This is a genomic window from Kitasatospora sp. NPDC032121 (genome assembly GCF_055580145.1).
In genome coordinates this window covers 6,412-61,644 of record NZ_JBVILX010000009.1, presented here as the reverse complement: position 1 = coordinate 61,644, position 55,233 = coordinate 6,412, and the positions used below count along the sequence as shown (strand labels likewise).

The following is a 55,233-nucleotide window of genomic DNA, read 5'->3' as shown; positions in this document are numbered from 1 at the left end:
GCCGACGTCGTCCGGCTGACCGTGTCCGACGGCGAGGACCGGCAGGCGCTGGCCGGGCGGCTGGCCGAGGCCCTCGCCGGCCTCGGCGAGGTCGGCCCCGGCGGCGTGCTGTCGCTGCTCGCGCTCGACGAGCGGCCCCACCCCGAGCACCCGGGCCTGCCGCTGGGCCTCGGCCGGACCCTGACCCTGGTGCAGGCGCTCGGCGACGCCGGAATCGCGGCCCCGCTGTGGTGCGCCACCCGGGCGGCGGTCTCCACCAGCGCCCAGGACCCGCTGCGCGGCACCGCGCAGGCGCAGGTGTGGGCCCTGGGGCGGGTCGCCGCCCTGGAACTGCCCGCCCGCTGGGGCGGCCTGGTCGACCTGCCCGACGGCGTGTCGGCCGCGGACGGCCGGATCGCCCGCCGCCTGGCCGCGGTGCTCTGCGGCGCCACGGCCGAGGACCAGGTCGCGGTGCGGGCCGGGGGCAGCTACGCCCGGCGGATGGTGCGGGCCCCGCGCCCGGCCGGCGCCGCGCCGCGGCCCTGGCAGGTGCGCGGCACCGTGCTGGTCACCGGCGGCACCGGCTTCATCGGCGGCCAGGTGGCCCGCGCGCTCGCGGCCGACGGCGCCGAACACCTGGTGCTGGCCAGTCGCGCCGGCGCCGCCGCCGAGGGCGCCGAGCAGCTGCGCGGCGAACTGGAGGCGCTGGGCGCCAAGGTGACGATCACCGCGTGCGACCTGGCCGACCGGGCGGCGGTCGCCGAACTGGTGGCCACGCTGGACGACCTGGCGCCGCTGAGCGCCGTGGTGCACGCCGCCGGAGTGGGCGGCGCGCCCGCGATGCTCGCGGACACCACCGAGGCGGACGTCGCCGCCCTGCTGGGCGCGAAGGCACTGGGCGCCGCGCACCTGGACGAACTGCTGGGCGAACGCCCGCTGGACGCCTTCGTGCTCTTCTCCTCCGGTGCCGCGGCCTGGGGCAGCGGCGCGCAGGCCGGCTACGCGGCCGCCAACGCCTCCGTCGACGCGCTGGCCGAGGACCGCCGCGCCCGCGGGCTGGCCGCCACCTCCGTCGCCTGGGGCGCCTGGGGCGGCGGCGGCATGGTCGACGCCGCTTCGGAGGAGCGCCTGCGCTCGCGCGGCCTGGACCCGATGAGCCCCGAGCTCGGGGTCCTGGCGCTGCGCCGCGCGGTGGAGTGCGAGGACACCACGCTGGTGGTCGCCGCCGTGGACTGGGAGCGCTTCGTGCCCGGCTTCACCGCGGCCCGGCCCAGCCCACTGATCGGCGACCTGCCCGAGGTCGCGCGCCTGCTCGCCGCCCAGGAGGCCCAGGACGACACCGAGGACGGCGCCGAGCCCCCGCTGCTGCGCCGGCTCGCCTCCCTGGCCGTCACCGAACACGCCTCGGAGATCGTGGAGTTCGTCCGCGGCGAAGCCGCCGCCGTGCTCGGCCACCCCTCGAAGGAGGCGGTCCAGGCGCAGCACGTCTTTCTGGAACTGGGCTTCGACTCGCTCACCGCGGTCGAGTTCGGCAAGCGGCTCAGCCGGGCCAGCGGCCTGCGGCTGCCGAGCACACTGGCCTTCGACCACCGCACCCCGGTCGAGGTCGGACGGCGGCTGCAGGCCCTGCTGGCGGAGCGCGGCGGCCCCGGGGGCCCGGCCGCGGGAGCGGCCGCCGGTACGGGCTCGCCGGAGCCGTCGGAGTCGCAGGACCTCATCGTGTCGCTCTACCGCCGGGCCGGTGAACTCGGCCGGCTGACGGAGGGGATCGAACTGGTCACCGCCGCCGCCCGGTTGCGGCCGGTCTTCGACGCGGCGTCCGCCGCCGACCACCTGCCCGAGCCGGTGCAGTTCGCGCAGGGCCAGGACGGCCCGGCGCTGGTCTGCCTGGGCCCGTACATGGCGCCGTCGGGAGTCCACCAGTACGCCCGGTTCGCCGCCGCGTTCGGTGGCCGGCGCGGCATCTGGGCGCTGCCCGAGCCGGGCTTCGCCCCGGGGGAGGACCTGCCCGGGGACGTCGAGGCGCTGATCGAGGCGCACGCCACGGCCATCGGGCGCAGCGTGGGCCATCAGCCGGTCGTGCTGGTCGGCTACTCCTCGGGCGGCTGGGTCGCGCACGCGGTCGCCTGCCACCTGGAGCGGATCGGCCGTCCGGTGGCGGGGATCGTCATGCTGGACAGCTTCACCCGGCGTCAGCGCATGGGCGAGCGGTTCCAGTCGGCGGTGGTGGAGGGGCAGTCGGAGCGCTTCGAGTTCGTCTCCGCACCGGGCACCCAGCTGACCGCGATGGGCGGGTACCTGCGGATCTTCGAGGACTGGGACGCCCCGCAGGCCGCCGCCCCGACGCTGGTCGTCCGGGCCGCGGACTGGATGGCCGGGAACGAGACGGACGCGGACGACCGCCCCGCCGCCCCCGAGCACGCCGACACCGTGACCGAGGTGCCCGGCAACCACTACACCCTGATGGAGCGCCACGCCCACGAGGCCGCCGCGGCGGTCGACGAGTGGCTGGACAGGCTCAGCCCGGTGGGGGAGTGACCGCCGCCGGCCGTCCTCCCGCCCCCGAATCCACCTTCCGTCCACGAAGCAAGGAACGACACCTCCCGTGAACAACCCTCCCGTTGACGACCTGTGGATCCGCAGGTTCCACCCGCGCCCGGACGCCGGGATCCGCCTGGTCTGCCTGCCGCACGCCGGCGGCTCCGCGAGCTTCTTCCTCCCGGTCTCCCGGGCGATGCCGCCGTCCGTGGACGTCCTGTGCGTCCAGTACCCGGGACGCCAGGACCGCCGCGCCGAACCGTTCCTCGACAACATCCCCGACCTCGCCGACCGGGTCTTCGCCGCGCTCCTGCCGTGGACGGACCGGCCGCTGGCGTTCTTCGGCCACAGCATGGGCGCCACCCTGGCGTTCGAGGTGGCCCGGCGCCTGGAGCGCCAGAAGGGCCTGGTGGCGGCCGGCCTGTTCGTCTCCGGCCGCCGCGCCCCCTCCACCCACCGCCACGAGACGGTGCACCTGCGCGACGACGACGGCCTCATCGAGGAGATGCGGAGCCTGAACGGCACCGACGCCCAACTGCTCGGCGACGAGGAGGTCCTGCGCATGATCCTGCCCGCCACCCGGGCCGACTACAAGGCCGCCGAGACCTACGCCTACGAGCCCGGCGAGGCCCTGCGCTGCCCGCTGGTCGCCCTGACCGGAGACGACGACCCCAAGGCCACCGTCGACGAGGTCGCCGCCTGGGCCGATCACACCGAGGGCCCCTTCGACCTGCGGGTCTTCCCCGGCGGCCACTTCTATCTGGCCGCCCACCAGGCCGCGGTCGTCCGCACGATGACGGAGCGGCTGACCGCCGCCGCCTGAGCACCCCGCCCGTGACGGCCCGGACCGGCAGCGACCGGTCCGGGCCGTCACCCGTCGGCCCCGTCCCGGTCGTCAAGCCCTTGGTGTCACCCCCGACAGCGCGCGTTTCGCCGGTGACACGCTGCACGGGGTGGGCACCGGCATCAGCACCGGGCCGCCGTCGCCGCCGTCGCCGCCGTCGCCGTCGCGCTTGTCGCGGACCGGCTCGGCCACGGCGATCGGTCCCCTCGTGCCCCCGTACGCGGATCGGCGTGGACGTGGTGACCGGACACCGGGTCGGCCGACCACAGCGACCGGGGACCTTCGGCCTGGAAGACAGGTACCTCCCGGCCCCAGCGGACACCGGGCCGAGACGCTGGGATGGAGGCAGCGCGGTACCGGTGGACATCGGAACCGCGTTCGCCACCGTCCGAGGGAGCAGCGCATGAAGGCCGCCGTCGTCCGTGATTTCACCGCACCGTTGGTTGTCGAGGAGCGTCCGGTGCCGGAGCCGGCCGCGCACCAGGTCCGGGTGCGGATCGAGGCCTCGGGCCTGTGCCACACCGACATCCACGCCGCCCACGGCGACTGGCCGGTGAAGCCCGGCCCGCCGTTCGTCCCCGGGCACGAGGGCGTCGGCATCGTCGAGGCCGTCGGCGCGCAGGTCCGCCACGTCCGGGTGGGCGAACGGGTCGCCATCCCCTGGCTCGCCGACGCCTGCGGGCGCTGCGACCAGTGTGTCTCCGGCTGGGAGACCCTCTGCCTCCAACAGCACAACAGCGGCTACTCCGTCGACGGCGCCTACGCCGAGTACGCGCTCGCCCACGGCGACTACGTCGTCCCCGTGCCCGACGGCATCGACCCGCTGGACGCCGCCCCGCTCTCCTGCGCCGGCGTCACCACCTACAAGGCCCTCAAGGTCTCCGGCGCCCGCCCCGGCACCCGCGTCCTGGTCTCCGGCATCGGCGGCCTCGGCCACCTCGCCCTCCAGTACGCCCGACTCTGCGGCGCCGAGACCATCGCCGTCGACGTCACCGACGACAAGCTCGCCCTGGCCCGCGAGCTCGGCGCCGACCACGTCCTCGACGCCCGCACCCAGGACGTCGCCGCCGAGGTCCAGGCCCTCGGCGGCGCCCACGCCGCGATCGCCCTCGCCGTCAGCAACGCCTCCTTCCAGGCCGCCTACGGCGCCCTGCGCCGCGGCGGCACCCTCGTCCTGGTCGCCCTCCCGGCCGACGGCAAGCTCGAACTCCCGGTCTTCGAGACGGTGCTGAACGGCACCAAGGTCATCGGCTCGATCGTCGGCACCCGCGAGGACCTCGCCGAGGTCTTCCGCCTGCACGCCCTCGGCCGCACCCGGGTGATCCGCGAAACCCGCCGGCTGGAGGACGTCAACGCCTGCTTCGACGAGGTCCTCAGCGGAAAGGTCTCCGCCCGCCTGGTCTTCGACCTGCGCTGACCGAGGCCCGGTCCGCGATCCACAACCCGGGGGAAGAGGAAGGGAACGACATGAACGAGACGGTGGCACAGCGGCGGATCGTGGTGGGCGTCGACGGATCGGCGTCCTCCCGCGCCGCCCTGCGGTGGGCGGCACGTCAGGCCGCCCTGGTCGGAGCCGCGGTCGAGGCGGTGATCACCTGGGAGCACCCGGCCGTCTACCACTGGGGCGTGCCCGTGGCCGGAGTGGACGACGGCGTCGTCGCCGGGTACGCCGGAAAGACGCTCGCCGAGGCCGTCGCGGAGGAGACGGGCCCCCAGTACCCGGTCGAGGTGCGCGAACGGGTGGAGTACGGCAACCCCGCCCAGGTCCTGCTGGAGGTCGCCGAGGGCGCCGAACTCCTGGTCCTCGGCAACCGCGGCCACGGGGGCTTCGTCGGGGCGCTGCTCGGCTCGGTCAGTCAGCACTGCGTCCAGCACGCCTCCTGCCCGGTCGTCGTCGTCCGGGACACCGAGCAGACCGAGCAGAATGAGCAGACCGAGCACGCCGAGCGTGACGAGCAAGCTGACGGGCCGACCGCCGGCCGGTGACCCGTACCCGCGGCCGACGGGATCTCCGGCGGCCGGGCCGGCGGGGGCGCCGCCGGCCCGGCCGCGTCAGGGGATCAGCGCTGTTGCCGCCCGGTGCGCGGGGTGAACCGCTCCGTCAACCGGACCACGGCGAGGGCGGCCGCGTACCCGACGGTGAACAACGCCACCAGGAACAGGAGCGCGGTCGCGTTCGTGACGTAGTAGCCCGTCAGTACGGGGGCGAGCACGGGCGGCACGCCCAGGACGACGGCGGTCAGGGCCGCCGAGCCGACCGTGCGGGTGGTGCAGGCGACGGCCGCGCCGGCGACCACCGGGGCGAGGAAGCGGAATCCGGTGCGGAGGATCGTCCCCTCGCCGGGGCCGAGGGCCTCGTTGAGGACGGCGTCCGCGGCGGTGAGCGTGATCACGACCCCCCACGGAACGGCGGAGCGCGGTTGCGTGAGGCGGTCCGGCGGGGCGATCAGCAGCACGAGGGCGTTGAGGGCGAACAACACGGTGTCCGGGCCCGCCAGCCCGTAGGTCAGCGGGAGGTGTGCCTGTGCACCGGGCAGCTCGCGGCCGGCGACCAGGAGGACCAGCGGGGCCACGACGGTGACCGCCGCCAGGACCCGGGCCGCCGTCCAGCGGCCGGCCAGGGCCGCGACGGCCATCAGCGCCGCCGGGACGAGCAGGGCCAGCGTGGCGACGAGCGACCCGACGCGTACCCCGCCCTCCGGGTCGGTGGCGGCCCGGACGGCCCACCAGAGGTGCACGGCCGCGTAGCTGCCGGCCAGCGCGGCGGCGAGCGGGGCCGCGGTGGCCAGGGCCCGGCCCGTCGGCTGGTGGGAGACCAGGCCGAGCCGGACCCGGAGCCCGTACCCCGCCACGTCGGCGACCTCGCGCAGAGCGCCGAGCGGGGACGCCGTGCGGACGCGGTGTTCGGCGTGGTCGGCGACCTCCGCCAGCTCGTGGGTGCCGTAGGAGGCCGGGTAGAGGGCGAGGGCGCGGCGCAGCAGGCGGGTCGTCAGACGGCTGCCCCGGTGGTCCTGCTGGCCCGGCCGGCCCTGCTGGTCCCGGTGCGGGGTCATGCCGTTCCTCCTGCGAGCCTGTTCCGGGTGATGGCGAGGCGCCGGTCGGCCTCGTGGAGGGCGGCGCGCAGCCGGTCGCTCTCGCCCGTGAGGGCCTGGGTGCCGGCCGGGGTGAGGGCGAAGACGCGGCGGGGCCGCCCGGCGACCGTCTCCTCCCGTTCGACCCGGATGAGGCCCTCGGCGAGCAGCCGGTCGAGCGTGCCGTACAGCGTGCCGGCGCCGAGCCGGACCCGCCCCTCGGAGATCGCGGCGACTTCGTCACCGAGCGCGTAGCCGTGCCGGGGCTGGTCGGCGAGAGCGGTGAGCAGCAGGAAGGTGGGCTCCTGCATGGAGCGTTTCTTCGTCACACCGGCCACCATAGTACGGTCGCCGTAGTATCTGGCAAGGGAGGTAGGCACGGTGACGTCCCGTCGGACCCGACGCGCCGGCGCGCGACGCCTGTCACCGGCGGGCCCCGACGACCTCGACCGATCTGCGCCACGAGGAACGGGGGTTGTCACCGTTGCGCAGGTGGTCGTCGCCTGGGGCTGGTGCTCGGCGTTGTCGTCGCCGATCGTTCGGCGAGCTGTGAGCGGGGCCAGGGGCCGATCCCGCTCACATCCCCCGAACCCGTCGCGCCCTCAGCAGCACGCGTGAGCCCCCGCGGCATGCGGGCCTGGTTCGTCCCGTACCCCGGTGGCTTCGGCGGCGGCTTCGGCGTCGGCGATCCGGCCGTGCACCATGGCGTCCATCACGGCCAGGAACCGCTCGGTGCGCGGTCGGCCGAGGACGAAGGGATTCGGCCCGTCGGGGTGGTCGCGAAGCTGCTCGGCGCGTTGGAGGCCGTAGTCGTTGGGGTGGTTGGACAGTTCCACGTCCGCACCCGCCCGCACGGCCCGGGCCCGGAAGGACCGGATGGAGGAGAGGTGGGTGCGCAGTTCCGGCAGCGCGGTGGGCGGGAGCATGCCGCCCCAGAGCATGGCGGTGTGGTGCCGGCGGCCCGCGCGTACCGGGAAGATCGGTGAGACGGTGCCCGGGCTGTGGCCCGGGGTGTGGTGCAACTCGATCGTGGTGCCGCCGAGTGTGAGGTGCCGGCCGTCCGTGATGTCGAGGTCCCGGACGGGGGCGTCGGCGGGCCGGGTGCGGGCGAGCAGGTCCCAGTCGGCCGGGGACATCAGCACCCGGGCCCCGTAGCGGTCGGCGAGCGACTGCGCGCCCCCGAAGTGGTCGTAGTGGCCGTGGGTGCACACGATGTACTTGATTGTCGCCGGGTCGGCGCCCAGCGCGCGCAGCCCGGGGATGATGACGTTCTCGGCGTCCGCCGGCGAGGTGAGCGCGTCGATCAGCACGATGCCGTCGTCGGTCAGCACGGCCATCGCGGAGACCCAACCGGCGCTCAGCATCGCGAGGTTGTCGAAGAGCTTCACCGGTGCCGGTGCGGGCGGGCGGGGGAAGGTGGTGGCGGGGGTCAGCGCCGCCACCAGTGCGCACAGCACCGGGTCGTTCCCGGCCAGCCTGCGGGCGCGGTCGTAGCAGGTCTGCGCGTCGGTGTCGTCCGCGGTGGCCCGTGCGGGGAGGGGGAGCGCGCCGGCACCGGCGGCGAGGGCGAGGGTGGCGAGCCGGCCGAAGTGGCGCCTGGAGAGACGGCCGGTCGGGTCGTGGCGGGGGGAGGGCGTCATGGGCTTCTCCTCGCTTCATGAGGGACAAGGGCTTCGTGAGCGGCAAGGCCTTCGTAGGGGGCAAGGGCTCCCCGAAGGACATGGCCGACAGCCTGCCGCCCGCCAACTCATGTGCACAAAGACAGAATTGACACCACTCATGCGTTCTCCGCATACGATGTGGTGATGGACTTGGTGGGGGCGTGCCGGGTGTTCGTGCATGTGGGCGAGCGGGGGAGCTTCACCCTGGGCGCTGCGGCGGCCGGGGTGCCGCAGCCTGTCGCGAGCCGGCGGATCGCCGTGCTGGAGAAGCACCTGGGAGGCCTCCTGTTCGACCGCTCCGGCCGCCGGGCCGCGCTGACCCCGTTCGGGCGGGACCTGCTCCCGTCCGCGAAGCGGCTGGTGGAGCTCGCGGAGGCGCTGGAGTACGACGCCGAGCAGGCCAGGCTCAAGCCGCTGGCGTTCGCGGTCCCCGAGATCTGCCCGGTCCGGCCGTTGGCCGTCCTGGACGCGGCCGCCCGCGAACTGGGCATGGTCCTCGGCTTCCGGCCCGCGGGCCCCGCCGCGCGTGCGGAACTACTCGACGCCCGCGAGGTGCGCCTGGCCCTCGTCGCCGTCCCACCGCCCGAGGCCGGCTGGACCGTCCCCCTCGGTGTGGCCGGTCCGGCCGACGCGGTCGGCACCGCCCCGCGCCCGCTGCGCCCGCTGCGCATCGAGGCGCTGCGGCCCGGGCGGACACGGCACACGTACCAGCGGATCCTGATCCAGCCGGAGGACGACCTGCCGCACATCCGGGACCGCCTGCAACAACTCGGCCACCGAGCAGCCCTGTTGCCCGCGCAGATCACGCTCGCGCCCTCGCTCACCGCGGCCGTGTCCGAGACCCTCCGGGCCGGCGCCCTGCTGCTGTGCTCGTCAGCGCAGGCCGAGGAGTTGGGACTGTCCTGGCGTGCGCTCGCGGGCGAACCCGTCGCCCGCGGCTACCGGCTGCGCGCCGGCAGCGGCGTCGACGTACGAGGCGTGAGCGAAGGGCTCCGGGAGCCGATCGCGCGCTGCCTGGGCGTGCCGGCCGACGGGCGGGTGCGGCCATGACCTTCCGACCGGCCGTCCGGGACCTCCAGGCCGTACTCAAGGACGCCGGACTGTCCGGCTCGTACCTGGTCCGGGACCTGGACACCGGCGACGAGCTCGGCATCACCCCGGACATCGAGCTGCCGATCGCGTCACTGGCCAAGATCCCGCTCGCGGTGGCCGTGTCGGAACACATCCGGGACGGCCGGATCGACCCGGCAGCCGTGGTCGAGGTGCCGCCCGGGCGCATCACGACTGCCGGTCCGGTCGGACTGAGCAGGTTCCGGCACCCGGCCCGGATCGCCGTCGAGGACCTGCTCTACCTCAGCACCGCGATGAGCGACAACAGCGCGGCGGACGCCCTGTTCGGCCTGGTCGCACCCGCCGAGGTCAACCGCGTCCTGGCGAACGCCGGCCTCACCGGCATCACCCTGCGCCACTCGATGGACGAACTCACCCGGACCCCGGTGGAGCGGTTCGAGCCACGAGAGGTCCACCTCGCCCAGTCGCTGGCGATCGGCTCCCGCACCGCCGGGCGCGGACACCCCGTCCCCCAACTGGACGTCAGCCGCGCGAACTCCGGTACCGCCCGGGCCTGCGTCGACCTCCTCCAAGCCCTTTGGCTCCCCACCCGCATCCCCGCTGCGGTCGCCGCCCGGGTGCGTTCCCTCATGGGCCTGAACGTCATCCGGCACCGGCTCGCACCCGACTTCAGCTCGGACGCCTCACGATGGTCGTCCAAGACCGGCACCCTGCTCAACCTGCGCCACGAGATCGGGGTGGTCGAACACGACGACGGCTCCCGGTACGCCGTCGCGGCACTGACCGAGTCCACCGTGCCCGCGGCGATCCAGCCGACGGCGGAGGCCGTGATGGCACACGTGGCCCGCGCCCTGCACGACCGGCTGCGGGCAGGGTGAGCGGGGTGCGCGACGGGACGATCAGCGGCTACAACGGACCCATGACCGTCTTCTACTGTTCCAAGTGCGGCACGACGCTCACCCCGGACCTGACGGCCCTGCCTGCCGTCCCCACGGTTCCGAGGCTCGAAGACGCCGGGCGCGGGGGAGCGCGGCAGGCCCCGCCCAGCGTGCCGCGCGGCTGCTACGCGATCGAGACCGAGCCCTGGGGAGTCCCCTTCGTCGTGCAGGAGGACCAGGAGAACCCGTTGCCGTCGCAGCCCCGCGGCATCCTCATGGCCACCGAGGAGGGTTTCGTCGCCTCCGCCGGGGTCCGCGACACGGTCGTGGTGCACCCCGATGACGCGCCCGCGCTGCGGCCCCTCCCGAACGGTGAGAACGGCAGCGGATGCTGCGGACCGAACGGAACCGAGGGCCTCAACCGGGCCTGCCCCTGCGGAGCCCGGGTCGCCACGCTCGCGGCGGACTGCTTCGGGCCGTACGAACTGCACCTCGACCCGGTCCGCACCTACGCGTTCACGCCCCAGGGCGCGGAGGGGCCGGCCGGTACCTGACGGCGTGCGACGCCGGCCGGCCTGGTCGGCCGTCGGCGACCGCGGATCGCAGCAGCCGACTTCGATACCGAACACCAGCACCCAGCAAGGAAAGCGAGACCCAGGTGACCGTGATCTGGATCAACGGCCCCTTCGGCGGCGGCAAGACCACCCTCGCCACCACCCTTCAGCGGGAACTGCCCGGCGCCGTCCTCTTCGACGCCGAGGAGGTCGGCTTCCTGCTGCGCCAGGTCTTCCCCGGTAAGTACGAGGACTTCCAGGACAACCCGGCCTGGCGCCCCCTCGTCGCCGAGTTCGCCGTCCGCTGCCACCGGGAGAACGACGGCCGACCGGTGATCATCCCGATGACCCTGCTGCGCCGGGACTACGCCGCCGAGATCCACGACGCCGTCCGCGCCGCCGGCATCCCGCTCCGGCACCTCCTGCTCCACGCCGACCCGGACACCGTCGCCGCCCGCATCGACGCCGGCGTCGAGTTCCCCGAGGACGAGGCGCGCAGTGAGAAGGTCCGCGCCTTCCGCCGCCGGAAGCTGCCGGTCTACGCGGAGGCGTACGACGGCTGGCTCGCCGCCGACGCCGAGGTCATCGACACCACCCGCCTCACGCCGCGCCAGGTCGCCGACCGGGCGTCGAAGGCCGTCGGCGGCCTCTGACCGCCGCCGTCGACCCTGCTTTGCACGTCGCCGTAGTCGTCGAAATCCTCGCTGCGGGTGCCGCCCTGGCCTGCCGTCAGGGTGCGGCCAGAGCAGGAAACGGTTCGATCACGGACCACGTGCTGTGGCAGGATGCCCCGTCTCTTCGCTTCTTGGTTCGACCGGGGGTTCTCCTGATCATGCGCCGCTCCACTGTGCTCGCCGTCGCCGCCGCGGCGGTCTCCCTCGTCGCTCTGGTGGGCTGCGACGACGGCGCGGCGCCCGCCGCGTCCTCGACGGCATCCGCGGCCGCCACCACGCCCGAGGCCGCGTCGAGCTCCGGGCCCACGGCGACTCCCACCCCGGCACCCACCGCCGCCGCGACGCCCGAGCCCAGCACCGTCGCGACGCCCGCGCCCGCCGCCACCGCGGTCGCCACCACGGCGGGCGGGGTGATCGACCCGGAGGCCGCGCTCGCGCTCGCGGAGAAGACACCGTACGCGGCCACCCAGGACTTCATCTCCGATGGCGGCCCGATCAGGGCGGTCATCAAGGCCCGGGTGAACCTCAACGGGCCGATCCGCTCCGGCCGGCTCGCCGAGAGCATGACCGTGGGCGGCGAGGACATGATGGGCGACGCGAACGACAGCCCCAGCGTCGTCGTCACCGGCGACGGCACCACCTACATCAGGAACGGCAGCAGCTGGCGCACTTCCCCGCTCGGCAACCGGATCGCCGACTACCACGGCTACGCCAAGGCTGTGCTGGCCCTCGGCCCGGCCGCCCGCAAGGGGATGGAGGACTGCGAGGGCACGCCGTGCTACCACCTGTCCGGCACGGTGGACCTGGAACAGATGAGGGCCGTCGAGCCGGAACAGTACAAGATCCTCAAGGGCAAGGCCGTGGAGAGCTTCCAGCTCGACCAGTGGATCGACGCCCAGGGCCGCACCGTCCGCTACGACAAGAAGACCGAGCTGCGGGGCATCCAGATGCGTACCTACGGCACCTTCCGCGACTTCGGCCCGGTCGAGAAGGTCGACCCGCCGCGCTGAGAGGAACGCGTCAGAGGTAGCACCTGCCGGGCGCTGCGGCTTCGAGTTCCTCGATGGTGCCGGACATGACGGTGCGCAGGTGCTGTGTGAGGTGCTCGGTCGGCCAGTCCCACCAGGCCAGCGCGAGCAGGCGGCTGACGTCGGGCGCGCTGTAGCGGGTGCGGATGAGCCTGGCGGGGTTGCCGCCGACGATGCCGTAGTCGGGGACGTCGTCGACGACGACAGTGGCGGACGCGACGATGGCGCCGTGGCCGATGCGGACTCCGGGCATCACCACGGCGCCGTGGCCGACCCAGACGTCGTTGCCGACCACCGTGTCTCCGCGGCCGGGCAAGCCGGTGATGAGGTCGAAGTGTTCGGCCCAGCCGCCGCCCATGATGGGGAACGGGAAGGTCGACGGGCCGTCCATGCGGTGGTTGGCCCCGTTCATGATGAACCGCACCCCGGTCCCCAGCGCGCAGAACTTCCCGATGATCAGCTTCTCCGGACCGTAGTGGTAGAGCACGTTACGCGTCTCGAACTCGGTCGCCCCGTCCGGATCGTCGTAGTAGGAGTACTCGCCGACCTCGATCAGAGGCGATGTCACCAACGGCTTCAGGAGGACCACGCGCGGCTGTTCCGGCATCGGATGAAGAGTCGAAGGGTCCGGCGGGACGGAACTCACGGCAGCACCACTCCGGATCACGTGCGAAGACATGGACGACGCATCCATGATCGCAGCCTGCACGGTCGCCCACGGCTTTCGGCGAATGTCCGCTGCGCCGAACCCGTCCCCGGAGGTCATCGCTTCGCCGAGGCCACAGGCCTGCTCGTGGCCCGGGAACAGCGGGCGCTGGCGGCCTGGTGCCCCCGGAGAAACCGGTGTCGGCCCGCACGACTAAAGTGGCCGGTCACCGACCTCAAGAGGATCCACCGTGGGCGTTCATCCCGACATAGCAGTCCTGCTCGAACTCGTACCGGCGGATCTTGCGGGTGGGGAGCGGATCGACTGGGCGGCGGCCGAAGCCTCGCTGGGCACCGGGCTTCCGAGCGACTACAAGGCGCTGCTGGACACGTACGGCGTGGGCGACCTCGGAGAGCTCGTCATCCTTCCGCCGGTGCCGAGTGACGTGCGGGGGTGGGAGGGGACCCACATCGGCAGTATGACGGCCGGCGTGCGCAGGCTCTGGGACGAGGACGCAGGGGTCCCCGGTGTGACGCTCGGTGCCGACGCCGTCCTGCCCTGGGGCTCGGGGATGAACGCCAACGAGATGGCCTGGCTCATGAACGACCCCGATCCGGACAGGTGGCCGGTCGTGGCCTGGCGACGGCACCACTTGTGGAACGAGTCGCCGTGGGCCCTGTTCGACTGCGGCATGGTCCAGTTCATCACCCGCATGATGCTGGGCCGGTTCGACGCCTGCCCACTCGGCGACGAGTCGCTGTGGAAGCGGACGGACACCTTCGTCAGCTGGCGCGAGCAGCGCCGACGGCTGCTGGCCGGTCTGGACCCGCAGACCGGCGAACCCAACCCCTACGCCGACATGTTTCCCATCACCGAGGACTGGCCGTGAACAGCGGGGTCGCCGAGCACGTGAACGCGGCGAGCGCCTATCACGACGAGGCGGCTGCGTACGCCCACATGCTCTGCTGTGAGGCGGGGTTCCTCCCCGTGTAGTACGGGGGGATCGTTGCCGGCTGCCGGTCCGACTCCGGCCCCGGTACCTCGACATCAGCCACGACCCCGCCCCCGTCCGAACGCCTTTTCGGCTTCGACCCGTCTGCGACGACCCCGAGCACCAAGCCAGTGGCTCAGTGCTCCCTCAGCACCGAGGCCAGCAGCCCCGGGAAGCTGGCATCCAGCTCCGGGCGGCGCAGCGCCATGATGCGGTTCTTGCCCTCCTGGCGAGTGGTGGTGAGGCCGGCCTCGCGGAGGATGCGCCAGTGGTTGGAGAGGGTGGACCGCGGCACCGTGAGCCAGTCGGGGCTGCAGGCGCTCTCGCCCTCGGCCGCCATCCAGCGGACCAGCGCGAGGCGCACCGGGTCACCGAGCGCGTGCAGCACGGCGGCCAGTTCCAGATCGTCTGTCATGGCAGTAGTATGCCGATCGTTTCGATATTTCGGGAAAATCGAAACGATCTTCAGTGGCCCATCACGTCTGCCCTCCGGAGCGTTCGTCATGCCTGCACTCGACACCCTCGCCCGCGTCTACGTGGACGACCTGGACACCGCCCTGCCCGCCTTCGTCGCCCTCGCCGGCGAGCCGCCCCGGTTGCGGTTCGAGTACCGCGACCTGGAACTGGCCCGCGTCGGCGGCTTCCTGCTGATCGCCGGCACCCCCGAGGCGCTCGCGCCGTACCGGGACACCCACGCCACCGTGCTGGTCGACTCGCTCGACGAGGTCCTCGACAGCGGCACCCTGCTCGACGGCCCCAACGCCGTACCCACCGGCCGCAACGCGACCCTCCGGCACCCGGGCGGCGCGATCATCGAGTACGTGGAGTTCGCTTCCGCCTGACCGACCCGCGCGTGCACCCGGGCCACCCGTCCGGTCGGCCCGTCTGAACGCGGAAACCGACTCCTCGGCCGTGCACAGCCTCCAGCTCGCCGAGTGCCCTTGTCGAGGTCGGACTCGTCCAGCTGGTCACCCTGTTCGGCCGCCTGCCGGGCCCGCCACTCCGCCACAACGTCGGTGCCTGGCCGGACGATCCGAATCGCGTCGGCGTTCTCTCGCCCCTGCCCGACCACCATGCCGACCAGCGCGGACAAGGTGTGCGTGGGGACGCCGAGCCTCTACGATACGCCCGTGCGCGCGGCAAGTTCCCGCACGCCGGTGACCGTCACCGGCGCGTACAGCAGGTCGGCCGTCAGCGCCCGCAGCGCAGGCCGGCGTACTTCCTCCGGCGCTACCCGCTCCGTGAACTGCAGGGCCGCGAGCGTCCCGCGATGGTCGCCGAGGTGGTGCCACATGCGCGCGCAGTCCGTGCCGTACCGGGCCCGACGCTCCGCGGTCGGCAGCCGGTCCGGGGCGATGCGTGCCGCGTACGGGACGCCCTCGTCCGGGGTTCCCAGCGCGGTGTGGACGCCGATCCAGTACAGGTCGGTCTGTGCCCGGGTGGCGTCGACCGTGAACAGCGGGGTCCGAGGCTGAGCAGCAGCGACGACCAGGCGGCCGACTACGCCTTCGGCGCCGGCCATCAGATCGAGAGCATCGGCGCGCCGCTGTCCACACGCGGCCGTGTAGGCCGCCGTCATCAGCAGCGTCGCCGCCACCGCCCGGGAGCTGTCGTCCGGGCCCTGGTCGAGCGCGCCGGCAGTGCGGCGGAGGAGGTCGACCGCCGCGGCTGGGCGGCCGGCGCGCCGCATTGTGATCGCGAGGACGCGGGCCGCCTCTCCCCGGGCTACCGGGTCGCCGCTCGCCTCGGCCGCGGCGAGCGCCCGGTCCGCCGCCGGCCACGCCACGTCCGAGTGCGATTTCAGCGCGAGCTCCGTCGCCAGAACCCAGGCGCGGGCCACGCACGCGTGCGCCTCCTCCCGGGCCCGGCCGGATGACACCTCCCGGGTCGCCTGGGCCGTACCCAGCAGGGCGGGCAGCGCGGCGCCGAGGTCTTCGTACCGAGCCGCGGTGAACTGGCCGCGCGCTCTGGCCAGCGCTCGGCCGAGCTGCGGCAGAGACACGGGCAGCGCTGGCTCCGTCGGAACGTACAAGGCCCCCACGATCCTGGTCGACGCGTCCGGCCGGGCCGCGGCCGCCGACGGGAGCACCGCCGCCCCGGCCGCCGCCGCGCCGGCCACGAGCAGCTGCCTGCGGAACATCGCGCCCTCCTGATACGAAGTCACATCTCGCGCCAGAGTGGTCGGTCGGTCCAGGCCGAGGGCGTCAAGCTGCAGACCCAGCACCTGGACTATCACGGCGACCGGCTGCTCGGCCGGCCGAGCAGGCCCGCCTCCATCAGGCTGATCGCCGACGCCGAGTACCCACAGGCCCGCCCCAGCTCAGCCTGCGTCATCCGCTGTGCACACCGGGCGGCCCTGATAGCCGTCCCGAGCCGACGCTGACGTGACACGGCACCCCCTCCGACTGCGCGGGGTCGCCACCGTACCGGCCGGACCGCGCCCGCAGGCGGGGCGCGCACAGGGTGTGCGGGGCACGCACACGGCGTGCGGGAGCCCCCTCCATGCCTCCCCGGGCGGCCGCTGGGTGTGGAGGCTGATGGCGCCCCGGCCGGGCTCCCCATCCACCCCTCACCCAGAGGAGAGTGCGTCATGAGTGCAGCCCTGCTCGACCGCCCCGAGACCCCGAACCTGACCCACGGCGACGCGCAGCCCGGTACCGTGCTGGACAGCGACCTGGCTTTGGTCGCCATGGCGTGCCCGGTGTGCGGGTCGGGCGCCACCTACCAGACCATGGACGGCCGGTGGGGCTGCACCCAGTGCGGCTCGACCTGGGCCTGAGCAAGGAGGGGCGGCAGCATGCCGATCTGCGTCGAGTGCACAGCGGACGCGGTCATCGAGGACCTGGACGTGGATCCTCCGCAGCCATGGTGCCTCGGGTGTGCCACCGCCCTCGTCGCCGCTGGTGACCCGGTGCTCAACTACCGGGCGCTCGCCGCAGCCGAGGCGGCCTCCTACTCGCGCATCCTGACCGCCCACAGCACCGCGACGCTGCCCTTCGGCTAGCGCTAGCCGGGCGACAGGTGCGGTCACACCCTGTCGGGCGCGGGCATGGCCGTGGTGGTGGTCCGCACGACCTCGACCGTGATGTTGCGCAGGCGGCCTGCGGTGTCGCGGGCCGTTTGCCCGCCGGGTAGGGATCCCTGACAGCCGGGCCGAGCCCAAGGAGGACTCGCATGTTCACCACCCGTCCGACCCTGCAGGGCACCTTCGGCATGGCGGCCTCGTCCCATTGGCTGGCCACCGCGGCGGCGACGGCGGTGCTGGAGGACGGCGGGAACGCCTTCGACGCCGCCGTGGCCGCGGGGTTCACGCTCCAGGTCGTCGAACCGCACATGAACGGCCCGGCCGGCGAGGTGCCGATCATCCTCGCGCCGGCCGGGGGACGTCCGCAGGTGCTCTGCGGCCAGGGCGGAGCGCCTGCCGCGGCCACCATCGGGCACTACACCGCGCTCGGCCTGGACGAGGTGCCCGGCACCGGGCCGTTGGCCGCCACCGTCCCCGGCGCCTTCGACGCCTGGCTGCTGCTGCTCCGCGACCACGGCACCAAGCGGCTGTCCGAGGTGCTCCGGTACGCCATCGGCCATGCGGAACACGGCTACCCGGCGCTGCCGGCCATCGGGGCGGCGGTCGCGGCGGTCCGCGGGCAGTTCGAGCGGCACTGGCCGAGCTCGGCCGCGCTCTACCTGCCGGACGGCCGTCCGCCGGCCGCGGGCGCGCTGCTGCGCAACGTCCGTCTCGCCGATACCTGGAGGCGGCTGCTGGCGGAGGCGGAGGCCGCCGGGGCGGGGCGGGAGCAGCAGATCGACGCGGCGCGGCGGGTCTGGCGAGAGGGGTTCGTCGCGGCCGCGCTGGCCGAGTTCGCCGCGCGCCCGGCGATGGACACCTCCGGCGTGCCGCACGCCGGGGTGCTCACGGGCGACGATCTCGCGGCCTTCGAGGCGACGTACGAGGAGCCGGTCAGTCACGAGTGGGGCGGCTGGACGGTCTGCAAGCCCGGGCTGTGGAGCCAGGGGCCGGTCTTCCTCCAGCAACTCGCCCTGCTGCCGGACGACTTCGGGTCGAAAGGACCGCAGTACGGCGGGGCGGAGTACCTCCACACGCTGATCGAGGGTGGCAAGCTGGCCATGGCCGACCGGGAGGCCTGGTACGGCGACAACCCCGAACACGCCGGCGTCACCGTGGCCGACCTGCTCGATCCCGCCTACAACGCCGAACGCCGCTCGCTGATCGGCGAGTTCGCCTCCGCCGAGCTTCGCCCCGGCCGGCCCGGCGGTCGGCCGCCACGACTCGGCCGACGCGCCGTCTCCGCCCCGGGGGCCGGTGACTGGGCGATGGCGCTCGGCGGCGGCGAGCCGACCGTCACCGGCCCGGGCGGCGAGCCAACCGTCACCGGCCCTGGCGGCCCTGGCAGCCCCGGCGACCCCGGCGATCTGCGGGGCCAGGGTGGTTTGACCACCGCCGCCGACAGGGCCACCAACGGCGACACCTGCCACGTCGACGTGGTCGACCGCTGGGGCAACATGGTCTCCGCCACACCCAGCGGCGGCTGGCTGCAGTCCAGCCCCGTCGTCCCGGACCTGGGTTTCCCGCTCGGGACGCGACTCCAGATGGCGCGGCTCGAACCGGGACTGCCCAACTCCCTCACCCCGGGCCGCCGTCCGCGCACGACGCTGTCCCCCTCGCTGGCACTGCGGGACGGCGAGCCGGTGCTGGCCTTCGGCACACCGGGCGGCGACGCCCAGGACCAGTGGACCCTGCACTTCTTCCTGGCCGTCGCCCTCCGCCCGGCCGTGAGCGGCGGCCTCGACCTCCAGGGCGCCGTCGACGCCCCGAACTGGCACCAGGAGAGCTTCCCGTCCTCCTTCCACCCCCACGCCATGGACCCGGCCCGGGTCGTCGTCGAGGCGCGGATCGGCGACGCCGCCATCGCCGAGCTGCGCCGACGCCGGCACCGGGTGCGGGTCGCCGGGCCGTGGAGCGAGGGCCGCGTCTGCGCGGTGGCCCGCGATCCGCGCACCGGGCTCCTGTCGGCCGCCGCGGACCCGCGGGGCATGCAGGCCTACGCGGCCGGACGGTGACCGGCGCCGCCGGAATGCGCGGCGGCCCGAGGACGTACCCGTCGCCGTGACGACACTTGCGGGCGGTGCGGGACGGGTAGGGATTCTCAGGGGGTACGGCCCGAATACCGGTGCGGGGTACGGGCCGAGGTGGTGTGTCCGGCCCGATGTGAGCCCAGGAGCAGGAGTATGGCGTTCTCGCGAGGAGATGTCGCTGTCGTCACCGGCGCTGCCAGTGGTATCGGCCGGGCGGCGGCCCTGCGGCTGGCCCGGGCGGGCTGGGTGGTCGCGGCGGTCGACGTGGACGATGCGGGTCTCGACCGCCTGGCCGCGGAGGCGTCGGGGGTGCGCCCGTTCGTCTGCGACGTCACCGACGGGACGGCCGTCGCCGCTGTGGTCCTCGACGTGGGGCGGGAGTTGGGCCCGCCGCGTCGGTTGGTGCACTGCGCGGGTGTCGCCGTGATGGGGCGGCTGCTCGACCGGGATCCGGCGGACACCCTCCGTGTGATGGATGTGGTGTACGGCGGCACACTGCGTGTGGTGCGCGCGGTGGTGCCGTCGATGGTGGCCCGGGGCGGCGGTGAGGTGGTGCTGTTCGGGTCGATCGGTGGCTGGGTGCCGGTACCGCTGGGCGGCGGGTACGGCGCGGCGAAGGCGGCGGTGCACTTCCTCGCCGAGATCGTCGCGGCGGAACACCGTGCGGACGGCATCCGGGTCCTGTGCGTCTGCCCGCCGGCCGTGGAGACTCCGATGCTGGACCGGATCCGCGTGGAGACCCCGCAACTCCTCGGACCGCGACGGGGATTGAGTGCCGAGGCGGTGCTGGACTCGATGGACCGGGCGCTGGCGCGTGGCCGGTCGTGGGCGTTTCCGGGGCGTGGGACCCGGGCCCTGTGGACGGCCCGTCGCCTGGCGCCCGGGGCGCTCAGCGGGATCGTCGCCCGGGTGCTGGTCGGCAAGTAGGGCGCCGGCCGCGGCTACCGGTACCTCCCCGGGGCCGCGCAGATTCACGGGCTGCTCGCGATCGGCGTGGTGATCTCGGCCCCTCCGGTCGGGGCTTTCGTCGCACTCACCCCCTCTGGTGGGCCATCCTTGTGTACCGGGCCTGCTTTCGGCAGGGCAGTCATCCTTCTGCGCGGCGAGGTGTCCCCATCAGTAAGAAGAACGGATCGACGCTGGCCGTATGGCTTCGCGGTCTCGATGCGGCCGAGTTGGAGCGGGTCCTGGCGGCGCGTCCGGACGCCGTGTCGCGTCCGGAACCGCGGTCGGTGGGCGAACTGGCGGACCGGCTCCAGCGCCCGGCGTCCGTGGCGCTGGTCCTGCCCCGGCTCGCGCTGCCGTGCCTCCAGGTCGCGGAGGCCGTCGCCGCACTGACGGCCGTGAAACGGGACGATCTGGCGGTCCTCCTGGACGCGACGCACGGTGACCGCGCCCACGCCTTGGACGCCGTCTTGGAGGCGCTGGCGGATCGCGCTCTGGTGTGGCCGGCCGGCAACGGGCTGCTGCACATGGCCGCGCCGCTGCGGAACGCGTGGGGCGCTCCGCTGGGACTCGACGCACCGCTCGTACAACTGCTCGCGGGCTCGAACTCCGACGAGCTGGGCCGCATGTTGGCGAAGCTGGGCATCAAACCCGCCGCCAACAGGAAGGAGATGCGCCTGGCGGCGCTGATCGACCATCACAGCGATCCGGCCCGGGTCGCCGCGCTGGTGGCCAAGGCGCCCGCAGCCGTCCGAAAGCTCCTGGAGCGGTGGGCACATGAGGCACCGGAGCGAACCGGATTCATCGTGTTCGGGGCTCCGCGGGCCGGCTCCGAGCCCGGCGAACAGTGGGCGGTGGAGCGGGGGCTGCTGATCCGGGACCGGCACCGGTACGGGCCGGCCCGCATGCCCGCGGAGGTGGCACTCGCACTGCGCGGCTCCGACTGGCACGCCCCGTTCACACCAGCCCCGCCCAGCGTGCGGTCGGTGCCCGCCACCGTCTCGGACATCGATCGGGAGACCGCAGCCGCCTCGATGGCGTTCGCCGCCCACGCCGTGTCCGTCCTCGGGGTGTGCGCCGCCGCTCCGCCGGCCCGGCTCAAGGCCGGCGGGATCGGCGCCCGCGAGCTGTCCCGGATCGGCAGAGCGGCGAAGTGCGACGAGATCCTGGTGCGCGTCGTGCTGGAGGCGGCGAGCGCGGCCGGACTACTGGCCCGGGACGGCGACCGGGTCGCGGCGACCGCGTCCTACGACAACTGGGCCGAGCAGGAACCGGCCGACCAACTCGCCGTGCTGCTCCAGGCGTGGTGGGCGCTCCCGCTGACCCCCGGCGGGAGCCGCGACGAGGACGGGAAGGCTCTACCGGCGCTCGCCGGGGCACCGCCCTACGGAGGCTGCGTGCAGGCCCGGCACGGGCTGCTCACGGCCGCGTCGCAGCTCCCGGTCGGTGAAGGCGCGGCGGACTCGGCGGACCTGGGAGCGCTCCTCGGGTGGCTCCGCCCGCTCGTCGACGAACTCCCCCAGGACACCACGCCGTTCGCCACCCTGATCCGGGAGGCGGAACTGCTCGGCGCACTCGCCCTCGGGGCCGTGTCCCCGATCGGGGCCGCCCTGCTCGCCGACGACACCCAGGCCCTGACCGACGCCTGCCGGCGACTGTTGCCCGCCGCCAGCGGGACCGCCCGCTTCGGCAGCGATCTCACGGCAGTGGTCGCCGGCACGCCGTCGGCGCACCTCCTCGCGCTGCTGGACTCCGTCGCGGACCGGGAGACCGCCGGTGCGGCGTCCGTATGGCGGTTCAGTCCGGGAAGCGTCCGCCGCGCCCTCGACGCCGGCCTCACCCTCGAATCCCTCACAGCCGACCTGGCCGCCATCGCCGTCGACTCGCTTCCCCAGCCGCTCTCGTACCTGATCCACGACACCGCGCGCGGCCACGGTCGAGTGCGCATCGTCTCCGCGGCCTGTGTGATCCACGGTGAGGAACCCGCCCTCCTGGCCGAACTGGCAGCGCACCGCAAGCTCACCCAGCTGGGCCTGCGGCTGTTGGCGCCGACGGTGCTGATCAGCCGGACCCCGCTCGACAAGACGCTCGCGGAACTACGGTCCGCGGGCTACGCCCCCGTCGCCGAGAGGCCCGACGGGTCCGTCCGCATCGAGCGGGCCCAACGCCCCCGCGCGGCGGGCACCCTCCCACCCCCGCGCCCGTCCGGTGGCGGGTCCCGCACCCAGCGGGCGGACGCCCGCACCGCGGACGCCCGGACGACCGTCGACCTGCCCTCCCTCGCCGTCCGGCTTCGGGGCGCCCCGCAGGACATCCCGGAGCCGGACCCGTGGGACGACCGCCCCTACGACAGCGACACCGAGGAGATCATCGCGGGGCACGCGCGCAATCTGTCCTTCACCGACGTCCGTCAGCTGGCCCATGCCGTCAACGACGGCCAGGCCGTCACGATCGAGTACGTCGCGACCTCGGGCAGCGCGACGGTCCGCACCCTCAGCCGGCTCGAACTGGACGCCCCCTACCTGCACGCCTGGTGCCACCTGCGGAACGACGAGCGGATGTTCACCATCTCCCGCATCCACGGGGTGATGCCCGCGTAGCCCCGGGCGGGATCGACACCGTCCCGAAGAAGCGCCCGGGTGCAGTTCCGGTGTGCGCTCAGCGTGGTCGCCGCGAGAGCGGCCGGCTCTTCGGCGATGGTGTGTCAGGCCGGACGCGCGGCCTTGATGGGACCCTGACAGCACATCAGGTTACTTTGAGGTAATTTATCGGTGTCGTCCGGGTGAACGTCCCCGGCCCCGCATGAAGGACTCGCACGTGCTCTCTCCCCAGTCCCGCCGTTCCGGCCGCCGTCTGGCCGGTTCCGCGCTGGCCCTCGCCGCCGCCGTCGGTGTGCTGCCCGTCGCCCCCGCGTTCGCCGATCCGGCTCCCGCGCCGGAGGCGGCTCAGGCCGACGGCACTCCCCACCTGGACGCGGTGGAGCGGACCCTGCGCCAGGTGTCGCCCGGGCTGGAGGGCGTGGTGTGGCAGCGGACGGCGGGCAACCGGCTGGACGCGCCGGCTGGGGACCCGGGCGGCTGGCTGCTGCAGACGCCCGGGTGCTGGGGGGACGCCTCCTGCGTCGAACGGACCGGGACCAAGCGGCTGCTGGACCGGATGCGGGAGAACATCTCGAAGGCCACCCGCACCGTCGACATATCAACTCTCGCCCCGTTCCCGGACGGTGGGTTCCAGGACGCCATCGTGGACGGCCTCAAGGCGTCGGTGGCCGCCGGGAACGCACCGCACGTGCGGGTCCTCGCCGGGGCCGCTCCACTGATCAACATCACCGCGCTGCCGTCGAAGTACCGGGACGACCTGGTGGCCCGGCTCGGCCCGGCCGCCGACCGGGTGACCGTCGAGGTGGCCTCGATGACCACCGCGAAGACCGCGTTCTCCTGGAACCACTCCAAGCTGCTGGTCGTCGACGGGCAGAGCGTCATCACCGGCGGCATCAACAACTGGAAGGGCGACTACCTGGACACCGCCCACCCGGTGACGGACGTCGACCTCGCGCTGAACGGTCCGGCCGCCGCCTCCGCCGGCGCCTACCTGGACACCCTGTGGGACTGGACCTGCCGCAACAGCGGGGTCTTCTCGGCCGCCTGGTTCGCCTCCTCGAAGGGCGCCGGATGCACCCCCGACCTGGAGAAGCGGCTCAACCCGTCGGCCGCCCGGGTGCCCGCCGCCGGCAACGTGCCGGTGATCGCGATCGGCGGCCTGGGCGTCGGGATCCGCGACACCGACCCCACCTCCGACTACCGTCCCGAGCCGGCGGCCGGCGCCGACGACGTCACGTGCGGCCCCGTCAACCTGCACGACCGCACCAACGACGACCGCGCCTACGAGACCGTCAACCCGGAGGAGAACGCGCTGCGCGCGCTGGTCGCCGGCGCCACCAGCCGGATCGACATCTCCCAGCAGGACGTGACCGGCACCTGCCCGCCGATGCCCCGCTACGACGCCCGGCTCTTCGACCTGCTCGCGGGCAAGCTCGCCGACGGGGTGAAGGTCCGGATCGTGGTCAGCGACCCCGGCAACCGGGGCACCGTCGGCAGCGGCGGCTACTCGCAGATCAAGTCCCTGAACGAGATCAGCGACACCCTCGCGGCCCGGCTCACCGCCCGCCTCGGCGACCCGGCCCAGGCCAGGACCGCGATGTGCCGCAACCTCCAACTCGCCCCGTTCCGCGCGGCATCCACCCCCACCTGGGCCGACGGACACCCGTACGCGCTGCACCACAAGCTGGTCTCGGTCGACGGCTCCGCGTTCTTCATCGGCTCGAAGAACCTCTACCCGGCCTGGCTGCAGGACTTCGGCTACGTCGTGGAGGACCGCGCCGCCGCCGCCCAGCTGGACACCCGACTGCTCGCCCCGCAGTGGCAGTACTCGCAGGCCGCCGCGACCTACGACTACAGCCGCGGCCTCTGCCAGGGCTGACGCCGTGAGCACGCCGTGAGCGCGCCGTCAGAAGGCTGTGAGCAGGCCGAGAGCAGACCGTGAGAAGGCCGTGACCACACCGCGGGCCGCCGCGCCGAACCCGGCGACGGCGGCCCGCAGGGACCGGCCTCAGTAGTAGTGGTGGTTCGGCTTGTCCATCCACGCCCTGTAGGCACGCACGCCGAGCTTGCGGTGGAGCTGCTCGATGTGGATCCGGCGATCCTTGTAGGGCTTCTTGAAGTCCTCGTACTGGAAGGAGTCGTCGAAGCCGATGGCCCGGGTGTCCTCCAGGGAGCAGCAGAAGTAGACGCTGTCGATCCGGGCCCAGTAGATGGCGCTCATGCACATGGGACACGGAGCGCCGCTGGCGTAGATGGAGCACCCCTTGAGCATCCGGGCGCGCTCCGGCACGGGGTCGCAGGACCCGGGGTCCCGCGGGACGTACTGGAGGGTCCACTCGTTCTGCCGGTCCTCGGCGATGGAGGGCGACTCCGGGTTGAGGATCTGGCTCGCCTTGCGGATGGCCTCCACCTCGGCGTGCGCCGTGGGGTCTCCGGTGAGCAGGACCCGGTTCTGGCCGAGTGCGATGATCTCCCCGTCCCGGGCGATGACGGCACCGAAGGGGCCGCCCCAGCCGTTCTCGACGGATTCTCGGGCCAGCCGTACGGCTTCCTTCAGGAAAGCCTTGTCGTGATTCGGGAAAGCCTCACATCTGTCCATGAAATGACCTCTCAGCGGCCTGGCGTGGAGCTGAATGTCACATGCGAGCGGTTGTCAGATTCGCCCGATCGGTCCTGTCGGACCAGCGTAGCCCGGGTGGAGGTTGCCGCAAGCCGTGGGGGAGTCGGTCCAGTCGCGGGGGAGTCGGTCCGGGCCGCCGCGCAGATCACCCGTACGGCCTGGCCTCCGAGGGGCTGCGCGGCCTCCCGGACGTTCTCGAACAGCGTGCAGAGGGCCGTCAGCGGGCCGTGGCCGGTCAGCACCACGGCCGCCGCCGCGTCGTCGCCGTTCACCGGGATGACGGCGGCGGCACGGTCGACCACGATCATCCGCGTCGGCGGCCACGGCACGACCCGCACCTGCCCGCCCCGCGCGGCGAGCCACCCGGTGTACGCGATGGTCGGCGCGAGAGCGCTGTCGTTCGGCGAGGTGGACGGGACCTTCCCGGGCCCGGGCCCGCCACCTCGTCCGGTCGCGGACTCCGAGGCCGACGGGCGTTTCGACTCCGGGGTTCTGGGCAGCGGCTCGGCAACGGAGAAGTAAGGAGGGCCCGATGTCGACAGGAGAACTCGTCGCGATCATCGTGCCGATCGCCGTCGTGGTGGTCCTCGTTGCCGCGGTGCTGTGGTTCGTCAACCGCCGCCGCCGGCTGCGGGAACGATTCGGCCCCGAGTACGAACGGACCGTGAACCGGTCGGACAGCCGGATCGCGGCTGAACGCGAGCTGCGGGAGCGCGAGACGCGCCACCGGGAGCTGGACATCAGACCGCTGCCGACCGAGGCGAGGCAGCGCTACAGCCGGGACTGGATCCAGGTGCAGCAGGAGTTCGTCGACCGGCCGGGTACGGCGGTCCAGGACGCCGACCGCCTGGTCACGACGCTGATGCGGGACCGCGGCTACCCGACGGAGGACTACGAACAGCGGCTGCGCGACCTGTCGGTCGAGCACGGCCGCACCCTGGAGCACTACCGCGCCGCGCACGCCGTCAACACCCACGCCGGCCGCGGCGAGGCCACCACCGAGGAGCTGCGGGGCGCGATGGTGCACTACCACGCGTTGTTCGACGAGCTCCTCGACGGCGAGCCGGAACGGGGCGGGACGGAACGGGGCGGGACGGAACGAGACGGAACGGAGCGACCGAGATGACTCCGATGGAGCACGACGACGAGCGACGGACGTCGACCGAGGACATCCTCGCGGGCACGAGGGCCGACGAGCAGCCGCAGACGCGGGAGACGCAGGAGCGGCCCGTATATCCCGGCGAGGCGACGGAGAAGGAGCCGGGCACGGACGACACGGCCGGTGGAACGGAGACGGCAGGGACGGGGGCAGCCGGAGGGACGACCGGCCGGACGGCTGAGGGCGAGGTGCCCGCCGACGGTGGGGATGAGCGGGAGGAGCACAAGGGGGAGGAGCGCGAGTCCCTCCTGCCGCCGGACGAGGCGGAGGAGCTGCGTTCGCGCTGGCAGGAGGTCCAGACGCGCTTCGTCGACGCGCCCCGCGAGGCCGTTCGCGACGCGGACGAGCTGGTCGCCGATCTGATGCGCCGTCTGGCCGAATACTTCGCCGGCCGCAAGCACGGGCTGGAGAGCCAGTGGAACCGTGACGGGGAGGCCGACACGGAGGAGCTGAGGGTGGCGCTGAGGCAGTACCGCGCCTTCTTCGACCGACTGCTCAGCAGTTGAGGACCAGGCGGCGGCCTTGACCGGACCGGTGTCCTCCCCGAGAGGCGCCGGCCCGGTCGCGCAGGTGCTCGGCGAGCCGGCTCGCGGCACGGCTGCGAGTGTGAGAGCTCCCGCTTCCAGCAGTCCGCGCTCCTCCTGCCCCGGGCAGGGGGATTCGGGTACGCCGCCGAGGGCGCTCCACCACCCCGGTCCTGCGAGGCCGCGGCCGACACCGACGCACCCGGTCAGCCGGCCTCGGGCAGGCGGACGTGCAGGACGCCGTCACCGTCGGTGCGGGTCTCGAAACGGGGCTGCGGGGCGGTGGCGGGCCCGCCGACGTTCCAGCCGTCGGCGAGCCGGAACAGGCTGCCGTGCCAGGGGCAGCGCACGCACCCGTCGACGATCTCGCCCTCGGTGAGCGGTCCGGCCATGTGGCTGCACCAGGCCGCCAGGACGTGGACGGTGTCCTCGGACTCGCGCACCACGAGCAGGGGGACGTCGCCGATGGTGCGCCGGACGGGCAGGCCCACCTGGAGGTCGGCCAGGCGGCCGAGCGGGTGCCAGCCGGGCCCGACCAGGTGCGCGACGGGTTCGGTCTTGTTCGTTCCCGCGCCCTGCCGGTAGGCGACGTGGCCGCCGAGGTAGGCCCCGGCGGTCGCGGCGGCGGCGCCGGTGAAGCCGAGCAGTCGGCCGAGCCCGTGGCGGCCCCGCCCCCGGGCGGCCCACGAGCCGCCGTACAGGGCGATCGCCGTGCCGACGCCGAGGGCGTGCACCAGGCCGGTGCGCATCTGCTGTTCGTGCTGTTCGGCCCAGTCGACCCAGCCGCACCAGGCGGCGGGGACGGCGGTGATCACACCGAGCGCCACCAGGAGGTGGGCCGGCCGGCGGGCGCCGGGTGTCAGGTCGAGGACGGCCGCGCAGGTCCAGGCGCCGATGGGGATCTGGACCAGGGCGGGGTGCAGGGGATGGCCGAGCGGGAGCCCGTGCAGCACGTCGCGTGCCCGGCCCAGCGGCAGCGCCCGGATGATCCGTCTCAGCGGCTGGGTCACGGAGTCGAGTCCGTCGGCTTCCGCGAGCGCGTCGATCGCCTTCAGCAGGCGCTCGGTGGCGCCCCGGGAACGGTGGTCGGCGGTGTCGCCGACGCAGGTGAACAGGCTCCTCGTCATGGACCTCAGCCTGCGGGTGGGTCCGGCCGCGGGCACGGCGGCGTGGGCCGTGCGGAGCAAGCTCCGCCGGCCGGACGTCCCGGCGGGGGCCCGGACCCGCCGATAGCCGTCGTCACCGCGTCGGCACGGTGTGGTGGTGGTCTCAGTGTCGGCCCGGCTGGCGTCGACTCGGCGTGACGGGGGTGGGGCGGGTGGTGATGCCGTCGGGCTTGGGCGGTAGCCGACCCGTCGGCTTCCCCCACACCCCGGGGCCGGACAGGGAGCACCGGAGTGACCCGCGAGGGCCCGTGCCGCGCAACCGCGCGACACGGGCCCTCGCCCCGTTCCCTTCTGTGGCCCCTTCCTCACCGTCGGGTGACGGCGGTCAGCGGATCAGCGGCTGTCGTCGTGCCCGAGACCGCGGTCGGGTGCGCTCATGTCGCCCGTCCTGGGCGTGCCGTCCGCGAGCCCGTAGCGCAGGAACACGGTGCCCTGCGGAGCGGCCGCCGGCGGTTCGAGGAGCGTGAGGTTCGTGGGCACCGCGCCGCCGTCGAACACCTTCTTCCCGACGCCGAGCGTGATCGGGTGCACCCACAGGTCGAGCCGGTCGTAGAGCTTCTCCCGCAGGAGGGTCTGCACCAGGTCCAGGCTCCCGACGACCTTCACGTGCTCGTGCCGGTCACGGATCTCGCGCACCGCGCCCGCCAGGTCAGGGCCCAGCAGGGTGGATCCCGCCCACGGGAGGTCGGGCGTGCCGCGGGAGGCCACGTACTTCGGGACGCGGTTGAAGAGCTCGGCGATCTCGCCGTCCTTCTGGTGCGGCCAGTAGGAGGCGAAGATGTCGTACGTCCGCCGGCCGAGCAGCAGGGCGTCCGTGCCCTCGTACGCGGAAAGGATCTGCGCCCCGGTGACCTCGCTCAGCAGGGGCGCCTGCCAGCCGCCGAACGGGAACCCCACCGGGTCCTCGTCGGGCCCGCCGGGCGCCTGCCCGACGAGGTCGAGGGTCGCGAACAGTGCGATGTGGATGAGGCCCATGTCTGTCTCCCGATGAGTCGGTCGTTCCCGTCGAGGTTGTAGACCCGCGGGGGCCGAAAAACTCATCGCCGCGCCGAACCCCGACTGTCCGTACCCGCCGCCCGCCCCGGCAGCGGTATGGGGGCGCGATCAGAACGTGCGCGCCTGGGTGACCTGGTTCAGGTGGATGAGGACGTCGTAGGCCCGGCCGATCGCGAGCCGCGGCATCGGGTCGCTGACGTAGACCGAGCCCGCGTCGTAGGTGGGACGGCTGACGTCCAGCCAGTCGCGGGCCGCCCGGGGTGCGGTGCGCAGATCGACGTAGTAGTCCCGGTAGCGGACCTGGTCGAGGGTGTACTCGTTCATGTCCGGCGTGGCCGCCGGGACGGTGACGGCCTTCCAGTCGCGGTTCAGGACCTCGTCGTTGGTGAGGAAGGAGCCGCTGTCGAAGGTGAAGCCGATCGCCACGTAGCCGCGGCCGTAGGTGTCGCGCAGCCGGGAGCCCTGCGGCCTCGGGTACAGGAAGGTGTCGGTGGCCAGGTAGCCGGCGTGCCCGTTGTGCGCCGACAGCAGCACCTTGCCGCCGGTGCGGCGCTGCCACCACGCGGTGTTGTCCGCCATCGCCCGGTCGCGCAGCTGCTCCGAGGCGGAGACGGAGGCAGGGTCGGCGAGGTCCAGGGCGGCGAAGGCGAAGGTCTCGGCGATGTTCCGGGCGTGCTGCACCGCCCACGCGTGGGCGTCGCCGTCGGAGGCGCCGGTACCGCTCGCGGTGACCAGGTCGAGCGCCCGTCGTGCCTTGGCGGCGTTGTCCCGGCGCTCGGCGAGCGGCTTCTGCCGCAGGTAGGCGAAGGCGTCGTCGAACGGCCGCAGGCCCGCGTAGAGCTCGTCGAGTCGAGGAAGGACGTCGGGGCGGGCCCCGCGTACGTAGGAGGTGACCCGCTCGAACATCCGGTCGCCGAGCCTCGGGAGGCCGAGGTCGTCACCGACGAAGTGGACCGGGTGCTGCGGGTGGCTCCGGTTGTGGGCCCGCATCCAGGCGATCAGGTCGGCGAACTCCTCACGCTCCCACGGGCTCCCGCCCAGGGCGTCCTTGACGATCTGCCGCGCGTCGCCCGGACCGCCCTGGACGTACTCGTCGATCTGCAGGCCGCTGCTCCAACTGGTCTCCAGGGCGAAGGTGGTGAAGCCCTTCTCCTCGACGAGGTAGCGGAACACCCGCTGCTTCATCGCGAAGAACTCGTGCGAGCCGTGCGTGGCCTCGCCGAGGCCGACCACCTCGGCGTCGCCGATCATGGAGCCCAGGGCACGCAGGTCGGTGGTACGGCCGCCGGGTTCCGTCGTCAGCAGCGGCCGGGCGACGCCCTCCAGCGCGCGCACCACGGCGGAGCGCTGCGCCGTCCCCGGGTCCGCGGCCGCGCCGCCGGCGTTCGGGGCCACCGGCGCGGCGACCGCCGTGCCCGGGACCAGCAGCGCCGCGGTGGCGACCGCCGCCGTCAGCAGTCCCCGCCGCCCGATCCGTTCGTTGCCTGCCATCGTTCCGGTCACTCCTCACTCCGACGGAACGCCGATGACCTCGGCGCTCGGTGAGTCGATCCTCGCGTCGGCGGGGCCGCGGCGCGCTGGGGAGAACTGCCGTCTTCCCCGGGGGCAACCCCCAGGTCGGATCCGGTGGCCGGCCCCCCGGCCGACGGCGGCCCGCCGACCGTTACGGCGCCGCCGCGCCCGCCCGGACCCGGGGCACCCTCGGCGGGCAGGCCTCCCGGAACGTCGGGCTGCCACCACGGGGGTGACGGAGCGCCGCGCGCCGTGTGGGGGCGGCCGGACCGGGGGAGCCTCGTGCGGTGGAGAAGGACATCACCGTACGGATCGACGGCACCGCGCACCGGCTGACCGTCGACACGCGTACGACGCTGCTCGACGCGCTGCGGGAACGGCTCGGAGTGACGAGCCCGAAGAAAGGGTGCGACCACGGACAGTGCGGCGCGTGCACGGTGCTGTCCGAAGGACGTCGCGTACTGGGCTGCCTCACGCTCGCGGTCACCCAGGACGGCGCCGAGGTGGTCACCGCGCAGGGGCTCGCCGACGGTGGCCTGCACCCGGTGCAGCAGGCCTTCATCGACTGCGACGCGCTCCAGTGCGGCTACTGCACCCCCGGGCAGGTGGTCTCCGCGGTCGGGGCGCTGGAGGAGTTCGCGCGGGGCTGGCCGAGCGCCGTCACCCGGGGCCCGGGCGCACCGCGGCTGGAGCGCGCCGAGGTGGCCGAGCGGATGAGCGGCAACCTGTGCCGCTGCGCCGCCTACGTCAACATCGTCACCGCCGTGCTGCAGGCGGCCGGGCAGCCTCCGACGGGGCAGCCCCCGGCCCGGCGGGCCACCGAGCCGGGGGTGTCCGGATGAGACCGTTCGACCACCACCGCCCCGCCGACGCCGCGGCCGCCGTGCGCAGCGTCGCCGGCGACCCGGACGCGGTGTTCCTCGGCGGCGGGACGAACCTGGTGGACCACCTCAAGCTGGGGGTCGTGCGGCCCGCCCTGGTCGTCGACCTCGCCGGTGTCCTGCCGGTCGGGGTCGAGGAACTCGGCGGGGGAGCCCTGAGGATCGGTGCGGGAACGAGCAACAGCGCGCTCGCCGCGCATCCCCGGGTCCGTGAGTGGTTCCCGGTGCTGTCGCAGGCGCTGCTGTCAGGGGCATCGGGGCAGTTGCGCAACATGGCCACCACCGGCGGCAATCCGCTGCAGCGCACCCGCTGCGTCTACTTCCAGGACGTCACCACCCCGTGCAACAAGCGGGAGCCGGGCTCGGGCTGTTCCGCGATCCGGGGGTGGACCCGCCACCACGCGATCCTCGGCGCGTCCGAGCACTGCATCGCGGTCCATCCCTCCGACATGGCGGTGGCGCTGGCCGCGCTCGGGGCACGGGTACGGGTGCTCGGGCCGGACGGCGAGCGCACGATCCCGTTCGTCGACCTGCACCGGCTGCCGGGCGACACCCCCGAGCGCGACACGGTGCTCGAGCACGGTCAGCTGATCACCGCGATCGACCTGCCGGCGCAGCCGATCGCCCGCCGCTCGGCCTACCGCAAGGTGCGCGACCGGGCCTCGTACGCGTTCGCCCTGGTCAGCGTGGCCGCCGCACTCGACGTCCGGGACGGGGTGGTGGTGGACGCGCGGGTCGCCTTCGGCGGCGTGGCACACGCGCCGTGGCGCGCGTACCGGGCGGAGGAGGTGCTGCGGGGCGCCCCCGCCTCGGAAGACGCCTTCCGGGCCGCCGCGGACGCCGAGCTCGCCGCCGCCCGGCCGGCCGAAGGACTGGGCGGCGGCAACGCGTTCAAGATCCCGCTGCTGCGCCGTACCCTCGCCGCGACCCTGCGCGGCCTGGCCGGAGAGGACACCCCGTGACGTTCCCGGACGAGCCGGCCGCCGTCGGCCGCGACCTGCCCCGCCGGGACGGGGCCGTCAAGGTCCTGGGCACCGCCACCTACGCCCACGAGACTCCGTTGGTGGACGCCGCCCACCTGCACGCCGTCCAGGCCACCGTCGCCCGGGGACGCGTCACGGAGCTGGACACCGCCGCGGCCGAGGCGCTCGACGGGGTGGTCGCGGTGCTCACCCACGACAACGCGGAGCGCCTGGCGTCCACCGCGGACCGGGAGCTGGCGGTCCTGCAGGACGCGGAGGTCGCCTTCCGCGGCCAGGTCGTCGCGCTCGTCGTCGCGGACAGCTCCGAGGTGGCGAGGCACGCGGCCGCGCTCGTCCGGGTCGGCTACGCGCAGCAGGCGCACGACGCCGAACTGCGGGCCGACCGCGAGGACCTGTACGCACCGCGGACGGTGAACCCGGATCTTCCCACCGACACCGTCGAGGGCGATGTGGACGCCGCGATGGCGGCCGCGCAGGTGAGCGTCGACGAGACGTACAGCACCGCGATGTACCACAACAACCCGATGGAACCGCACGCCACGTCGGCCCTGTGGGATCCGGCGGGTGAGGGCTTCCTCACCCTGTGGGACTCCACCCAGGGGGTCCACCCGACGCGGTCCGCGCTGGCATCGCTGTTCGGTCTCGACGAGGCACGGATGCGGGTGGTCTGCCCGTACGTCGGGGGCGGGTTCGGCTCGAAGGGGCAGCCTCACGTCAACGTGGTGCTCGCGGCGCTGGCCGCGCGGGCACTGCCCGGCCGGGCGGTGCGGCTGGCGCTGACCCGGCAGCAGATGTTCGCCCTGACCGGCTACCGCACCCCGACCATCCAGCGCTGCCGGCTCGCGGCCGACCGGGACGGCAGGCTCACCGCCGTCGCGGTCGACGCCGTCGAACAGACGTCGCGCATCAAGGAGTTCGCCGAGCAGACCGGCGTTCCCGCGCGCATGATGTACGCCTCGCCGAACCGGCGCACCACGCACCGGCTGGCCGCCCTCGACGTGCCGGTGCCGTCCTGGATGCGCGCCCCGGGCGAGTGCCCCGGGATGTTCGGCCCGGAGGTGGCGATGGACGAGCTGGCCGAGCGCCTCGGCATGGACCCGGTCGACCTGCGGATCCGCAACGAGCCCGCCGTCGAACCCGGTTCGGGCAAGCCGTTCTCCAGCCGCGGCCTGGTCGGCTGCCTGCGGGAGGGCGCGGCGCGGTTCGGCTGGTCGCGGCGCGATCCCCGGCCGGGCGTGCGCCGTCGGGGCGACTGGCTGGTCGGTACGGGCGTGGCGGCCTCCACCTACCCGGTCAGCCGGATGCCGACGTCGACGGCGACGATCCGGCGGGAGGGCGGGGGCTACGTGGCCGAGATCGGTGCGGCCGACCTCGGTACCGGCACCTGGACCACGCTGGCGCAGATCGCCGCGGACGCGCTCGGCGTGCCGGTGGCCCGGGTGGAGGTGCGGATCGGCGACACGGACTACCCGGTGGCGTCGGTGGCCGGGGGCTCCTCGGGCATGACGACGTGGGGCTCGGCCGTGGTCGAGGCCGCGCGCGCCCTGCGCAGCCGGTACGGGGCCGAGCCGCCGGACGGGGCGCGGGCCTCCGGCAGCGTCGGACCGCCGGACGAGCGCTACGCGATGCACGCCTTCGGGGCGCAGTTCGCCGAGGCGCGCGTCCATGCGGACACCGGCGAGGTGCGGGTGCCGCGCCTGCTGGGAGTGTTCGCTGCGGGCCGGATCATCAACCCCCGCACGGCGCGTTCGCAGTTCGTCGGCGGGATGACGATGGGGCTGTCCATGGCCCTGCACGAGAACGGCGTGCTCGACCCGCGGACCGGCCACGTGGTCAACCACGACCTCGCCGAGTACCACATCACGACCAACGCGGACGTCGACGGGATCGAGGCGCACTGGCTCGTCGAGCACGATCCCCACGTCAACGCCGTGGGGTCCAAGGGAATCGGGGAGATCGGGATCGTCGGGACGGCCGCCGCGGTGTCGAACGCGGTGTGGCACGCCTGCGGGGTGCGGGTGCGGGACCTGCCGATCACGCTGGACAAGGTCCTGCCCGCGCTGGAGGAGTGGGCCGGGCGGTGACGCCGCGGGACGCCGCCTCCCCGGTCTCGGAGTTCGACCGGGAACTGCGACGCCTGGAAGTCTTCGACGTGTACGAGGTCCGGGCGGCGCTGGAGGTGGAGGCGGGCCGGCAGCTCCGCTGGGTTGCCCGTCGCCCTGGCCGGTGCACACCCCCAGCGACACGGCCAAAGTGGGGTGATGTCCCCGGTTTGGTAGGGTCGGACCATCACCGGGGGGTAGTCCCCGTTTTCCAGGGGGGAAGAACGTGCCGGCTCCGACGCTTGCTCCGACGCTTCAGGAACTGTCTCCCGCGGGCCTCGACGTCACCATCGACCCGTATCCCGCCTACGCGGCACTGCGCGAAAAAGGGCCGGTCCACCGGGTGTTCGTCCCGGGATCCGGCGAAGCGTGGCTCGTCGTCGCCCGTGACGAGGCCCGCGCCGCCCTCACGGATCCCCGGTTGAGCAACGACATCCGGCACTCCTCCTCCTGGACCGACGACGGGGGCCACGCCCTCGGGGTCAACATGCTCCAGAGCGACCCGCCCCAGCACACCCGGCTGCGCGAACTGGTCGTCGGCAAGTTCACGGCCGGTCGGATCCGGGCGCTGCGCCCCCGCATTCGGGAGATCGCCGACACCCTGATCGACGCCCTGCCCGAAGCGGGTTCCGCGGACCTCGTCGCCTGCTACGCCCTGCCGCTGCCGATGACCGTCATCTGTGAACTGCTCGGCGTACCGGAGGCGGACCGTGCCGACTTCCACGCCTGGTCCACCGAACTGGTCGCGCCCAGCTCCCCGCAGGCCGCCGGCGCGGCGGCCGGCGCCATGACCGGCCATCTCACGGCCCTCATCGAGGAACGCCGGACCAGCCCGCGCCAGGACCTGCTCAGCGCGCTCGTCACCCCGGCCGCCGACGGGCTCTCCGCCGAGGAACTGCTCGGGATGGCCTTCCTCCTCCTCGTCGCGGGGCACGAGACCACCGTGAACCTCATCTCGGGGACGGTCCTCTCCCTGCTCACCCACCCCGAGCAGTTCGCCGCCCTGCGCGCCGATCCCGGCCTCGTCGACAGCGCGATCGAGGAGACTCTCCGGCACGACGGCCCGGTGGAGTCCGCGGCCTTCCGCTACGCCACCGAACCGGTACGGGTCGGCGACACCACCATCCCGGCAGGCGACAGCGTCCTCGTCTCCCTGGCCGCGGCCTCACGCGACCCGCGCCACTTCCCCGACCCGGACAGGTTCGACATCCACCGCAAGCCCGCCGGCCACCTCGCGTTCGGCCACGGCATCCACCACTGTCTCGGCGCCCCCCTCGCCCGGGTCGAAGCCGCCATCGCCCTGCGCACCCTGATCGAGCGTCGCCCGCACCTCGCCCTCGACGCCGACCCGGCAGACCTCGTGCGGCGGCCGAGCACCATGCTGAGGGGACTGACGAGCCTGCCGGTGCGCTTCCACGACGCGAGCGACGCCGCAGGCTGACACGCTCCCGTGGGCGCGCCGGTCGCGGGGCTTCCGGCACCGATCGCCACACCTCCGCGTGCGGAACCACTCGCCCACGGGCGCGTCACCCGGAGCCGCCGCCCTCCGGACGGCGCACCGACCGGGAGCTACGCCGCCGTGGCGCCTTCGGCGTCCAGCAGCTCGGTGAGCGATGCCCGGTGCAGGGCCGTGACGGGTTCGAGCAGGTCGGGATGGCGCAGCAGCACGGCGGCTTCGCCGTCGTGGACGCCGGGGTCGATCAGGCGCCGCAGGCCCTGGTCGTGGGCCCGGGCCTGGGTGGGGAGCATGGCAGCGGTCAGCATCCGGTGGGCGCGGGCGGCGAGGGCCGGTTCGGCCAGGAGGCATGCGGCCCAGCTGACGACGGTCTCGTCCACCCAGGTGCGCCAGGCGGCGTCCGCGGGTTCGGCGTCGTTGCCGGTGAGCCAATCCAGCCGGTCCGATCCGCCGGGGCCGAGCAGGTGCAGCAGCTGTACGTCGAGGTCGCCGGGGTAGCGCAGGTGGGCCGCGACGGTGGTGGCCTGGACGGCCTGGGCCTCGGCCAGTGCGGCGTTGAGCGCGCCTGCCGGTGGCGGGTAGGCGATCAGCAGCCAGCGGGTGGAGGCGGCTATGACGGGGGCGAGGTCGGTGGGCACGGCGATCGGTCCCTCAGGGGCGGGCTCGCCGGTGTCCGTGGGTCGGGGCCGAAGCGAGCTGCTCGGTGTGCGGGGCTTCGCTGCCCTGCTGCTCGCCGACCAGTGTAGGCGGGACGGCGCGGCCGGCCGCATGACCGGCGTCACGTCCTGCCCGACCGGACGGCCCGGGGCCGGCCCCGAGCCGTCCGGTCGGGCGGTGCGGCTCAGGACTTGCCGCGGCCGGTGGCGAAGTCGCGGGCCCGGTCGACCAGCCCCGCGCCCGGGGCGAGCAGCTTGCTGGCCCCGGGGCTGCTCGGGGCGGCCGGGTGCGGGCGGGTGGGGGCCATCGCCTTCGCGCGGCGGATCTTGTCCCCGAGGTCGTTCAGCTGCTCGGGCGTACAGGCCTGGGCCAGCCTGGGGAACAGATTGTCCTCCTCGTCCTGGACGTGGGCGGACACCTCGTCCATGAGCTGCCGCAGTACGGGGCTCATCTGCGCGTCGGCCGTATCCATCCGCTCCAGCTTCTTGAGGATCTTCTCGACCCGGGCGTGGTCCTCGAGCTCCTTGTCCGCGAGCCTGTCCCCGCCCTGGATGTGCTCGCGCACCGCCGGATAGAGGTACTGCTCCTCGGCCACCGAGTGCCGCACCAGCTCGATGGTGACCTGGTCCACCAGGTCCCGCAGCTCCTGCCCGTGCCCGGTCATCACCCGGATCCGGCCGAACATCTCCTCCACCTCCCGGTGGTCGGCCTTCAGCTCCTCGATCACGTTTCCGTCGTGCCCCATCGTGTTCCCGCCTCTCGTCGTGGCCGGGTCCGCACCCGGCCGGAACGAAGTGATCCCCGGCCCGGGCGCGCCACGCGGGTGAGCCGCACGCAGCTCACCCGATCGGCCCCGGACCGCGCCTCGGACACGCGGCCCGCAGCGGCTCCTGCCTGGACGTGCCCGCTTCGAGTGCCGGTGCGGGCACGGGCAGGACCAGCTGACTGTGCGTGCCGGTGGTGTTACTCTCCTAAAAGAGAGCTGACTCTCACTTGTCGGCCGGACGCCATGGCGCCCGCCCTGGCCCGGGCCCACAGGGGAGAACGGTTCCGCCCAGCGTTCGCTGCTCTTGTGGCCCTTCGGCCGGTGAGGAGAGACCATGACCGCCCCCGCACCGCAGTTACCCTTCGAACGCCCCAACGCCCTGGACCTGGCGCCGCTGTTCGCGCGCCTGCGCGAGGAAGGCCCGATCACGCGGGTGACGACACCCGCCGGCGACCCGGCCTGGCTGGTGACCCGCTACGAGGAAGCCCGGGAGATCCTGAGCGACACCCGGTTCTCCCGGCTGCGCCCCGACGTCGAGGGCGCCCCGAGGATCTCCTCCTCGGCGCTGCACACCCGCCCCGCCCCCACCCCCGAGGAGGAGGACCGCGAGCACGCGCGGATGCGCCGGATGCTGGCGCCCGCGTTCAGCGCGCCGCGGATGCGCCGGATGGGCGAGAGGATCGCGGAACTCGCCGCATCCTGCCTGGACACGATGGAGGAGGAGCGTTCCCGGGATCCGCGACGCGCCGTCAACCTGCACGACCACCTGTCGTTCCCGCTGCCGGTCATGGTGATCTGCGAGCTGCTGGGCGTGCCGGTGGAGGACCGGGGCCTGCTGCGCGGCTGGTCGGAGCGGATCGCCGCGCTGTACGGCGGCGCCGACGGGGCCGCCGCCATGGCCGAGTTCGAGGCGTACGTGGCCGCGATCGCCGAGGAGAAGCGCCGGCACCCGGGGCAGGACGTGATCAGCGACATCCTGGCCGTGCAGGCGCAGGACCCCTCGTTCACCGAGGAGGAGATGACCCGCCTGGCGGTGGGGCTGCTGTTCGCGGGCCACGAGACCACGTCGACCCGGATCGACCTGGGGGTCCTGTTCCTGCTCAGCGACACCGGCCGCCGCGACCGCTTCGCCGCCGATCCCGACGGGTCGGCCCGCGCCACGGTGGAGGAGGTCCTGCGGATGGCCGCGCCCGGCGCCCTGGGCCTGACCCGCTACGCCCGCGAGGACGTCACCGTCGGCGGGGCGGCGATCGCGCGGGGCGAGGCACTGCTGGTGTCGATCAACGCCGCGAACCGGGACGGCCGGGCGTTCGAGGAGCCGGACGCCTTCGACCCGTCGCGTTCCCCCAACGCGCACCTCGCCTTCGGGTACGGCGGCCACTACTGCATCGGCAACGCGCTGGCCCGTACCGAGATGCAGATCGCGCTGACCGGGCTGTTCCGGCGCTTCCCCGGCCTGCGGCTCGCGGTGGACGCGCGCAGCCTGCGCGACCACTCCGAACGGCTGGCGGGCGGCATCGGCGAGGTGCCGGTCCTGTGGTGAACGGGGATCAGCCGCGAGAGCGGCCGGCCGCGCGGGTGACGGCGGACGCCTCCCGGTGCGTGTCGTCGGGGCAGTGCGCGGTGACCGCGCCGTCGGTGTTCGACCAGGACGAGGCCGGACAGGTCGTGGTGCTGGCCGCCGAGCCCGTCGGGCGGGCGGCGGAACAGGCCCGCGAGGCGGCCGCCAGGTGCCCGGTCACGGCGCTCCGGTGGCATCCGGCGGGCTGAGCGGCGGCGGTGCCGGTCGCCCGGCGGGGCGGCCGGCACCTGCCTCGACGTCAGGGCGTGCGGGGGCGCAGCGCGGGGGCGGGACAGGGCAGCGGACGGGCCCCGGCGGGGGAGAGGCCGTCGAGGACCAGGGCCAGGTACCGGCGCCAGCCGTCCTCGCCCGGGCCGATCGTCCACAGCACCGAGACCAGCATGACGACGATGCGGTGCAGGTCGTCGGGTACGAGGTCGGCGCGGATCGCGCCCGCGCCCTGACCGCGCGCCAGCAGGTCGTCGAGGGCGGCGAAGAACTCCTCGCCGGTCGCCGGGGTCAGCACGCCGGCGGCCCGGGCGGCGGCCAGGACGTTGAAGTCGCCGGCCACCGACTCCAGGGCCGCCGCCAGCACGCGGGCCAGCCCGGACGCGGGGTCGGGGTCGTGGGCGGCGGCCTGGATGACGGGACGGACGTTCTCGCCGAAGCGCTGGTCCAGCACGGCCCGCAGGAGCGCGGCCTTGTCGGGGAAGCGTCGGAAGAGCGTCGCGGGCCCGACACCGGCCCGGCGCGCCACCTCGTCGAGGTGGGCTTCGGGGCCCTGTTCGGTGAAGACCTCCCGGGCAGCCCGGATGATCTTCTCAGCGTTGCGGGCGGCGTCGGCGCGCAGCAGCCGGGGAGCGTCGGGGACCATCCCCGCACCCTATCCAAGGGCCGCCGGGCGGCTCGCCGTCGAGCCGTCGAGCCGTCGGGCAGCTCAGCCGCCGGGCCGCCGGGCCGTCGAGCCGCCGGGCGAACCGGCCCCGCGGCCACGTCCGACCACGGCAGCGGAAATCCATTGGGAGACACCCGCCCCGAGTAGCCACACTGACCGCATGCCGCACGAAGCCGATCAGTTCCTCGCCGACCTCGACCTGCTCTCCCACCCGCAGCGCCAACAGCTCGTCGCCCGCACGGCCCGCCAGCTCGCCTCCGACGGCGAGCTCCCCGGGCTGCTGTCCGACCTGGAACGCTCCGGCGTGTACGGCCGTCGGCTGGCCGCGCTCGCCGCGTCGGCCGGTCGCGCCACCGGCTACCTCACCGAGCGGCTGACCGACCCCGACCCGGTGGTCCGCGGGTACGCCCTGCGTGCCGCCCGCACCCACGGCATCCCGGACGAGGCGATCGAGGCGGCCTTCACCGGAGCCTCCTGCACCCTGCGCCGGCAGCTGGCCCGGGTGGTGCGGCAGGGCCGCCGGCACCGGCTCGCCGAGCGACTGGTGGGCCGTCTGCGCGCCGAGTGGGGCGACGCCGAGGCCGCCCGGCTGCTCTCCGCCTGCAGCCCCGCGTTCGTCGCCCGGACGCTGCCCGACCTCGCGCACGCCGCGCCGCTCGCACCGCTGGCCGCACGCTTCCCGGACGAGGTCCTCGACCACCTGGAGCAGGTGATCGCCGAGCGCCCCGAGACGCTGCGGCTCGGTCAGTGGCCCGCGCTCGCCGACGTCCTCGGCACGATCGCGCGAACCCGCCCCGAACGGCTCCTCGGCCTCCTGGAGCGGTTCGGCCCGGACCTCCCGCTGCGCCGCCACCACCTGCCGGCACTGGCCGCCGCGGACGCCGAACGCACCGTCCGCATCCTCGCCGACCCGCGGCGCGGCGCGCTCGGGCCGTACACCGCACCGCCCACGAGCGGCACACTGCGCCGACTGGTGCGCGCCGACCCGCCCTCGCTGCCCGCCCTCGGCCGCCACTGGCTGGCCGCGCCCCGCTGCTTCGTCGCCCTGCTGCGCACCCTTCCGCCGGGCCGGCGCGACGCGTTCCTCGACCTCGTGTACGACGGTGCCCTGCCGCGGGAGGGCGAACTGCCTGCTCTGCTACCGCTGTTCCCGCACGCCCGCCGCCACGCCGAGGCGCGGCGGCAGGCCGCCGCGCGCCTCGCCGAGGGCCGCCCCTGGGCCCGGATCGCCCCCGTCCTGGCCTACCTGCCCACCGAGGAGGCCCAGCCGCAGCTGCGGGCGGCCCTGTCCCGCCCGGACGCCGACGACCGTGCCGCCGCCTGGACGGGCCTGCTCGCCAACGCGGCCGCCTCCGACGACCGGGCCGCCGTCCAGGACGCGCTCGCACTGCTTCCGCGGCTGCGCAACGAGCAGGACCCGGTGCGCTGCGCGGCGCTGACCGCACTGGTCCAGGTACCCGCCCGGTTGCTGACCCCGGCGGCGGTGCCCCACCTCGACGCCGCCGTGCAGGACGCGGTCGACGCCCGCGACTGCTCGTACGCCACCCGGGCCGCCCTGCAGCGGTTGGTCGCCGAGGTGCTGCGCGAGCACGCCCTCGCCGACGGGGCCGAACTGGTCGACTGGGCACTGCGGAGCCTGCGGCGGATCGCCGGGCAGAGCGGCACGGTCGAACTCGGCCCACTGGAGCACCGGCTGCGCCGGGGCCAGGAACACTCCGTGTTCGCGACCCTGCGGCCATGGCTGGACACCATGGCCGACACCGCGGAGTACTGGCTGCTGTTCACCCTGACCCGCTCGCTCGGCCGCCGCGCCCGGGGCATCCCCGAGCTGCAGGAACTCCTCCTGCACGCCCTCCAGTTCGGATCGGACGCCGCGTTCACGAAGGCCGCCGGCCTGTGGCTGGACGACCCGCGCACCCGCGGCGCCCGGGTCGCCGAGATCCTCGAACTCGAGCCCTCCGCCGCCGTCCTGTCGCCGGTGTGCGAGGTGCTGGTCGAACAGCGCACCGACCTCCTCGACCCGCTCCTCGCCCCCGAACCGCCGTACGGGAGGTTCCTGAAGCACCCGCAGCGGGCGGCCCTGCCCCCCACCTGGTCGGCGAGCCGCTGGACCCCGCGCCAGTGGCGGGCCGCCGCCCGGCTCGCCGCCACGGCGGCCGGCGACCCGACCCTGCCGCTGCACGCACGGGCCGCGGCCGTCCGCGCCGCCGCCGCGATACCCGAGTACGGCGAGGCGGTCGTCCGCGCCCAGCTGGACTCCGCCGAGGTGGTGCTCGCCGAGGCGGCGCTCGCCGCACTGGTCTGGACGGACCGGCCCGCCGACGCGCTGCGCGACCTGCTCGCCCACGCGGGCGGCGACCGCGCCCGGGTCGCGATGTACGCGGCCACCCGAGCCGCCCGGTTCGCCCCGCCCCACGAGCTCGCCGAGCAACTCGGCGCCCTGCTGTCCGGAACCCACGGCAGCAAGGTGACCAGCCGCAAGGAGGCGGTGCGGCTCGCTGCCGAGCACCTGCCGCCGCGGACCGCCGCCGACCTGCTGGTGGCCGCGTGCCGCGTCGAGGGCCAGCACCACGACGTGCGCGCCGCCGCGGTCGCCTTCGCGGCCGGCCTGCTGGACGCCGAACCGGTCTGGGACCTGCTCGCCGAAGCCGCCGAACAGGCCCCGCCGCCCGTGCGCCGCGCCGTCCTGCGGGCCGACCCGGCGCACCTGCCCGAGGCCCACCGCGCCCGCTACGCCCGCCTGGTGGCCTCCGTCGCCGCCGCAGCCGACCCGGAGGTCGCGGCGCCGGCTCTGGCCGCACTGCCGCGGTGGGCCGTCTGGGCCCCGGAGACCGCCGACGTGGCCCGACGGGCCGTCACCGATCCGGCGAACCGCGGCGGCTGGCAGCAGGCCGCGGGCGCCGTCCGCGCGCTCGCCGCCTCCGGCCTGCCGCACCCGCTCGGCGGCGCCGCCCCCGGCAGCCTGCTGCACCGCACCCTCACCGAACTCGCTGCCGCCACGCGGACGGACGACCTCCACGCCGCCGACGACCGGGACCTCCCGGCCCGCCGGAGGCTCACCCACCTCGCCGACCTCCCCTCCGACGACCACTACCGGCCACTGCTCGCCGGCACCGCCGACCTGCTCGCGGCCGAACCCGACCTGACGGGCGTCCGAGCGGCCGCGCTGCGCCGCCTGGTGGACCCGGCGGCCGGCCCCCAGGCACTGGCAGAGGCGCTCGGCGCCCTCGCCGACGCCCACCGGGGCCGCCCGGCGGCGGCCGCGCTCACCGCGCTGACGCTGCTGCGGGAGCACGCCTCCGGCCCGCTGCCGCCGCCCGGGACACTCGACGCACTGGCGCACACCGCCCGCCGCGACGACGCCGACCCGGCCGCCGGACTGTTCGCAACGGCGCTGACCGAGGCGTTCGGGGACCGCCTCGGCTGGCCCCGGGAATGGCGGGTCCTGCTGCGGGACCTGCGCAGCCACCCCTCGGCGGACGTCCGCGAGCGCGCCCTCGCGGCCGTCATCCACCGGGAGTGATCGACGGCCGGCCCGCCCGACGTACGGCCACCACCTGCGTCGGGGCTCCTCCCAAGCCCGGCTGGGCGGGCCGTCTCCTCGAACTCGTCCACTCCGAGCTGCACGCGCGGAGGGCCGGGATCCCGGGCCTGTGACGGGGCCGGGCGAGCGGGCTGTCCTCCGTCGACCGTCAGGTCGCCCCTCCCCGACGTGTCTCACTCCGCGCCGGCCGCCCCGGCGGCCGGCGCGGACAGCACGTCGAGTTCGTGGCCGATCGCCTCGCGCAAGGCGTCGTGCTCCGGTCCGAGCACGCTCGCGGGATCGCGCCAGTTCTCCGCGGGATACCGCCACACCGGATGGCCGACGAGGTCCGGGCTCTCCCACTCGAACCGGGGCCAGACATGTGCGTGGAGGAAGTCGTCGGTGTTTCCGAGGATCTCCAGGTTCACGCGCCGGAACTCCGGGTCCAGACGCCGGCAGGCCCGTTCCACGGCCTCACCCAGCCGGTCCATGTCCGACAGGAAGGCCATCCGCTTGGTCCGGGGGAGATCGGACAGGCGCCGCACAGCGGGCTCGTCCACCAGGAGAACCGAGTACCCGGGCAGGAACTGCACGTCACCGATCACCGCGAAGCCGGCGTCAAGCCGCCGGAGCACAGTGGGGTTCACGCCTTTCAGGGCGCTGCCGATCCTGTCGTCCCGCCAATCGCCACCCATGACAGCGCAGCCTATACACGCGCGCGCTGTCGATCGCTCCCGACGCCCGGCGACTCCGAACGGGTCCCCCTCGCCGCTCATGCGAGTGACGACTCGTGGCGTGGAAGCGAGCTGAGGCTGTCCTGACGCGCCAGTACGCAAGGGTTCGGCCACGACTTTTTTCTTGCGGACGCGGAGGCGATCGTGACTGCCGGACGGAATGTTGGTGTGGGGTGGCTGGTTCGGGTGGCCGCGCCGGTTGTGCTGCTGGCCCTGGCGACGGGGTGCGGCGGTGGCGGCGGCTCGTCCTCCGGCACGACGCCCGCGTCGACCCAGTCGACCGCGGAGACGCCCGCGCCGACGGCGTCGTCCGGCTCGAATCCGAGTCCGAACGCGATCGCCACGCTCTTTCCCGGCAGCAATGGCGCCCCGGCGGTGACCAAGGCGCAACTTCCCGCCACGCAGCTCGGCGGGCGTACCGTCGAACCCGTGGTGCTCGCCGGACGTCCCAGCACCCCCGAAAGCGGCACCGCCGCTGCCTCCGCCGCCGGCACGACGGCCGCCGTTGCCGCCGCTGCCGCCGCCTCCGCCGCCGGCACGACGATCGGGGCCGTGCATCTGTCGGCGGGAAGCTTCTCGGTGGCCGACAACCCGTGTACCGGAAGGACTCTTCACTCCGGGGACACCTGCACTCTGACGGTCGCGTTCCGTCCGACGACCGTCGGCACGCAGAGCGCCGAACTCACCGTCTACACGACGGCGGCCGACGCGGTCTACCGCGTCGAGCTGGTCGGTGAGGGGCTGGAGTCTTCGCTTTCACCTTCGCCATCGGGGAACTCGCCCACGCCCGAGAGCACGTCCTCGGCCGCGTCGCCTCCGGCTGTGTCGCCCCACGCCACGTCGCCGGCGGCCACGTCGCCGCACGCCACGTCGCCCTCGGCCGTGGCAACGGCGAGCTGAGGCGTCAGCCGAGCGTCTCGATGCGGATGTCGTCGTCGTCCCGCAGGACCACGGTCACGTCCTTGGGCTGGCGGCGGTCGTAAGAGACGAGGTAGTAGCGGGCGCTGGACTTGGCGAGCAGGATGAACCCCCGGTACTGGTAGCGGTACGGCCCGCCCGAATCGCCGAGGTCCGTGAAGTAGATGCCGCTGGCATCGTGGGTGATGAGGGAACGGGAGTAGATCAGGACGCTGACCCGTCCCGCGAATCCGGCTTCCGAGTCGCGGACGGCCTGGTCGTCCCCGGCTTCGTCCGCGTAGTGCGCCAGGGAGAAGAACAGGCTCATCGTCAGCAGCCCGATGAGCACCGCGCCGGCGAGCATCGGGATCCGCCCGCCGGCCAGCGGATGGCCCCGCTCCCGGAGGGCGGCCCGGTAGAGGCGCAGCGAGAACAGGGCCAGCGCGGCGCCGAGCGCCACCACCAGCGGAGGAATGACCGTGCGCGGCCAGCCGGCCTTCAGGAGTGACAGGATGCTGCGGGTCCACCAGGGCGGCTGGGTGAAGATGAGGAATCCCGTGAGGAGCAGCAGGCCGCCGGTGATTCCGAACGCGGCAGCGGCTCGCTGCCGCAGCGGCTTCTCCCGCGGACGCGCCAGCCAGTGTTCGACCAGGGCGAAGAACGTCAGGACGAGGAGCGCGCACCACAGCAGTGCCCAGAGCGGGAGGAACAGGGCTGTGGGGCTGACGGTCAGGTAGCTCTCACGCGACAGCTCCAGGTCGCTCGTCGGGACGCCGAGGTGGCCGTAGTACGACGACGTGTAGGTCCTGCCGATGTAGTACAGCAGGCCCACGACGACCGATCCCGGGGCCACGACGTAGGCGGCCTTCTCCAGAAACGCCTTGCTCCGGTCGTCCGGTGGCTTGGCCACGGGTTCGGTGGCGGCCGCGGTGCCGCCGGTACCGCGGATGGTCCCGGCGCGTGCCGCCGGCCGGCGGACACGGCGAGCCGCGCCCCTGGCGCGAGGGGGACGCTCGGTCACCGGTCATCCAGTTTCATGCCCCCACAACGAGACACCTCATGCTTCGGTCACGGACGGCCCGACGCCGGTGCGGGCGTCACGCGCGGGCCGACTCCCGTCGCGGCTGCTTCCGCCTCCTCCGCGGCCTCCGCTTCGGCGATGCGGCCGCGCAGCATCGCGTCCATGACGGCCATGTACCGCTGCGTGCGGGGGCTGCCGAGCAGGAAGGGGTTCGCGGCGCCGGGCGGTTGGTGCCGCAGGTGTTCGACTCGTTCGAGGTCGTGGTCGTTCGGGTGGTTGGAGAGTTCGACCTCCACGTTCGTGCGGCGCATGACGGCCCGGAAGGAGTGGACGGAGGCGAGGTGGGTGCGCAGTTCCGGCACCGTCGAGGGCGGGTTGAGGCCGCCCCACAGCATCGCGCTGTGGTGCCGGCGTCCCGCCCGGACCGGGATGACCGGGGAGACGGTGCCGGGGGTGTGGCCCGGGGTGTGGTGCAGCTCGATCGTCGTACCGCCGAGTGTGAGCTGGGCGCCGTCCGTGATGTCGAGGTCGCGGACGGGGGCGTCGGAGGGGCGGGTGCGGGTGAGCAGGTCCCAGTCGGCCGGGGACATGTGCACGCGGGCGCCGTAGCGGTCGGCGAGGGCCTGTGCGCCGCCGAAGTGGTCCGCGTGGCCGTGGGTCACGACGACGTGCCGGATCGCCGCCGGGTCGGCGCCGGCCGCCCGCAGCCCGGGGATGATCACGTCCTCGGCGTCGGCGGGTGAGGTGAGTGCGTCGATCAGCACGATGCCGTCGTCCGTCAGCACCGCCGTCGCCGAGACCCGGCCAGCGCTCAGCAGCACGAGGTTGTCGAACAGTTTGACGGGCTCGGGCTCGGGCTCGGGCTCGGGCTCGGGCTCGGGCGTAGGCGCGGGCAGCGGGGGAAGACCGGTGCCGGGTGTCAGCGCCGTCACCAGGGCCCGCAGCACGGGGTCGTCGGCGGCGAGGCGGCGGGCGCGATCGTAGTGCGCGCGGGCGGCGGGCGGTGCTTTCGGGGGAGCGGGGGTGGGTGTCCTCGGGGGAGCGGGCGTGGCGGCCGAGGCCGGGCCCGGCGGGGCGGCCGGGGCTTCGTCGGTGACACCGAGGACGGCGAGCTGGGCGAGGCGGCGGCGGGTGAAGTCGGCTTCCGTGGCGGTCCGGCGGGTGGGGCGGATCATCGCGGTCGGGGCTCCTGGTCGGTCGGGGAGGGTCAGCCGAGGGCGCTGACGACGGTCTTCGTCGCCTGGGCGATCAGGGCGTCGTCGGAGGTGGCGCCCTCCTTGCCGCGGTCGGACAGGACGACGATCACGATCGGGCTGCGCCCGCCCGACGGCCATGCCACGGCGACGTCGTTGCGGGTGCCGTAGCCCGCGTTGCCGGTCTTGTCGCCGATCCTCCAGTCGGCGGGCACCCCCGCGCGGACGTACGGGCCGCCGGTCGTGTTGCCGACCAGCCAGTCCGTCAGCAGTCCGCGCCGGCCCTCCGGGAGGGCGTCGCCGAGCACGTAGCGGCGCAGGTCGGCGGCGAGGACGCGCGGCGTGCTGGTGTCGCGGGTGTCGCCCGGGGTGGCTTCGTTGAGGGTGGGTTCGGTGCGGTCGACGTTGGTGGTCGAGTCGCCCAGGTCGCGCAGGGACCGCTGGACGGCGGCCGGGCCGCCGAGCTCGGCGGTGACGAGGTTGGCCGCGGTGTTGTCGCTGTACTGGATGGAGGCGGCGGCCAGGTCGCGCAGCTTCATGCCGGTCGCCACGTGCTGCGAGGTGACCGGTGCCCACGCCAGCACGTCCTCCTGGCGGTAGGGGACGACCTTGTCCAGGTCCGCGTCGGATGCCTTCCGCAGCAGGGCCCCGGCGGCGAGCGACTTGATCGTGGACGCGAACGCGAACCGCTCGTCGGCCCGGTGGGTGACCTCCCGGCCGCTGCCGGTGTCCACCGCGAACACGCCGAGCCGGGCGCCGAACTGCTGCTCCAGTGCCGCGAAGGAGGCTTCCGCCGCGTCGGTCGCGGGCGCGCTCGCCACCGCCGCGCTCGGGGCCGCCGAGCCCGGGGCCGTCGTGCCGGGGGCCGACGTCGTCGAGGCGCTGCCCGTCCGGCCGCACCCGCCGATCAGCACGGCCACGAGCAGGGCCACCGCGGGCAGCGCGGTGCGGGGGCGGTGGAGGGCGTGCGTCATCGGTGGTCTCCCAGGTGGTTCGTGCCGTCGCGGTCACGGTCGCGGTTGTTCCGTTGCCGTCGCTCCGTCGCGCCGTCGCGCTCAGCTAAACAGGCCGCCGACCCCCCAGTCCAAGACCGCAATCGTGAAGCGGACGATAGGAAAACACCTATGATTACTGGCCATGGACCTGCTGGGGCACCTCCGCCACTTCCGCGCCGTCGCCGAGGAACGGCACTTCGGCCGCGCCGCCGAGCGCCTGCGGATCGCCCAGCCCTCGCTCTCCCAGCGGATCCAGCGCCTCGAACGCGAACTCGGTGTGACCCTGTTCGACCGCGGCCCGCGCGGCGTCGACCTCACCCCGGCGGGCCGGTTGCTACTCGCCGAGGCCGAGGAGACGCTGGACAGCGCCGCCCGCCTCCTCGCCACCGCCGCCGACCTGCGCAGCGGACGGGCCGGCACCCTGCGCGCGGCCGTCCCGCCCGAACTCGGGCCGGCCGCCCTGGCCGCGCTGCTCACCGGCTTCGAGACCGCCTCCCCGGGCACCCGGCTCGAACTGCGGGAACTGCCGGTCACGGCCGTGGTGCGCGAACTCGCCCAGCACACCGTCGACGTCGCCGTCGTCCGCCACCCCTGCCCGGCCGACGGACTGGCCTTCGGCCCTGTCCTGCACCAGCCGCTCGGCGTCCTGCTCGCCGCCCGCAGTCCGTACGCCGACCGCCCGGAGCTCGCGGTGGCCGAACTGACCGGCCTGCGCCTGGTCCTCTTCCCACGTGCCGCGGCCCCGGCCCTGTACGACGAGGTCCTCACCACGCTGACCAGGCACGGCTGCACCCCCGAGGTCGTCGTCGATCCGCCGGGACCGGACGTCGCGGGCGCGCTCGTGCTGACCGGCAGCGCCATCGCCCTGGTGCCGCGCACCACACCACCACCGGGTACGGTCTGGCGTCCGCTCACCGGCACCCCGCTGGCCTGGCGGACCTCCACGGCCTGGCCGGCCGGGCGGGGCGGGCCCGCCGTCCGGCTGTTCGCCCAGGCCGCCCACGAGGCGCTGACCGGACCCGGCGGCCTGCTGCCCCAGCCGCCCAACCGCCCGCTCTACCCCCGGCCCGCAATGGAGTTCCCGCTGTGACCAGCGACCGCACGGCAGCCGACCGCACCGCAGCCGACCGCCCGGCTGCCGACCGGACCCGAGCCGACCGGGCCCCGCACAGCCGGGCCGCGCGCACCCGCATCGCCGCGGCCTTCGCCGACGCGGGCGTCACCGGCTGGCTGCACGCGCGCGACCTCGACACCGGCGCCGAGATCGCCCTCGGCGCGGACACCGTCGTCAGCACCGCCAGCGTCCACAAGGTCTGCCTGCTCGTGACGCTGTACCGCGAGGCCGCCGCCGGACGGATCGACCTGACCCGGCAGGTCGACGTCCCCGCTGCCGGCCGCACCCCCGGGGGGACCGGCCTCGGCGCCATGCTCGACCCGGCCCGCCTCTCCCTGCGCGACCTCGCCTACCTCACCGCGGCCGTCAGCGACAACACCGCCGCCGACACCCTGTGGGACGAGATCGGCCTCGACACCGTCAACCGCACCATGGCCGACCTCGGCCTGAGCCGCACCGTCGCCGTGCACAAGCTCCGCGACCTCATCGCCGCCCTCGCCGAGGACACCGGCCCGGACTCCCCGGTCGACCCCGCGGTCGTCGCCCGCCTCAGGGTCCTCGACCCCGCCTTCACCAACCACAGCACCCCCCGCGACATGACCACCCTGCTCGCCGCCCTCTGGCACGGCGACGCCTGCCCCGGCGACCACGGCGCCGCCCTGCGACGCCTCCTCGGCCTCCAGGTCTGGCCGCACCGCCTGGCCTCCGGCTTCCCCTTCGACGACGTCCGCGTCCACGGCAAGACCGGTACCCTCCGCACGCTGCGCCACGAGGTCGGTGTCGTCGAGTACCCCGACGGCGGCCGCTACGCGCTCGCCGTCTTCACCCGCGCCGCCGCCACCGCCATCACGCTGCCCGCCGCCGACGCCGTCATCGGAACCACCGCCCGCCTCGCCGTCGACGCCCTCCGGGCACGGGCGGCAACCGGCGCGACGGGCTGACCGCGGCGGAGGTGCCGGGCGCGGGCGGCCGCCGGTGGTCCGCGGACCGCCGAAACGCCGGTGCCGGCGCTGGAAGGCACCAGGACCGGGCATGAGCATTTCGTCGGACTGGCGGCTCGGAGCCGGAAGGGGCTGCCCGCTTCGCGGCGGCGACGTACCACGCGGTCGCGCCGGTGTGCGGGGAGGCGTAGGAGACGTCGTCCGGCCCCTGCCCCGGTCTTGACCGTCGCGTGAGGCCGCGACGAGTCCTGTCGTCCCGTCGGCGTTCTCGGCGGCGTGGTTCCGGGCCGTCTGCAGCGTGGTGATCAGCGCTGCGGCCCTGTCGGAGTCCCCGGCGCCCTTGCGTGCCTGGTGGCAGCGCCGCCCGGGTCCTCGACCGAGGCCACGCCACGCCGTGGCCTCGGCTGCCGAGTCCTTGAAGCCCGCCACGGCAGCCGCTTCGACGGTGCCGGCCGGGTCGCGGGCTCCGAAGGGGATGCGTGATCCTGATCCTGCTGCTCCGGTCCACCGCAGGACCCGGCGGGCCGGGCCGGCCTTCGGACGAGGAGTCGAGATGGACACAGAGCGGGCCGTGGCGAGGCACTGCCTGGTGACCGGTGCGAGCGGCTACATCGGCGGCCGCCTGGTGCCCGAGCTGCTCGCCCGGGGACACCGCGTCCGCTGCCTGGTGCGCAAGCCCGCCCGGCTCCGGGACCAGCCGTGGCGGGCGGACGTCGACATCGCCACCGGCGACGTGAGCCGGCCCGAGACCCTCGCAGCGGCCTTCGACGGCGTCGACGTGGCCTACTACCTGGTGCACTCCCTCGGCACCGGACCGGCCTTCGAGGCCACCGACCGGGCGGCGGCCCGTGCGTTCGGAGCCGCCGCCGCGGCCGCGGGCGTCACCCGGATCGTCTACCTGGGCGGCCTCGTCCCCGCCGGGGTGCCCGAAGCGGACCTCTCGCCCCATCTGCGGTCCCGCGCCGAGGTCGGCCGGATCCTGCGCGGCAGCGGTGTGCCCACGGCCGAACTGCGTGCGGCCGTGATCATCGGCTCCGGCAGCGCCTCGTTCGAGATGCTCCGCCACCTCACCGAACGCCTGCCCGCGATGGTCACGCCGCGGTGGGTCTCCACCCGGATCCAGCCGATCGCCGTCCGGGACGTCCTGCGCTACCTGGCCGGCGCCGCCGGTCTGCCACCCGGAGTGAACCGCACCTTCGACATCGGCGGCCCCGACGTCCTGACGTACGCGCAGATGATGCACCGCTACGCCCGGCTCACCGGACTGCGACGGCGTCTCATCGTCCCCGTGCCGGTCCTCACCCCCGGCCTCTCCAGCCACTGGGTCGGCCTCGTGACCCCGGTGCCGAACTCCATCGCCCGTCCGCTCGTCGAGTCCCTGCGCCATGAGGTCGTCTGCGGCGAACACGACATCGCCCGGTGGGTGCCCGACCCGCCGGAGGGCCTCACCGGTTTCGACCAGGCCGTGGCCCTCGCCCTGCGCCGGATCAAGGACGCCGACGTCGCCACCCGCTGGTCCTCGGCCTCCTTGCCCGGCGCCCCCAGCGATCCGCTGCCCACCGACCCCGACTGGGCCGGCGGCAGCCTCTACCAGGACCTCCGGGAACGCACCGTGACCGCGTCACCCGCCGCCGTCTGGCGGGTGATCGAAGGCATCGGCGGCGACAACGGGTGGTACTCCTTCCCGCTCGCCTGGGCCCTGCGCGGCCGGCTCGACCGGCTGGCCGGCGGCGTCGGCCTGCGCCGGGGCCGGCGCGACCCCGCCCGGCTGCGGGTCGGCGACTCCCTCGACTTCTGGCGGGTCGAGGAGATCCAGCCGGGCCGGCTGCTCCGGCTGCGCGCCGAGATGCGGCTGCCCGGTCTGGCCTGGCTCGAACTGTCCGTCACACCGGACGGTGAGCACCGCACGCGCTACCGCCAGCGGGCGCTCTTCCACCCGCACGGCCTGGCCGGCCACGCCTACTGGTGGTCGGTCGCGCCGTTCCACACGGTGGTGTTCGGGGGAATGGCCCGCAACATCACCGAACGCGCCCGCCAGGAGCCGTGACACCGCCCGGACCACCCGGTCGTGCCGGACCCGCCGTCGAGGCCGACCACCACCGCACTGTCCCGCGCGGCGGGGCGGTGGCCGCCGGGTGATCCGGTCGAACAGGTCGGTCAGCGGCTCGCTGACGTCCCGGCCGAACTCGGAGAGCCCGTAGGCGACCTGGGGCGGCGTCGTCGGCTCCGCCTTCCGCCGGACCAGGCCGTCCCGGGCCCACGCGGTCCCCCCGCCCGGCGGGGGCCGGCCCCCGCGGGCCGGCCCCTCGGGGAACGGGCGTCAGCTCCGGCGGCGCCGGGCGAGCCGGACGTCGGTGAGCGCGGTCGGGGCGCCGCCGAGCCACCAGGTGGGGTCGGCACTGCCGTCGGTGGTGCGGCCGTCGCGGTGGACGTAGTGGCGCACATCCCGCCCGGGCTCGGCGAACTCGCCGGCGAGGGCCCGCTGCAGCCATTCCGCGCCGAACCGGAAGACCTCGGCGGCCACGCCCCCGAGCGGGTGGAACTCGTCCTCGTAGACCCGCAGTTCCTTCGGCGCCCGGACGCGCTCGAAGCTCTCCAGCGCCTGGCCGAGGTCGGTGAGCTCGTCGAACTCGCCGATCCCGTACAGCACCGGGCAGGTGATGTCGGCCACCAGGTCGCCCAGTGGCATCCGGTGGGCCAGGTCGCGGTCGAAGGCCGCTTCGTCGGTGTACCCGGCCATGTACATGTAGTTGTTCTTGAAGGTCGGCTGGGCGCGCTCGAAGATGGTCGCGAAGTCGCCGGTGACGGCCTCGAAGGCGGCGAGCGCGGCCAGGCGTCCGTCGACGGCGGCGGCCCGGGATCCCCAGTAGCCGCTCATCGAGATGCCGAACATGCCGATCCGCTCGGAGTCGACCTCCGGGAGCGCGGCCAGGTGGTCGAGGTAACGGCCTATCGCCCGCTCGTAGTTGCCGAGGTCGACGGTCAGTCCGCCGGCGCGGCTCTCGCCCTGGCCGGGCCCCTCGATGGAGAGCGCGACCATGCCGCGCGAGGTGTAGTAGCGTTCGGCGGCCCAGATGTAGTCCTCCTTGATCATGTCCATCCCGGGGCCGAGGATGACGGCCGGCGCGTTCTCGACCGGCCCGGCCGGCAGGTGCAGCAGGGCGTGGATCCGCGAGCCCTCGAAGTCCAGCTCCACCCGCCGCACCCGGCCGTCGCGCAGTGCGCCCAGGCGCTCCACGCAGTGGTTGGCGCGCGCACGCATGGCCGTCTTGCGCGGGTCCGCGGCGTCGAAGATCGAGTACTGGGCCCGGCCCCACATCACCGCCGCCCTCAGGTAGAGGTCGGCGGCGGTCTGGGCGAAGCCGCCGCGCTCGTGGTGGGCGGCGCGCTCCTCGGTCTGACCGGCCACCGTCGCCCACGCCTTGGGCAGCATCGCACCGCTCCTGACCAGCGCGAAGACCTTGGCGAAGTCGGTGTGGTCGTGGCCCAGCTGCTCCATGGTCCCGACGGCCTCGGGGTGCAGCGCGTCGAAGCCGCCCTGGGCGAGGGCGGTGTCCAGGGCCCAGCTCTGGCCGGTCGATCGGATGGTCATGGGTCTCCTCCTGGGGTCCGCTTGGTTAAGTACTTAATGGGTAAGTACTTAGTCATTAAGTACTTAGGTTAGGCTGGTTGTCAACCCGCCGAAAGGACCACCATGAGCAGCACATCGCCCACCGAGGACCGTGCCGAAGCACTCGACCGCCTGGCCCGCGCCGCCTACCGCCTCAGCGCCGCCGACGCCCGGCTGCGCGGGCGCGCCACCCGAACCCCGGGCGCACTCTCCCTCACCCACGCCCGGGCCCTGCGCGTCCTGGCCGAGCAGGGCCCCCTCACCATCGGCGGGCTCGCCGCCGGCACCGAGACCACCGGCGCCGCCACCACCCAGCTGGTCAACGGCCTTGTCACGGCCGGCTACGTCACCCGCACCCGCCAGCCCGAGGACAAGCGCTCCGTCCTGGTCGCCCTCACCGACGCCGGCCGGGCCCGGCACGGCCAGCGCCAGAAGGTGCTGACCGAGGCCCTGCACGCCGATCTGGAGGACTACGACGACGTCGCCCTCGACCAGGCCACCGAAATGCTCCAGCGGCTGTCCGCCGTCTACGACCGGCTCTGAGTCCACCGGGCCCGCCCTCGCGCCCGGGGCGTCAAGTCCTCCGTCGGCGGACGAGGTTGACGGCACTCGCGGACTCCTGCGGGCGCCGCCGGCCCGGCGCCGTGCGGCGGGCCGGACCGGCCGGGCGTGCCGCGGGTCCGACGGCACCGGGTGCTACGGGGCGGTCTCTTCCTGCCCGTCCGGGACGACGTGCACCGCGGCTTCCTCCGCGCCCGCGGCGCCGCCGTCGACGCCGACGTCGGACGCGGGGAGGCCCTTCTCCGTGTCGGGGCGGGTGCCCTCGTCGGGGGCCACCAGCCGCCCGGCGCGGCGGGTCCCGGTGGCCCGGGGGTCGACCGGCTCGCCCTCTCCGTCGGGCAGGTCGCCGATTCCGTCGTCCTCGTCGGGCCGGACGTCGGGCTCCTCCTGGGCGAGGCGTTCGTCCAGCGTCTCGCCGTCTCGCTGCTCGGCGGCCGTCACCCCCACCTTGCCGACGCCCAGCGGCTTCTCCGGCGGCGAGTAGCCCTCGTCGAGCAGGTCGTCGTAGTCGCGCTCGTCCACCGCGTCGTCCATGTCCAGGGGCGCGGCGTCCGCCTGCTCCTCCATGTTCCCGGTCGGCTGGTAGACGTCGTCCCCCCTGGCTTGGTCGCTCATGTCCCCGTGCCTCTCCGTTGTCCGGCGCGCCTTCGCGCGCCGGCCTCAGCTCTCGCTCGGTTGTTCGGCCTTCCCCTCGGTCCCCTCGGTCCCCTCGGTCCCCTCGGTCCCCTCGGTCCCCTCGGTCCCCTCGGTCCCCTCGGTCCCCTCGGTCCCCTCGGTCCCCTCGGTCCCCTC

General features: G+C 74.3%; 53 protein-coding genes and 1 pseudogene (1 of these 54 only partly in view). 32 read left to right on the top strand and 22 right to left on the bottom strand.

Annotated elements, in window-relative coordinates; genetic code table 11:
- Together ACZ5OX_RS22895 and ACZ5OX_RS22890 are read left to right on the top strand one after the other, a co-directional pair.
- Positions 1-2,517, top strand: the final stretch of a protein-coding gene (locus tag ACZ5OX_RS22895; RefSeq protein ID WP_465632470.1) for a type I polyketide synthase. It extends 7,713 nt beyond the left edge of the window; only the last 2,517 of its 10,230 coding nucleotides appear in the window; the start codon falls outside the window, past its left edge; it ends in the stop codon at positions 2,515-2,517.
- Positions 2,518-2,584: 67 nt separating this feature from the next.
- Positions 2,585-3,340: a thioesterase II family protein gene (locus ACZ5OX_RS22890; RefSeq protein WP_465632468.1), complete on the top strand. Its 756-nt coding sequence runs from the start codon at positions 2,585-2,587 to the stop codon at positions 3,338-3,340.
- Between the two features lie 72 nt (positions 3,341-3,412).
- On the opposite strand, the gene ACZ5OX_RS22885 is transcribed toward ACZ5OX_RS22890, so the two are convergent.
- Complete coding sequence (locus ACZ5OX_RS22885; RefSeq protein WP_465632466.1) at positions 3,413-3,553, bottom strand: hypothetical protein; 141 nt, start codon at positions 3,551-3,553, stop codon at positions 3,413-3,415.
- 211 nt (positions 3,554-3,764) lie between these two features.
- Between ACZ5OX_RS22885 and adhP the strand changes: the two genes are divergently transcribed.
- Entirely contained in the window at positions 3,765-4,778 is a 1,014-nt protein-coding gene (gene adhP / locus ACZ5OX_RS22880) for an alcohol dehydrogenase AdhP (RefSeq protein ID WP_465632465.1), read from the top strand.
- A gap of 50 nt (positions 4,779-4,828) precedes the next feature.
- On the top strand, positions 4,829-5,347 hold the full coding sequence (locus ACZ5OX_RS22875; protein ID WP_465632463.1) for a universal stress protein: 519 nt from the start codon (positions 4,829-4,831) through the stop codon (positions 5,345-5,347).
- 74 nt (positions 5,348-5,421) lie between these two features.
- Here ACZ5OX_RS22875 and ACZ5OX_RS22870 read toward each other — a convergent pair whose 3' ends face one another.
- The 3 genes from ACZ5OX_RS22870 to ACZ5OX_RS22860 form a co-directional block, all read right to left on the bottom strand.
- The gene (locus ACZ5OX_RS22870; protein ID WP_465632461.1) at positions 5,422-6,414 is read right to left on the bottom strand and encodes a hypothetical protein; all 993 of its coding nucleotides are present in this window, start codon (positions 6,412-6,414) and stop codon (positions 5,422-5,424) included.
- Positions 6,411-6,743, bottom strand: a complete 333-nt coding sequence (locus tag ACZ5OX_RS22865; RefSeq protein WP_465632725.1) for a PadR family transcriptional regulator — start codon at positions 6,741-6,743, stop codon at positions 6,411-6,413. The genes ACZ5OX_RS22870 and ACZ5OX_RS22865 overlap by 4 nt, the downstream gene beginning before the upstream one ends.
- 291 nt (positions 6,744-7,034) lie before the next feature.
- Positions 7,035-8,072: an MBL fold metallo-hydrolase gene (locus ACZ5OX_RS22860; RefSeq protein ID WP_465632459.1), complete on the bottom strand. Its 1,038-nt coding sequence runs from the start codon at positions 8,070-8,072 to the stop codon at positions 7,035-7,037.
- Positions 8,073-8,237: 165 nt separating this feature from the next.
- On the opposite strand from ACZ5OX_RS22860, the gene ACZ5OX_RS22855 reads away from it, so the two are divergent.
- From ACZ5OX_RS22855 to ACZ5OX_RS22835, 5 genes are all read left to right on the top strand, one after another.
- Entirely contained in the window at positions 8,238-9,143 is a 906-nt protein-coding gene (locus ACZ5OX_RS22855) for a LysR family transcriptional regulator (RefSeq protein ID WP_465632457.1), read from the top strand.
- Entirely contained in the window at positions 9,140-10,042 is a 903-nt protein-coding gene (locus tag ACZ5OX_RS22850; RefSeq protein WP_465632455.1) for a serine hydrolase, read from the top strand. Before ACZ5OX_RS22855 ends, ACZ5OX_RS22850 begins: the two co-directional genes overlap by 4 nt.
- Positions 10,043-10,083: 41 nt before the next feature.
- The gene (locus ACZ5OX_RS22845; RefSeq protein ID WP_465632453.1) at positions 10,084-10,596 is read left to right on the top strand and encodes a hypothetical protein; all 513 of its coding nucleotides are present in this window, start codon (positions 10,084-10,086) and stop codon (positions 10,594-10,596) included.
- 104 nt (positions 10,597-10,700) lie between these two features.
- Entirely contained in the window at positions 10,701-11,249 is a 549-nt protein-coding gene (locus tag ACZ5OX_RS22840; protein ID WP_465632451.1) for a P-loop nucleotide/nucleoside kinase family protein, read from the top strand.
- A 179-nt stretch (positions 11,250-11,428) separates the two neighbouring features.
- The gene (locus ACZ5OX_RS22835) at positions 11,429-12,280 is read left to right on the top strand and encodes a hypothetical protein (RefSeq protein ID WP_465632449.1); all 852 of its coding nucleotides are present in this window, start codon (positions 11,429-11,431) and stop codon (positions 12,278-12,280) included.
- 10 nt (positions 12,281-12,290) lie between these two features.
- Here the strand turns inward: ACZ5OX_RS22835 and ACZ5OX_RS22830 are convergent, their stop codons facing one another.
- Positions 12,291-12,977 (bottom strand): CatB-related O-acetyltransferase, encoded by a 687-nt coding sequence (locus tag ACZ5OX_RS22830; RefSeq protein ID WP_465632723.1) that lies wholly within the window; start codon positions 12,975-12,977, stop codon positions 12,291-12,293.
- A 217-nt stretch (positions 12,978-13,194) separates the two neighbouring features.
- Between ACZ5OX_RS22830 and ACZ5OX_RS22825 the strand changes: the two genes are divergently transcribed.
- Positions 13,195-13,833, top strand: a complete 639-nt coding sequence (locus ACZ5OX_RS22825) for an SMI1/KNR4 family protein (protein WP_465632447.1) — start codon at positions 13,195-13,197, stop codon at positions 13,831-13,833.
- 238 nt (positions 13,834-14,071) lie between these two features.
- On the opposite strand, the gene ACZ5OX_RS22820 is transcribed toward ACZ5OX_RS22825, so the two are convergent.
- Positions 14,072-14,350 carry an ArsR/SmtB family transcription factor gene (locus ACZ5OX_RS22820; protein ID WP_465632445.1) on the bottom strand — a complete coding sequence of 93 codons (279 nt, stop codon included), beginning with the start codon at positions 14,348-14,350 and terminating at the stop codon, positions 14,072-14,074.
- A gap of 88 nt (positions 14,351-14,438) precedes the next feature.
- On the opposite strand from ACZ5OX_RS22820, the gene ACZ5OX_RS22815 reads away from it, so the two are divergent.
- Positions 14,439-14,777 carry a VOC family protein gene (locus ACZ5OX_RS22815; RefSeq protein ID WP_465632443.1) on the top strand — a complete coding sequence of 113 codons (339 nt, stop codon included), beginning with the start codon at positions 14,439-14,441 and terminating at the stop codon, positions 14,775-14,777.
- Positions 14,778-15,052: 275 nt separating this feature from the next.
- Here the strand turns inward: ACZ5OX_RS22815 and ACZ5OX_RS22810 are convergent, their stop codons facing one another.
- Together ACZ5OX_RS22810 and ACZ5OX_RS22805 are read right to left on the bottom strand one after the other, a co-directional pair.
- Complete coding sequence (locus ACZ5OX_RS22810; RefSeq protein WP_465632441.1) at positions 15,053-16,159, bottom strand: XRE family transcriptional regulator; 1,107 nt, start codon at positions 16,157-16,159, stop codon at positions 15,053-15,055.
- Between the two features lie 8 nt (positions 16,160-16,167).
- Complete coding sequence (locus ACZ5OX_RS22805) at positions 16,168-16,269, bottom strand: helix-turn-helix domain-containing protein (RefSeq protein ID WP_465632439.1); 102 nt, start codon at positions 16,267-16,269, stop codon at positions 16,168-16,170.
- Between the two features lie 256 nt (positions 16,270-16,525).
- Between ACZ5OX_RS22805 and ACZ5OX_RS22800 the strand changes: the two genes are divergently transcribed.
- The 6 genes from ACZ5OX_RS22800 (at position 16,526) to ACZ5OX_RS22775 (ending at position 24,453) form a co-directional block, all read left to right on the top strand.
- A complete protein-coding gene (locus tag ACZ5OX_RS22800) occupies positions 16,526-16,714 on the top strand; it encodes a hypothetical protein (RefSeq protein WP_465632438.1) in 189 nt (62 codons plus the stop codon).
- Positions 16,715-16,732: 18 nt separating this feature from the next.
- On the top strand, positions 16,733-16,939 hold the full coding sequence (locus ACZ5OX_RS22795; RefSeq protein WP_465632436.1) for a hypothetical protein: 207 nt from the start codon (positions 16,733-16,735) through the stop codon (positions 16,937-16,939).
- A gap of 170 nt (positions 16,940-17,109) precedes the next feature.
- Positions 17,110-19,014: a gamma-glutamyltransferase family protein gene (locus ACZ5OX_RS22790; RefSeq protein WP_465632434.1), complete on the top strand. Its 1,905-nt coding sequence runs from the start codon at positions 17,110-17,112 to the stop codon at positions 19,012-19,014.
- A 168-nt stretch (positions 19,015-19,182) separates the two neighbouring features.
- Positions 19,183-19,956, top strand: coding sequence for an SDR family NAD(P)-dependent oxidoreductase (locus ACZ5OX_RS22785; RefSeq protein WP_465632432.1), 774 nt, complete (start codon positions 19,183-19,185; stop codon positions 19,954-19,956).
- A 305-nt stretch (positions 19,957-20,261) separates the two neighbouring features.
- Entirely contained in the window at positions 20,262-22,574 is a 2,313-nt protein-coding gene (locus tag ACZ5OX_RS22780; protein WP_465632430.1) for a helicase C-terminal domain-containing protein, read from the top strand.
- A 217-nt stretch (positions 22,575-22,791) separates the two neighbouring features.
- On the top strand, positions 22,792-24,453 hold the full coding sequence (locus tag ACZ5OX_RS22775) for a phospholipase D-like domain-containing protein (RefSeq protein ID WP_465632428.1): 1,662 nt from the start codon (positions 22,792-22,794) through the stop codon (positions 24,451-24,453).
- A 129-nt stretch (positions 24,454-24,582) separates the two neighbouring features.
- Here ACZ5OX_RS22775 and ACZ5OX_RS22770 read toward each other — a convergent pair whose 3' ends face one another.
- Complete coding sequence (locus ACZ5OX_RS22770; protein WP_465632427.1) at positions 24,583-25,173, bottom strand: nucleoside deaminase; 591 nt, start codon at positions 25,171-25,173, stop codon at positions 24,583-24,585.
- A gap of 225 nt (positions 25,174-25,398) precedes the next feature.
- Between ACZ5OX_RS22770 and ACZ5OX_RS22765 the strand changes: the two genes are divergently transcribed.
- From ACZ5OX_RS22765 to ACZ5OX_RS22755, 3 genes are read left to right on the top strand one after another with little or no spacing between them, the layout of a single operon-like run.
- On the top strand, positions 25,399-25,716 hold the full coding sequence (locus ACZ5OX_RS22765) for a hypothetical protein (RefSeq protein ID WP_465632425.1): 318 nt from the start codon (positions 25,399-25,401) through the stop codon (positions 25,714-25,716).
- A gap of 10 nt (positions 25,717-25,726) precedes the next feature.
- The gene (locus ACZ5OX_RS22760; RefSeq protein ID WP_465632424.1) at positions 25,727-26,320 is read left to right on the top strand and encodes a hypothetical protein; all 594 of its coding nucleotides are present in this window, start codon (positions 25,727-25,729) and stop codon (positions 26,318-26,320) included.
- Positions 26,317-26,859 (top strand): hypothetical protein, encoded by a 543-nt coding sequence (locus tag ACZ5OX_RS22755; RefSeq protein WP_465632422.1) that lies wholly within the window; start codon positions 26,317-26,319, stop codon positions 26,857-26,859. The genes ACZ5OX_RS22760 and ACZ5OX_RS22755 overlap by 4 nt, the downstream gene beginning before the upstream one ends.
- Before the next feature lie 224 nt (positions 26,860-27,083).
- Here ACZ5OX_RS22755 and ACZ5OX_RS22750 read toward each other — a convergent pair whose 3' ends face one another.
- The 3 genes from ACZ5OX_RS22750 to ACZ5OX_RS22740 all read right to left on the bottom strand — a co-directional run bounded on the left by ACZ5OX_RS22750 (position 27,084) and on the right by ACZ5OX_RS22740 (position 30,530).
- Positions 27,084-28,004 carry a Rieske (2Fe-2S) protein gene (locus tag ACZ5OX_RS22750; RefSeq protein WP_465632420.1) on the bottom strand — a complete coding sequence of 307 codons (921 nt, stop codon included), beginning with the start codon at positions 28,002-28,004 and terminating at the stop codon, positions 27,084-27,086.
- 372 nt (positions 28,005-28,376) lie between these two features.
- Entirely contained in the window at positions 28,377-29,018 is a 642-nt protein-coding gene (locus ACZ5OX_RS22745; protein WP_465632418.1) for a dihydrofolate reductase family protein, read from the bottom strand.
- A 129-nt stretch (positions 29,019-29,147) separates the two neighbouring features.
- Positions 29,148-30,530, bottom strand: a complete 1,383-nt coding sequence (locus ACZ5OX_RS22740) for an erythromycin esterase family protein (protein ID WP_465632416.1) — start codon at positions 30,528-30,530, stop codon at positions 29,148-29,150.
- Between the two features lie 308 nt (positions 30,531-30,838).
- Between ACZ5OX_RS22740 and ACZ5OX_RS22735 the strand changes: the two genes are divergently transcribed.
- From ACZ5OX_RS22735 to ACZ5OX_RS22720, 4 genes are all read left to right on the top strand, one after another.
- Positions 30,839-31,393, top strand: coding sequence for a (2Fe-2S)-binding protein (locus ACZ5OX_RS22735; RefSeq protein WP_465632414.1), 555 nt, complete (start codon positions 30,839-30,841; stop codon positions 31,391-31,393).
- Positions 31,390-32,394, top strand: coding sequence for an FAD binding domain-containing protein (locus tag ACZ5OX_RS22730; RefSeq protein ID WP_465632412.1), 1,005 nt, complete (start codon positions 31,390-31,392; stop codon positions 32,392-32,394). The genes ACZ5OX_RS22735 and ACZ5OX_RS22730 overlap by 4 nt, the downstream gene beginning before the upstream one ends.
- Positions 32,391-34,499 (top strand): xanthine dehydrogenase family protein molybdopterin-binding subunit, encoded by a 2,109-nt coding sequence (locus ACZ5OX_RS22725; protein WP_465632410.1) that lies wholly within the window; start codon positions 32,391-32,393, stop codon positions 34,497-34,499. The genes ACZ5OX_RS22730 and ACZ5OX_RS22725 overlap by 4 nt, the downstream gene beginning before the upstream one ends.
- A 244-nt stretch (positions 34,500-34,743) precedes the next feature.
- Positions 34,744-35,958: a cytochrome P450 family protein gene (locus ACZ5OX_RS22720; RefSeq protein WP_465632408.1), complete on the top strand. Its 1,215-nt coding sequence runs from the start codon at positions 34,744-34,746 to the stop codon at positions 35,956-35,958.
- A 128-nt stretch (positions 35,959-36,086) separates the two neighbouring features.
- Here ACZ5OX_RS22720 and ACZ5OX_RS22715 read toward each other — a convergent pair whose 3' ends face one another.
- Both ACZ5OX_RS22715 and ACZ5OX_RS22710 read right to left on the bottom strand, forming a co-directional pair.
- A complete protein-coding gene (locus ACZ5OX_RS22715; protein ID WP_465632406.1) occupies positions 36,087-36,611 on the bottom strand; it encodes a hypothetical protein in 525 nt (174 codons plus the stop codon).
- Between the two features lie 203 nt (positions 36,612-36,814).
- The gene (locus tag ACZ5OX_RS22710) at positions 36,815-37,375 is read right to left on the bottom strand and encodes a hemerythrin domain-containing protein (protein WP_465632404.1); all 561 of its coding nucleotides are present in this window, start codon (positions 37,373-37,375) and stop codon (positions 36,815-36,817) included.
- 355 nt (positions 37,376-37,730) lie between these two features.
- On the opposite strand from ACZ5OX_RS22710, the gene ACZ5OX_RS22705 reads away from it, so the two are divergent.
- Together ACZ5OX_RS22705 and ACZ5OX_RS22700 are read left to right on the top strand one after the other, a co-directional pair.
- Positions 37,731-38,939 (top strand): cytochrome P450, encoded by a 1,209-nt coding sequence (locus ACZ5OX_RS22705; protein WP_465632402.1) that lies wholly within the window; start codon positions 37,731-37,733, stop codon positions 38,937-38,939.
- Positions 38,936-39,166: a ferredoxin gene (locus ACZ5OX_RS22700; RefSeq protein ID WP_449791372.1), complete on the top strand. Its 231-nt coding sequence runs from the start codon at positions 38,936-38,938 to the stop codon at positions 39,164-39,166. The genes ACZ5OX_RS22705 and ACZ5OX_RS22700 overlap by 4 nt, the downstream gene beginning before the upstream one ends.
- A gap of 50 nt (positions 39,167-39,216) precedes the next feature.
- Here the strand turns inward: ACZ5OX_RS22700 and ACZ5OX_RS22695 are convergent, their stop codons facing one another.
- The gene (locus ACZ5OX_RS22695; protein ID WP_465632400.1) at positions 39,217-39,831 is read right to left on the bottom strand and encodes a TetR/AcrR family transcriptional regulator; all 615 of its coding nucleotides are present in this window, start codon (positions 39,829-39,831) and stop codon (positions 39,217-39,219) included.
- Between the two features lie 181 nt (positions 39,832-40,012).
- On the opposite strand from ACZ5OX_RS22695, the gene ACZ5OX_RS22690 reads away from it, so the two are divergent.
- On the top strand, positions 40,013-43,375 hold the full coding sequence (locus tag ACZ5OX_RS22690) for a hypothetical protein (RefSeq protein ID WP_465632398.1): 3,363 nt from the start codon (positions 40,013-40,015) through the stop codon (positions 43,373-43,375).
- Between the two features lie 194 nt (positions 43,376-43,569).
- Here ACZ5OX_RS22690 and ACZ5OX_RS22685 read toward each other — a convergent pair whose 3' ends face one another.
- Positions 43,570-44,070, bottom strand: coding sequence for an HIT family protein (locus tag ACZ5OX_RS22685; protein WP_465632396.1), 501 nt, complete (start codon positions 44,068-44,070; stop codon positions 43,570-43,572).
- Between the two features lie 183 nt (positions 44,071-44,253).
- Between ACZ5OX_RS22685 and ACZ5OX_RS22680 the strand changes: the two genes are divergently transcribed.
- Positions 44,254-45,009: a hypothetical protein gene (locus tag ACZ5OX_RS22680; protein ID WP_465632394.1), complete on the top strand. Its 756-nt coding sequence runs from the start codon at positions 44,254-44,256 to the stop codon at positions 45,007-45,009.
- A gap of 4 nt (positions 45,010-45,013) precedes the next feature.
- On the opposite strand, the gene ACZ5OX_RS22675 is transcribed toward ACZ5OX_RS22680, so the two are convergent.
- The 3 genes from ACZ5OX_RS22675 to bla all read right to left on the bottom strand — a co-directional run bounded on the left by ACZ5OX_RS22675 (position 45,014) and on the right by bla (position 48,194).
- Positions 45,014-45,916, bottom strand: coding sequence for a hypothetical protein (locus tag ACZ5OX_RS22675; protein ID WP_465632392.1), 903 nt, complete (start codon positions 45,914-45,916; stop codon positions 45,014-45,016).
- A 158-nt stretch (positions 45,917-46,074) separates the two neighbouring features.
- On the bottom strand, positions 46,075-47,202 hold the full coding sequence (locus tag ACZ5OX_RS22670; protein WP_465632390.1) for an MBL fold metallo-hydrolase: 1,128 nt from the start codon (positions 47,200-47,202) through the stop codon (positions 46,075-46,077).
- A 32-nt stretch (positions 47,203-47,234) separates the two neighbouring features.
- Positions 47,235-48,194 carry a class A beta-lactamase gene (bla, locus tag ACZ5OX_RS22665; RefSeq protein WP_465632388.1) on the bottom strand — a complete coding sequence of 320 codons (960 nt, stop codon included), beginning with the start codon at positions 48,192-48,194 and terminating at the stop codon, positions 47,235-47,237.
- A 163-nt stretch (positions 48,195-48,357) separates the two neighbouring features.
- On the opposite strand from bla, the gene ACZ5OX_RS22660 reads away from it, so the two are divergent.
- From ACZ5OX_RS22660 to ACZ5OX_RS22650, 3 genes are all read left to right on the top strand, one after another.
- Positions 48,358-49,305, top strand: a complete 948-nt coding sequence (locus ACZ5OX_RS22660) for a LysR family transcriptional regulator (RefSeq protein WP_465632386.1) — start codon at positions 48,358-48,360, stop codon at positions 49,303-49,305.
- A 101-nt stretch (positions 49,306-49,406) separates the two neighbouring features.
- A complete protein-coding gene (locus tag ACZ5OX_RS22655) occupies positions 49,407-50,270 on the top strand; it encodes a serine hydrolase (protein WP_465632721.1) in 864 nt (287 codons plus the stop codon).
- A 553-nt stretch (positions 50,271-50,823) separates the two neighbouring features.
- Entirely contained in the window at positions 50,824-52,317 is a 1,494-nt protein-coding gene (locus ACZ5OX_RS22650) for an SDR family oxidoreductase (RefSeq protein WP_465632384.1), read from the top strand.
- A gap of 72 nt (positions 52,318-52,389) precedes the next feature.
- Here ACZ5OX_RS22650 and ACZ5OX_RS22645 read toward each other — a convergent pair.
- Positions 52,390-52,533 (bottom strand): annotated as a pseudogene (locus ACZ5OX_RS22645) (winged helix-turn-helix transcriptional regulator); the annotation flags it as partial.
- A 57-nt stretch (positions 52,534-52,590) separates the two neighbouring features.
- Positions 52,591-53,862, bottom strand: coding sequence for an alpha/beta hydrolase (locus ACZ5OX_RS22640; RefSeq protein WP_465632382.1), 1,272 nt, complete (start codon positions 53,860-53,862; stop codon positions 52,591-52,593).
- Positions 53,863-53,964: 102 nt separating this feature from the next.
- Here ACZ5OX_RS22640 and ACZ5OX_RS22635 point away from each other — a divergent pair, with 102 nt between their 5' ends.
- Positions 53,965-54,423, top strand: a complete 459-nt coding sequence (locus ACZ5OX_RS22635) for a MarR family winged helix-turn-helix transcriptional regulator (RefSeq protein WP_465632380.1) — start codon at positions 53,965-53,967, stop codon at positions 54,421-54,423.
- A 153-nt stretch (positions 54,424-54,576) separates the two neighbouring features.
- On the opposite strand, the gene ACZ5OX_RS22630 is transcribed toward ACZ5OX_RS22635, so the two are convergent.
- The gene (locus ACZ5OX_RS22630; protein WP_465632378.1) at positions 54,577-55,056 is read right to left on the bottom strand and encodes a DUF5709 domain-containing protein; all 480 of its coding nucleotides are present in this window, start codon (positions 55,054-55,056) and stop codon (positions 54,577-54,579) included.
- Positions 55,057-55,233: the final 177 nt, after the last annotated feature.

Excerpts from the sequence above, each read along its gene's own strand:
- ACZ5OX_RS22650 (WP_465632384.1), top strand. The coding sequence starts at position 50,824 with ATGGACACAGAGCGGGCCGTGGCGAGGCACTGCCTGGTGACCGGTGCG.
- ACZ5OX_RS22705 (WP_465632402.1), top strand. The coding sequence starts at position 37,731 with ATGACCGCCCCCGCACCGCAGTTACCCTTCGAACGCCCCAACGCCCTG.
- ACZ5OX_RS22690 (WP_465632398.1), top strand. The coding sequence starts at position 40,013 with ATGCCGCACGAAGCCGATCAGTTCCTCGCCGACCTCGACCTGCTCTCC.
- ACZ5OX_RS22875 (WP_465632463.1), top strand. The coding sequence starts at position 4,829 with ATGAACGAGACGGTGGCACAGCGGCGGATCGTGGTGGGCGTCGACGGA.
- ACZ5OX_RS22795 (WP_465632436.1), top strand. The coding sequence starts at position 16,733 with ATGCCGATCTGCGTCGAGTGCACAGCGGACGCGGTCATCGAGGACCTG.
- ACZ5OX_RS22670 (WP_465632390.1), bottom strand. The coding sequence starts at position 47,202 with ATGATCCGCCCCACCCGCCGGACCGCCACGGAAGCCGACTTCACCCGC.
- adhP (WP_465632465.1), top strand. The coding sequence starts at position 3,765 with ATGAAGGCCGCCGTCGTCCGTGATTTCACCGCACCGTTGGTTGTCGAG.
- ACZ5OX_RS22730 (WP_465632412.1), top strand. The coding sequence starts at position 31,390 with ATGAGACCGTTCGACCACCACCGCCCCGCCGACGCCGCGGCCGCCGTG.
- ACZ5OX_RS22860 (WP_465632459.1), bottom strand. The coding sequence starts at position 8,072 with ATGACGCCCTCCCCCCGCCACGACCCGACCGGCCGTCTCTCCAGGCGC.
- bla (WP_465632388.1), bottom strand. The coding sequence starts at position 48,194 with ATGACGCACGCCCTCCACCGCCCCCGCACCGCGCTGCCCGCGGTGGCC.
- ACZ5OX_RS22785 (WP_465632432.1), top strand. The coding sequence starts at position 19,183 with ATGGCGTTCTCGCGAGGAGATGTCGCTGTCGTCACCGGCGCTGCCAGT.
- ACZ5OX_RS22640 (WP_465632382.1), bottom strand. The coding sequence starts at position 53,862 with ATGACCATCCGATCGACCGGCCAGAGCTGGGCCCTGGACACCGCCCTC.
- ACZ5OX_RS22710 (WP_465632404.1), bottom strand. The coding sequence starts at position 37,375 with ATGGGGCACGACGGAAACGTGATCGAGGAGCTGAAGGCCGACCACCGG.
- ACZ5OX_RS22835 (WP_465632449.1), top strand. The coding sequence starts at position 11,429 with ATGCGCCGCTCCACTGTGCTCGCCGTCGCCGCCGCGGCGGTCTCCCTC.
- ACZ5OX_RS22855 (WP_465632457.1), top strand. The coding sequence starts at position 8,238 with ATGGACTTGGTGGGGGCGTGCCGGGTGTTCGTGCATGTGGGCGAGCGG.
- ACZ5OX_RS22865 (WP_465632725.1), bottom strand. The coding sequence starts at position 6,743 with ATGCAGGAGCCCACCTTCCTGCTGCTCACCGCTCTCGCCGACCAGCCC.
- ACZ5OX_RS22685 (WP_465632396.1), bottom strand. The coding sequence starts at position 44,070 with ATGGGTGGCGATTGGCGGGACGACAGGATCGGCAGCGCCCTGAAAGGC.
- ACZ5OX_RS22745 (WP_465632418.1), bottom strand. The coding sequence starts at position 29,018 with ATGGGCCTCATCCACATCGCACTGTTCGCGACCCTCGACCTCGTCGGG.
- ACZ5OX_RS22740 (WP_465632416.1), bottom strand. The coding sequence starts at position 30,530 with ATGGCAGGCAACGAACGGATCGGGCGGCGGGGACTGCTGACGGCGGCG.
- ACZ5OX_RS22815 (WP_465632443.1), top strand. The coding sequence starts at position 14,439 with ATGCCTGCACTCGACACCCTCGCCCGCGTCTACGTGGACGACCTGGAC.
- ACZ5OX_RS22755 (WP_465632422.1), top strand. The coding sequence starts at position 26,317 with ATGACTCCGATGGAGCACGACGACGAGCGACGGACGTCGACCGAGGAC.
- ACZ5OX_RS22770 (WP_465632427.1), bottom strand. The coding sequence starts at position 25,173 with ATGGACAGATGTGAGGCTTTCCCGAATCACGACAAGGCTTTCCTGAAG.
- ACZ5OX_RS22845 (WP_465632453.1), top strand. The coding sequence starts at position 10,084 with ATGACCGTCTTCTACTGTTCCAAGTGCGGCACGACGCTCACCCCGGAC.
- ACZ5OX_RS22805 (WP_465632439.1), bottom strand. The coding sequence starts at position 16,269 with ATGACGCAGGCTGAGCTGGGGCGGGCCTGTGGGTACTCGGCGTCGGCG.
- ACZ5OX_RS22635 (WP_465632380.1), top strand. The coding sequence starts at position 53,965 with ATGAGCAGCACATCGCCCACCGAGGACCGTGCCGAAGCACTCGACCGC.
- ACZ5OX_RS22830 (WP_465632723.1), bottom strand. The coding sequence starts at position 12,977 with ATGTCTTCGCACGTGATCCGGAGTGGTGCTGCCGTGAGTTCCGTCCCG.
- ACZ5OX_RS22750 (WP_465632420.1), bottom strand. The coding sequence starts at position 28,004 with ATGACGAGGAGCCTGTTCACCTGCGTCGGCGACACCGCCGACCACCGT.
- ACZ5OX_RS22850 (WP_465632455.1), top strand. The coding sequence starts at position 9,140 with ATGACCTTCCGACCGGCCGTCCGGGACCTCCAGGCCGTACTCAAGGAC.
- ACZ5OX_RS22870 (WP_465632461.1), bottom strand. The coding sequence starts at position 6,414 with ATGACCCCGCACCGGGACCAGCAGGGCCGGCCGGGCCAGCAGGACCAC.
- ACZ5OX_RS22630 (WP_465632378.1), bottom strand. The coding sequence starts at position 55,056 with ATGAGCGACCAAGCCAGGGGGGACGACGTCTACCAGCCGACCGGGAAC.
- ACZ5OX_RS22760 (WP_465632424.1), top strand. The coding sequence starts at position 25,727 with ATGTCGACAGGAGAACTCGTCGCGATCATCGTGCCGATCGCCGTCGTG.
- ACZ5OX_RS22820 (WP_465632445.1), bottom strand. The coding sequence starts at position 14,350 with ATGACAGACGATCTGGAACTGGCCGCCGTGCTGCACGCGCTCGGTGAC.
- ACZ5OX_RS22660 (WP_465632386.1), top strand. The coding sequence starts at position 48,358 with ATGGACCTGCTGGGGCACCTCCGCCACTTCCGCGCCGTCGCCGAGGAA.
- ACZ5OX_RS22790 (WP_465632434.1), top strand. The coding sequence starts at position 17,110 with ATGTTCACCACCCGTCCGACCCTGCAGGGCACCTTCGGCATGGCGGCC.
- ACZ5OX_RS22800 (WP_465632438.1), top strand. The coding sequence starts at position 16,526 with ATGAGTGCAGCCCTGCTCGACCGCCCCGAGACCCCGAACCTGACCCAC.
- ACZ5OX_RS22695 (WP_465632400.1), bottom strand. The coding sequence starts at position 39,831 with ATGGTCCCCGACGCTCCCCGGCTGCTGCGCGCCGACGCCGCCCGCAAC.